The sequence below is a fragment of the Caballeronia mineralivorans PML1(12) genome (assembly GCF_001028175.1).
Lineage (GTDB): Bacteria > Pseudomonadota > Gammaproteobacteria > Burkholderiales > Burkholderiaceae > Caballeronia > Caballeronia mineralivorans.
On record NZ_AEJF01000176.1, the window covers coordinates 56,589 to 104,563 of the forward strand.

A 47,975-nucleotide genomic window follows, 5' to 3' on the forward strand; every position below is an offset into this window, starting at 1 on the left:
TGGCCGTCGGCTGGTACTTTCGTCGGCGCGTGCAGGCCGCGGAATCGAAAGCCGCGCACTGATTTTGGGCTTGTGCGTTGGCCGTTCGGCTGACTGCCAAGGCTCCGCTGGGCTCAATAAGATCGAAGCGTCTGGATTGCATTACGCAACCAGGCGCTTCGTCTTTTTGGGAGTTCAGCGATGACAGTAGCGGTGTGCAGGTTCAAGAGTGTAGATGGCGGCCAAGCGTGGTTTCGAAGACTTCTCATGCGCGGCAAGTTAAGGCGCTTCGGGATGGGTTTTACGTTGATCGAGTTGATGATCGTGCTGGCGATCGTCGGTGTGGTCGCGGCGTATGCCATTCTGGCGTATCAGGATTATCTGGCGCGCAGCCGGGTGGGTGAGGGGTTGTCGCTGGCATCGTCGGCGCGGCTGGCGGTGGCGGAGAATGCCGCGAGCGGGTCAGAACTGGGTGGCGGATATGCCTCACCACCGGGGACTCGAAACGTCGAATCGATTCACGTCGACGACCCCAACGGGCAAATCACCATCGCGTTTTCCACGCGCGTCGCGCCAGTGGGATCGAATACGCTTGTGCTCGTGCCTTTGACACCGGACAACGCCGAGACGCCAACTGCGCGAACCGTTCTGACGAAGGGTTCGGTTCAGGCGGGATCGATCACTTGGGAGTGTTTCGCCGCCACGAAAACGGCATCCTCTTTGCCCGCGCCGGGTCCGGGTCCGTCACCCTCGGAAGCACCCACGTTGCCGCCCAATCTCGCACCGCCGGAATGCCGGACGTAACGAGCTGAAAGGCTGGCCGCATGAAACCGTAATCGCGTCAATCGAGGTGCTGACGCCTCTGAGCGAGCACGCGGATGTGCGGATAGCCCGGACGTTTCGCCGAAACCACCACGGAATTTCCACGAATGACGGTGATTTCGGCGCATTTCATGCCACGTGCCGCACAGCATGGGTAATTTTTTGTATAGTGCGCCGGTTGCCGACGTTCCCGACCCCACATGCCTTCAAACATTGCCCGCTACCTTTCTCTTGCTGTCCTCTGTCTGGCATTGACGATCCCGTTCGCGGTCGTCAACCACACCTATCCCATTCCGACCTTCTACGCCGAGTTCAGCGCGCTGGCGTTATTCCTGGTGCTCGGTGGGGCGATGGTGCTGATCGTGCGTCTGTCCGAACCGCGTGTGCCGTTCGCTACACCGGTCATCGCGTTGATGCCGCTGGTGCTCGGCTTGCTGCTCGTGGCGCAGACGGTGGTGTTGCCGCTCGCGCAGCCATCGATGAACTGGCTCGGCGGCGGTTATTTGCTGGCGTCGTTTATCGCAGTGCATACCGGTTATGGCTTCGCGCGAGCGGGTCTCGGCGAGAAGGCGTTGCGCTGGGGTGCGGCGGCGTTGATCGTTGGTGGCCTGTTCGCCGTGTTCTGTCAGGTCGTGCAGTTGTTTCATATGGAAGCGAAGTTTTCGCCATTCGTGGTTGTCTACAACGTCGTGATCGAACGGCGGCCGTTCGGCAACATGGCGCAGGCGAATCACCTCGCCACCTACATTGCGTTCGCAACGGCGGGCGCGCTGTATCTCGTCCAGACACGACGGCTGCCGGTGATCGTATGGCTCGTCCTCTCCGCGATATTTTCAGCAGGGCTCGCGTTGACCGTGTCACGTGGACCGTGGCTGCAGATGGGCGTGATCGCCGTCGGGGGATTCTGGATGGCCTTCATTCAGAGCTGTTCGACCGTGGCCGACGATCCGGATGCTCCCTCGAACAGCACTACTCGTCGCAAAACCCGCGCGTGGCTGATTCCGATCGTGCTGCTCGTGTTGTTCTTCGCCGTGAATGCCGCGATTCGCTGGGCGAACTTGCGTTATCAGCTCGAACTTAGCCAGTCGGCGGCAGAACGGATGCAGGACGCGAATCAGATCGCGCCGCGGCTTGCACTCTGGAAGTACGGCTGGACCATGTTCCTCACGCATCCTTTGCTGGGTGTCGGTTGGGGCGAGTTTCCGCTGCATCAGTTCGAATTCGTGCGGGAGCTTGGCGGTGTGGAGATTGCGAATAATTCGCACGATATCTTCATCGACTTGCTTGCGAAAACGGGTCTGCTCGGCATGGCGATCGTGTTGTTCAGCGTGGTGTGCTGGCTCGTGCGCGTGCTGCGCGCGCGGCACACGCCGGCGCGGATTTTTGCGCTTTCGCTGCTGGGCGTGCTGATGATGCATGCGCTGGTTGAGTATCCGCAGCAGTACATGTTCTATCTGATGCCCGCGATGCTGATTTTCGGTTTGCTTGAGACGCGGCCGTTGCGCCTGGTATCGCGTTCATTTTCCTATGGGATGTACGTGGTTTTGGTCGTGCTCGGGTTGGCTTCGCTGTATCCCATCTTGCGCGACTACAACCGTTCGGAAGTGCTTTATTACGGTAGCCAGCCGGCTGAGCAATATCGTGCAGATCCGTCGTTTTTGTTTGGGGCCTGGGGCGAGTACGGTGCCGCGACGCTGCTGCCGATGAACAGTCAGAACCTCGCGGCCAAGCTCGGGATGCATCGTCAGGCGCTTGCGTTATTGCCCGGGGAAACCGTGCTGCGCCGTTATGCGGTGTTACAGGCGCTGGCCGGACAGACGCAGGATGGACTTGATACTATCGCTCGCCTGAAGATCTTCTCCACCGAGCTTCACGACTGGCCGCAGCAACTGGCGGACGTTTATCAGTTAATCGACGATCAGGGCAAGCCGCTCGCCGGGTTTAAAGCTGAGCTAGTGAAGATGTATGGCGTGCCCGCGCCGAAGGCGAACGACGATGACAGCGATGATGGGGATGAGTGAGCTGGCTTGATCGTTGATGAAAATAAAGGCGGTTCCGACTTGCGTTGGAACCGCCTTTTTCTCGACTAAACGAGCTTGATTGCTGACCAGCGAAAGTGATTTGCCACGGGGCGATGCCCACGGCGAAATGCAAACGCCCTTTGATCAACTCCCCGCCACCCAATCCCCCGATTTCCCCCCGTGCTTCTCCATCACGCGCACGTTGTTAATGGTCATCCCACGATCTACCGCCTTGCACATGTCATAAACCGTCAACAGTCCCACCTGAACGGCGGTGAGCGCTTCCATCTCCACGCCCGTGCGCCCGACCGTTTCCACACGGACTTCGCAAAACACGCCGGGCAGGTTTTCATCGATGGAAAAATCCACCACTACCCGCGTCAACGCCAGCGGATGGCATAGCGGGATCAAATCGGAGGTCCGTTTCGCGCCCTGGATCGCTGCGATGCGCGCGACGCCGAGCACATCGCCTTTTTTAGCCTTGCCGTCGCGGATCAGCGCGAGCGTAGCGGGCAGCATCGCGATTGAACCGCGCGCCACGGCTACGCGGTGCGTCTCGCTTTTGTCGCCGACATCGACCATGTGCGCTTCGCCAGAAGCATCGAAATGTGTAAGTCCGGACATAACCTCTCCTTGCAACGGGCGCTCATCATAACAGCGGCGCGCCGGTGGTTCAGACGCGCTCACGCTGCTACGATAAGCCTTTCAAGCAGATTTCGCATTCCGTTCGCCGCGTTTTTCAGCCGATGGGCGGTCGCCAACCAGGCGACCGTATAGCAAAAGTTTGCCATGCGTCCAAACCGTTTAATCGCCGCTGTGTTGTGCCTGACCGTGGCCCTGCCTCCCAGCGCGTTCGCGCAAGCGGGAGCGGGTTTAGGTGCGCAGTCGGCGGGTGGGGCGACAACCGCACCAACAAGCCCAACCACCCCCACAGCCACCATCGACGCCAACGTCTTCGGCCTCTACGGTGGCGCCGAAACCCGTTTCGCCAACCGCCCGGGCGAAAAGGCGGGTCTCCAGTCATCGATGAACGCGCTTCAGCTCCCCGATCTTGGCGATGGTTCCGGCGGCACGCTCACCCCACAAGCCGAACGCCGCCTCGGCGAGCGTTTGATGCGCGACCTGCGCCGCGATCCCGATTACCTCGATGACTGGCTCATCCGCGACTACCTGAATTCGATCGCGACGCGGCTATCCGCAGCGGCGGAGACGCAGTACCTCGGCAGCTATCTGCCGGACTTCGATCTTTTCCCCGTCCGCGATTCGCAGATCAACGCGTTCTCGATGCCCGGCGGTTTTATCGGCGTGAACACGGGCTTGATTGCGACGAGTCAGACGGAGTCGGAGCTGGCGTCGGTGATCGGGCACGAGATGGGGCACGTGCTGCAGAGGCACATCGCCCGGATGATGGGCACGAGCGAGCGCAGCGGTTACGCCGCGCTCGCCGCCATGCTGTTCGGCGTGCTGGCGGGCGTGGTGGCCCATAGCGGCGATCTGGGCATGGGCATCGCGATGGGTGGACAGGCGTTCGCGTTCGACAGCCAGTTGCGGTTTTCGCGGGCGGCGGAACACGAGGCGGACCGCGTCGGTTTTCAGATGCTCAGCGCAGCCGGTTACGATCCCTACGCAATGGTCGCCTTTTTCGCCCGGCTTGACCGCACCGCCATGGGCGAGAACGGCCTGCCCCCGTATCTGCGCACGCATCCGCTCACCGGCGAACGAATGGCCGATATGGAGGACCGGGCGCGCCGGGTGTCATATCGGCAGCCGCATCAGAGTTCGGAGTACGGTTTCGTGCGGGCGCGGGCGCGCGTGCTGCAGGTGAATTCGGCGAGTGAATATCGCGATATTGCCAGCCGCTTGCGCTCTGAAATCGACGATCAAACTGCGCTGAATGTATCGGCGAACTGGTATGGAATTGCGCTCGCGCAGACTCTTTTGAGCGACTACGGTGCTGCGACCGAAGCGCTCGGCGAAGCGCGCCGTGCGTTCGAAAGCAACGCGGGAGAGGGGGATTCGGGCGCCGGTGCGCGATCTGCAAAACGCGAGTCAGGTGCACGGCCGGTATCGGCTGAGGCACGCCGAACCACAGCGAAGGAGACGGGCACGCCGGAACTATCCAGAGCCGCCGCAAAAAGCGACGCAAGCCTCATCGCTATCTCCCCTTCAGCCAAGACCGCACCGCCAATCAACGTCGCTTCCCCAGCCAGTGCGGCTTTGGCATCGCTTAACGCCTCGCGCACGCCGGCCAATATCGTGAACCTCGGCACCATCGTCGCTACACGCCCGCCCATTCGCAGTTCCCCAAGCCTCGATGTCCTCGCCGCCGAGATCGCGCGCTTATCGGGTCGTAACGACGACGCCGTGCATCTCGCCGAGATCGCGCAGCAGCGCTGGCACGAGTCCCACGCTGCCATCGAGACCCATTTGCAGGCGCTGTTATCCGCGCATCGTTTCACCGAAGCCCAAGCGCTCGCCCGCAGCGAAACCCGCGCCGATCCCGCTCAGCCCGACTGGTGGCGATATCTGGCGCAGGCGAGCGCCGGCGCAAACGATCCGATGCAGCAGCATCGCGCGATGGCCGAGAAGCTTGCACTCGACGGCGCGTGGCCATCGGCGATCCGGCAATTGCAGGCCGCCCGCGATCTCAAGAGCGCGAGTTTCTACGATTTATCGACGATTTCAGCGCGTCTGCGTGACTTCGAGACGCGCTACAAGGAAGAGCGCGAGCTGGAGAAGGACGATAGTTAGGAGGCTTTAGGAGGCCGCCGCTTTCGCCGCCGGGCTCGCGATAAACCCAAACGTGTGCTGCACATCAGCTCGCGCGATGCGCAGCAACTTCAGATCTACGCCAGCCGCGAAATGGAACACGCCCCCGGTATCGTCGAGATCGGCGTGTGTCGAAAACAGATCGAGATCGTGATCATGCAACGCAGCGACGCGCGAAACGTGAGGCGCATCCGGGAGGGCATCGGAGAAAAGCAAACCGCCTTCATCGTCGAGCCATGCCGCCGTCGGCGCGAAGCGCCCGCCCGCGTGATCGGTCAGCCGCAACGCGCCATCCGCTTCACTCAGCCGCACGATCCACGGCGTATAACCCAGCTCGACATACACGCGCTGCGGGCCGTTCTGGAAGAACCACTGACCGTCGGCATCGGCGGCGTAATTGCGGTTGATGAAGCCCAGCAGCGCTTCGTGCCGGATGATATCGCCGGGCAGACCCGCTGCCTGCGTGGCGTCGTCGCGCATGCGCCACTGACCGCGCCGGTCGAGCAGCAGCCAGCCGGTGCAATGCGGGACGTTTGGCCATTTGGCCAGCGCCTGTTTGACAATCTCATCCATGCTTGGAATCCGTGTGGTTTGCCACGTGTTGCACATGCGTCTGCAAATAGCCGAACACCCGCTGCGACAACCAGTCGATTCGCCCCGGAAACGGCCCGGTCATAAAACCGACGTGGCCGCCATGCGCGGGTTGATCGAGGGTAACAGCCGCCGACACCTCCGTCGCCGATGGCAACACGCGCCCGGGCAAAAACGGATCGTTGCGGGCGTTCAGCAGCAGCGTCGGGATGGCGATACGCGGCAAATACGGCCGCGTGGTGGCGCGGGTCCAGTAGTCGTCAGTATCGCGGAAACCGTGCAGCGGCGCGGTCACGGCGTTGTCGAAGGCGTGCAAGGTGCGGGCCGCGAGCATGGCGTCGCGGTCGAACAGGCCTGGATACTGATCGAGTTTCGCCAGCGCCTTGCACTTGAGCGTCTTGAGGAAACTGCGCGTGTAGACCATGCCGAAACCCTGCGATATCGCGTTGCCGCCGGCGTGGACATCGAGCGGCGCGGAGATCGCGGCGGCGGCGTCGAGAATGGCGGCAGCGTCCTGCTCCTGCTCGCACAGCCAGCGCAGCAGCACGTTGCCGCCGAGCGATACGCCAGCCGCGACAACCGGTCCGGCGTGCTGCGCCTTCAATCGACGCAGGACCCAGTCGACTTCGGCGCTATCGGCGAGATGATAGAAGCGCGGCAAGAGGTTCATCGATCCGCCGCAACTGCGGAAATGTGGCACGACGCCAAACCAGCCGCGCGCCTTGGCTTCGGCCATCAGGACGCGTGCATAGTGGGAGTCGGAGTTGCCTTCGAGACCGTGGAACAGGACGAAGAGCGGTGCGGTTGGATCTGGGGAGAGGGGTGTTTGTGCCGCTGTTGAGCCGTTCCCACCCGCAGCGTCATAAGACACCCAGTCGAGATCGATGAAATCGTCGTCCGGCGTCGTCCACCGTTCCCGCCGGTATTTCACCGCCGGCCGCTGCGCGAATAACGCCGGCACGATGGTCTGCGCATGGGCGGTGGGCAGCCATCGAGGCGCGCGATACAGCCATTCGGCCAGTGGTTCAGTCGCGGCGTCAGGGGCGGCCGAAGCGCTCTGCTCAGGCGCAGAGCGAAAATCCCGCGCCGGAGCGTCAGGAATGAGATGAGCAGGATCGCGTTTCATGGCGCGTCTTCAAACAGGATGCGAACGGATGCAGGCTGATCTGCCGGTCAATCTGGCAGCGCAATCTTCGAGCCGGGGTCGCCGGCTACTCCGCCTAGCGTACCCGCGAAACCGATGTCAATGCAGCGGACCTTGTCCATGTCGCATTTTCGCCGCAACCTGGCCGGCTGCTTCGTCTGGCATCGCACTAGCGTGGATATGTGCTATGCGCCATTCCCCACGTTCGTGGACCATCACATAGGTGCTGAAGACCATCGTGGGCGTGCTGCTGGGTTCGACCGGCTGATGCGCTTCGGCGATCGCGTAGACCACGGTGCCGAGACTGTCGTAGACGCGGATATCGAGTGGCTCGACTGTGACCGGCCGGCTCTCCAGTTGCGCCGAAAGGCCCGCGCGAATACTGTCCAGGCCGCTCAGGTGCGAGCCGTCCGCGCAGATGAAGGTAGCGAATTCCTCGTCGATCCAGAGCGCCATCACGCTGTCGATATTGCCCTCCGCAATGGCCTGGTAGTAGGCGTTGAGGGTATCGGCAGCGGCTTCGAAGAGGCGGGCAAAACGTGGCATGGCTAGTGGGTCTCTAACAGTCGATGCATGGCGCCCGATGTTTTCGGACAGTGAAGCGCCACGGTTCGGTCAAGTTTCAAAAGCATGCCCCCGCTTAGGGACATAAGCATGTCAGCGTCCGCCCATGACCGCAAACGCGCTGCGGACCGAGAGTCGGGAGGACGCGGGCACCGCGCCGTTGGTCCTGGGTTTGCTGACGCTGCTCCGACGAAGTCATGAAGCAGTCTTTGAAGCGGCCTTCGGTGGCCTTCGCAAGTTTGCTCAATAAACCCTGAGCCGTCTCGCCAAAGCCACTTCCACAAACCCGGTCAATGGCGCTGCATCATCAACATGCCGCGCAGATCACCGAAAACCTGCTCGGCGCCAAGCTCACGCAAACAGTTCAGATGGCCCAGCGGACACTCGCGGGCAAAGCATGGACTGCATTCGAGGTGCAGCCATTGTACCTTTGCGAGATCGGACAGGGGCGGCGTGTGGCGCGGGTCGGTCGAGCCGAACACGGCCACCAGCGGGCGGCGCAGCGCGGCGGCCACATGCATCAGGCCGGAATCGTTGGTGACCACCGCGCTGGCACGCGAGATCAGCGCGCACGCTTCGCCAAGCGAGGTCTGCCCGCACAGGTTGCGCACGTTCGGCGCGCGATCGGCAATAGCCTGGGCAATCGGCGCGTCTTTCGGCGAGCCAAGCGCGACAATCCGTGCATACGGAAACGACTGGGCAATGAACTGCGCGAGCGTCGCGAAATGCTCAGGCGGCCAGCGTTTCGCCGGACCGTATTCCGCGCCCGGACAAAACACGACGAGCGGCGCGCGCGTATCGAGATTGAAGCGGGCGGAGACGCGTGCCGCTTCGTTCAGGTCGGTATCGAGCCGGGGCACGGGCATAGGAACCGTGGCGTTTTCCTGCAGCCACGGCAGCTTCGCGCCCGGCGCGTAGGCGAGGGCGGCGTACTGGCCGACCATTGGCGGGCGCTGCCCCTTCGCCGGATTCGCATGCCGCACGTTGAGCAGGCCATAGCGGCTTTCGCCCGTATAGCCGACCCGCAGATTGATACCCGCCATCCACGGGATCAGCGCCGATTTCAGCGAATTCGGCAGCACGTACGCAGCGTCGTAACCCACGTCGCGCAGATCGCTCGCGAGTTGCCAGCGGCGCAGCAATTGCAGCTTGCCGTGGGCGAGATCGGTGGCGTAGACGTCGTGGATCTCGGGCATGCGTTCCAGCACGGGCGCGACCCACGCGGGCGCGACAGCATCGATGACAATGCGCGGATGCAGCTTCTTCAGCAGCGAAAACAGCGGCTGCGCCATCAATGCGTCACCGATCCAGTTCGGTGCGATAACCAACGCGCGACGCATCTATGTAAGTTCCAGTCTCAAAAATAACGCAGCTCACGCCGTGTGGGCGGGCTGGTCGTGGTATTGGGGGGGGTGGCGCCCGACACCCAGCGGGTCCGGCGTCGAGGCGCGACGTGCTGTGCTTTCAACTCATCGAGCGCTGCCGGCGCATGGCGTTTTACAGCACCGAAATCGGCAGCGTCGTCGGCTGCATGCAGCACAGCGTCGCTGGTGGCCGCGGCAGAAAGCGGGAGGCGTTGTTCAAACCGCCATGCCGCCTTCCCGCGAAGACGAGGATTCAATGACCCTTGATCGTTTCGCCGTCTTTCAGCTTGTAGCGCGTGCCGCAATACGGGCAACGTGCTTCGCCGTGCGAGATATCCAGGAAAACGCGCGGATGCGTGCTCCAGCGCGGCATGTTGGGGTTCGGGCAGAACGCCGGCACATCTTTCGCCGACAACTGGACCAGCGGCATTTCCTTCAGTTCGCTCATGAGCAATCTCAGTTCGTTCTAGTCTGGGGACGCGGCGAGCATGATTTTTCGACCCGCAAGATCACAGCTCACCGCCGCACGTCATGCGTCGGGTTACGCGTCTAAATCACTTAACCTGGGCGAGCCAACCAGCGTACTTCTCGTTCTTGCCGCTCACGATATCGAAGAATGCGCTTTGCAGCTTCTCCGTGATCGGGCCGCGCTTGCCTTCGCCGATGGTGCGATTGTCCAGCTCGCGGATCGGCGTGACTTCAGCGGCTGTGCCGGTAAAGAACGCTTCGTCACAGGTGTAGACCTCGTCGCGGGTGATGCGTTTTTCGATCACCGGAATGCCAAAGTCGCGCGCGAGCGTGATGACCGTGTCGCGCGTGATGCCGTCCAGGCACGACGCGAGATCCGGCGTGTACACCTTGCCGTTGTTCACCAGGAAGAAGTTTTCGCCGGAGCCTTCGGACACATAGCCGTCGACGTCGAGCAGCAGCGCTTCGTCGTAACCGTCGGTGACGGCTTCCTGGTTTGCCAGGATCGAATTCACGTACCAACCGGACGCTTTGGCGCGGACCATCGACACATTCACGTGATGGCGCGTGAACGACGATGTCTTCACGCGGATGCCCTTGGCCAGGCCGTCGTCGCCGAGATAGGCGCCCCACGGCCACGCGGCGATCGCGACGTGAATAGTGTTGCCTTTCGCCGATACCCCCAGTTTCTCCGATCCCACCCAGATGATCGGCCGGATGTAGCAGGATTCCAGCTGGTTCACCGCCACCACTTCGAGCTGCGCGGCTTCGAGCGTAGCGTGGTCGAACGGCACTTCCATCTGGAAGATCTTGGCGGAGTTGAGCAAGCGCTTGGTGTGGTCTTTCAGGCGAAAGATCGACGTGCCGTTGCCGGTCTTGTAGGCGCGCACGCCTTCAAAAACGCCCATGCCGTAGTGCAGCGTATGGGTGAGCACGTGGATGTTGGCGTCGCGCCAGTCGATCAGCTTGCCATCCATCCAGATCTTGCCGTCGCGGTCGGCCATTGACATACGATTCTCCTGGCGAGTTGTGTGCACATGATGAGTGGGTCGCCCGCTCACGTCCGTTTTCGCACGCTTGATTCACCTGCTGAACCGGCGCGGCGCTCAGGATTTCAGCGCAAACCGGCGCAAACGGTCGGGCGACCAAAGACCGTCATTTTAGCGTCTTTTCGACTAAAAAATGGGCGCAGTCGGCCTTTTGGCGCCTTTCACGACGCTATAATTCGCCTTTCGCCGTCACGCGATGTGCTCAGGGTGCAGTCAAAGTTGCGGTTCGACAGCAAGCCGTGAGGGACGTCCGAAAGCCCGCCGTCCGAATGGGTTGGCTTGATTCAAGGCTCGGCTCGCGGCTTTTCAGTCGTTTTAGCCCACGATTCAGGCCCGATCCGCGGCGGGATTTATCGGATAGTCCGCGTTCTTCAGTTTTCACCGCCCAACTGCACGGCACACCGCGACTCGCACCAATCTCCATGTTCGACCGGCTGTCAGACCTCAACCGACGCGCGTTTCTCGATGGCGTCAAAACCCTCTCTCCGGCGGTTCCGGCCACCTTCTCGTGGGGGCTTGTCACCGGCATCGCGATGGCCAAGTCCGTGCTGAGCGTGCCGCAGGCGCTTGGCATGTCGCTCGCGGTCTACGCGGGGTCGTCGCAACTCGCCGTCCTGCCGTTGTTCGCCGCCAAGCTGCCGCTCTGGACCATCCTGCTGACCGCCGCCATGGTCAACCTGCGTTTCGTCATTTTCAGCGCGGGGCTCGCGCCGCATTTCGCCTATTTGCCGCTGCACCGGCGGCTGGTGCTCGGCTATTTCAACGGCGACATCATTTATCTGATGTTCCAGAAACGCAATTTCCCGACCGGCTACCAGCCTGGCAAGGAGGCGTTTTTCTGGGGCATGGCGGCGACGAGCTGGTCTTCGTGGCAAGTTTCATCAATAGTGGGAATCCTGCTCGCCAGCCTTTTCCCCGATAACTGGGGCCTCGAGCTCGCCGGCACGCTTGCGCTGATTCCGCTGATCGTCTCGGCGATAGCGACGCGCTCCACGCTGGCCGCTGTTGCCGTAGCAAGCGTGATAGCGCTGCTTACGCTGGACCTGCCATATCGGCTTTCGCTGCCGCTGGCGGTGGCTGCGGCGCTGCTCGCCGGAACCTTCGCCGATATCATGGCCGAGAAGATGGGCGCAGGACGCAAGACCACGGGCGCAAAAAGCCCGGCCCCGCGTCTCACCGAAACCGAGCCGCTGAATCCCTCGCTCGATATCAAACAACCCGATCTCGACAAAGCCGTCGCCAGCCCCAAAAACACCGGGAGGGCCCGATGAGCGCCGCGCAAGTCTGGCTCGCGATAGCCGGCATGGCGCTGATCACCGGCATCACGCGCGCGCTATTCCTGATGGGCGGCGAGCGCATGATCCTGCCCGAGCGCGTGCAGCGCGCGCTGCGCTACGCACCGGCTGCGGCGCTGGTCGCCGTCGTGGTGCCCGACCTGCTCATCACGCCGAACGGCCTGTCGATCGCGTTCTCGAATCACGCGTTGTACGCGTCGCTGTGTGGTCTCGCCTGGTTCTTGTGGCGCCGCGGAATGCTCGGGACAATTGTCGTCGGCATGATTGTTTTCACGGTCTTGCGGCTGTTCGCTTGACGCGCGTTTTGTTGCGGCGCGTCATGAAAAGGCGCACAAAGTCAGGTATCCCGAATCTCGGGGATTTGCGTTTCCTGCGTTGGACGGGCATGGGTATCGGTTAAAATGGCGCTCTCGCTGTCGTATCGAATGAGGTCGAACGTGTATCCGGCAGTCACCGCACAACAGCTTTACTCGCTCCATTCTCCGCTGCAACGCCTCGTCGCATGGACACCCATGGCGTCGGCGAAAGTGGCGGCACACCTCGTTTCATCGTCCTCGAATCGTTCAAATAGTTTGCCCGGCGCCGGTCGTCGTGCAGCGTGGCGCCATACAACGTGGATCTCGCGCCGGCACCTCGTCGAAGCCGCCTTGATACCGTCAATTTCCCCGTAGCGACCCTTGTGAGCCCACTGGCGTAAGTCCCGCGCTCGCAGTTTCCGTCCGCCCGAACCGCTTTCCAATCACCCGCTCACACGCTGACTCCCATGACGAAAGTACTGCGTTTCACCGATCTGATCGCCGAAGGCAAAGTGTCCGGCAAACGTGTTTTCATCCGCGCCGATCTCAACGTCCCACAGGACGACCAGGGCAATATCACTGAAGACACGCGCGTGCGCGCCTCGGTGCCGGCCATTCAAAAAGCGCTGGCAGCGGGCGCGGCCGTGATGGTTACGTCCCACCTCGGCCGCCCGACGGAAGGGCAGTTCAAACCGGAAGATTCGCTCGCGCCGGTGGCCAAGCGCCTCGGCGAATTGCTCGGCCGCGATGTGCCGCTGATCGCCGACTGGGTCGACGGTGCGCAGGTGCAGCCGGGCCAGGTCGTGCTGCTCGAAAACTGCCGCTGCAACAAGGGTGAGAAGAAGAACGACGATGCGTTGTCACAGAAGCTCGCCAAACTCTGCGATATCTACGTGAACGACGCGTTCGGTACGGCGCATCGCGCAGAAGCGACTACGCACGGCATCGCGAAATACGCAGCCGTGGCGTGCGCCGGCCCGCTGCTTGCCGCCGAACTCGATGCCCTCGGCAAGGCGCTCGGCGAGCCGAAGCGCCCGCTGGTGGCGATCGTTGCCGGATCGAAGGTATCGACGAAACTCACCATCCTCAAGTCGCTGGCGGAGAAGGTGGATCAACTGATCGTGGGCGGCGGGATTGCCAATACGTTCATGCTTGCGTCGGGGTTGAAGATCGGCAAGTCGCTGGCGGAGAAGGATCTCGTCGATGAAGCCAAGGCCATCATCAGCGAAGCGCGTGCGCGTGGGGCGTCGGTGCCGATTCCTAGCGACGTCGTGACTGCGAAGGAATTTGCCGCGACCGCGAAGGCGGAAACCAAAGCCGTCGATCAAGTGCAGGACGATGACCTGATCCTCGATATCGGTCCGGACACCGCCAAGGCGCTTGCCGCGCAGTTGGAAAAGGCGGGCACCATTGTGTGGAACGGGCCGGTCGGCGTGTTCGAATTCGATCAGTTCGGCAACGGCACGAAGACGCTGGCGGATGCCATCGCGAACTCGTCGGCGTTTTCGATTGCAGGTGGTGGCGACACGCTCGCGGCCATCCAGAAGTACGGCATCCACGACAAGATCAGCTATATATCGACTGGCGGCGGCGCGTTCCTGGAGTTCCTGGAAGGCAAGACGCTGCCGGCGGTGGAAGTGCTCGAATCGCGGGCCTGAGCCGATGAAGCGCGCCACGTCGAAGAGCCATCGTCCCGAGTCCGTAGTTGCTGCTGATAAGAAAGAGTGGGTTGCTGATGCAGGTTTGTCAGTGGCCGCGGAGATTGGATCGAGGGTGGCGGTGGGCGTCAAGCCCGGCCCTGCTCGCGCTTCCGGCAAATCGAAGCGGTCCGTCGTAGCGCCTGCCCGGCGTGGTGTGGATTTAAAGCAGGAAACGAAGCAGGAAATAAGGAAGGAAGCGGCGGTCATGATCGGTGGCGCGAATGCGTCGCTGATTCCGGGCGCCCATCAGATGTCGAATACCGATCAAAAAGCGACGCTGGCTCGAGCTGGCGCGCGTTCGCAGGCGGAGACAATTTCATCCCCGTCGGCACACCGTACTCGCAGCGCTGTTTCAGGCGATACCACCCAGACGAGGAGTTCCATGCATCGCGCTACAAAGATTGTCGCCACTATCGGCCCCGCTTCCAGTTCCCCGGAGATCCTGCTGCAGATGATGCAGGCGGGTCTCGACGTGGTCCGCTTCAACTTCTCGCACGGCACCGCCGACGACCATCGCCAGCGCGCGCAATACGTTCGCGATGCCGCGAAGCAATGCGGCCGCGAAGTCGCGCTGATGGCCGACCTGCAAGGCCCAAAGATTCGCGTGGGCAAGTTCGAGAACGGCAAGGTCACGCTGATCGCGGGCAACCCGTTCATCCTCGACGCCCGCTGTGAGCTGGGCAATGACGAACGCGTCGGCCTGGACTATCCGGATTTGCCGCGAGATCTGCGCGCGAATGACGTGCTGCTGCTCAACGACGGCCTGATCGTGCTCGACGTTGTTCGCGTGATTGGCGAAGAGATTCACACCACGGTGAAAGTGGGCGGCGATCTCTCGAATAACAAGGGTATCAATCGTCAGGGCGGGGGTCTTACGGCGCCGGCGCTGACCGAGAAGGACATGGAGGACATCAAGACGGCGATGTCCCTGGGCGCGGACTTTGTCGCGGTGTCGTTTCCGAAGAACGCCACCGACATGGAAATGGCGCGGCAACTGGCGAACATCGCGGGTGCGCCGTATGGCATCAAGCCGAAGATGATCGCGAAGATCGAGCGTGCGGAAGCGATTCCGGCGCTGCAAGGCATTCTCGATGCCTCCGACGGCATCATGGTCGCGCGTGGCGATCTGGCGGTGGAAGTGGGCAATGCGGCTGTGCCGGCGTTGCAGAAGCGCATGATCCGCATGGCGCGCGAGTCGAACAAGTTCGTGATCACGGCCACGCAGATGATGGAGTCGATGATCCACGCGCCCGTGCCGACCCGCGCTGAGGTGTCGGACGTGGCGAATGCCGTGCTTGACGGCACGGATGCGGTGATGTTGTCGGCGGAAACGGCGGCGGGTAAATATCCGGTGACGACCATCGAGACGATGGCGGCGATTTGCCTCGAAGCCGAGAAGTCGGAGCAGAGCGAGCTCGACAAGGATTTTCTTGATCGCACGTTCACGCGGATCGATCAGTCGATTGCGATGGGTGCGCTGTTCACGGCTTATCACTTGGGTGCGAAGGCGATTGTTGCGTTGACTGAGTCGGGCGCGACTGCGCTGTGGATGTCGCGGCACTGGTCGCATGTGCCTATTTTTGCGCTGACGCCGCGGGTGGGGAGTGAGCGGACGATGGCGCTTTATCGGAATGTGACTTCGTTGCACCTGGATACGAACAGCGATCGTGATGTCGCGCTTCAGCAGGCGCTGGAAGTGGTTGTGTCGAAGGGTTATGCGGCACGCGGCGATATGGTTGTGTTGACTGTCGGGGAGCCGATGGGGCAGGCCGGCGGGACTAATGCGATGAAGATTGTGCGAGTGGGAGATCCGTTCTAGGTTTTTCGTTCGCACAGGGTTTTTCGCTCGCGCCGGTGGACGGGTTTGGTTTGGGTCTGCCGGTGCGGGTGGTCGGGGGTGGTGCCGGGTTGGTGCCGGGTTGGTGCTTTCGGCGTTAGTGGTCTGCGTGAGTTAGCTGTTCTCTTTTTCACTATTAGCCACTGCGCATGGCGGCACGTCATTTCTGTCCAAAGCGACAAAGAAACGAAGCAAAGAAAACGCCTCCCAACCATCGGCAAGTTAGTGTCCCTAGCGTGCAGGCCTCAGCTTTTGGCACCTGATAGCACAGTGCTCGCCAGACTTGATAATGTTTGAACCCCTCCTTCTCGCGAATCCTGACACGAACACGCTTCGCCCCCAACGCTCTCGGGCAAGCACCGTGACCCCCAGACCATGACGGCCTCACGTGTGCTGGTTGCCTCATTTCATGATGGGTTGGCTACGTGATCCGCGTGCTTCTTTTTTGAGGTGGTTGTACGCGGATAGCGCGGGGTGAACCTGTGGCAGGTTCAGTCACTGGTGGCGAAGCGTGTGGGTATCCGTGTTCGGAGAGGTCGGGCTTCAAACATCCGTCAGTCTGGCGAGCTGGGGGTGACCCAGTCCCCCGGACGCAACCCCCGACGTGTCGCCACGCACAGTGGCCAATAGTAAAAACAGCCAACATATAACAACAGCCCGACCCGAAACCAACACCCCTCAGGTCCACCGGCGCGAGCAAGACCCCAGATTTCGTTCCATCTCAAGGAGTTTCACCCATGCCTCTCGTATCAATGCGACAACTGCTGGATCACGCGGCTGAAAACGGCTACGCGCTTCCGGCGTTCAACGTCAACAACCTGGAGCAAGTACAGGCGATCATGGCAGCCGCCGACCAGGTCAACGCACCGGTCATCATGCAAGCCTCCGCCGGCGCGCGGAAATACGCCGGCGAAGCGTTCCTGCGTCACTTGATCGAAGCAGCAGTGGAGTCGTATCCACATATCCCGGTTGTGATGCACCAAGACCACGGGCAATCGCCAGCAGTCTGCATGGCAGCCATCCGCAGCGGCTTCACCAGCGTAATGATGGACGGCTCGCTTGAAGCCGACGGCAAAAGCGTCGCATCGTATGAATACAACGTCGATGTATCGCGGAAAGTGGTCGAAGCAGCACACTCCATCGGCGTGACGGTGGAAGCCGAACTCGGCGTGCTCGGCTCGCTGGAAACCATGAAGGGCGACAAGGAAGACGGCCACGGCGCCGAAGGCACCATGACCCGCGAGCAGTTGCTCACCGACGTCGAACAAGCCGCCGACTTCGTGAAGAGAACCCAGTGCGATGCGCTGGCAATTGCCATCGGTACGTCGCACGGCGCGTATAAGTTCACCAAGAAGCCGACCGGCGATATCCTCGCCATCCAACGCATCAAGGAAATTCACCAGCGCATTCCGAACACGCACTTGGTGATGCACGGATCGTCGTCGGTGCCGCAGGACCTGCTGGCCGAAATCCGGGAATTCGGCGGCGACATGAAAGAGACCTATGGCGTGCCGGTTGAGGAAATCCAGGAAGGAATCCGTCACGGTGTACGCAAGGTGAACATCGATACCGACCTGCGTCTGGCAATAACGGGTGCAATTCGCCGCTATTTCGGCGAAAATCCGTCGAAATTCGACCCTCGCGATTACCTGAAACCGGCCCGCGAAGCCGCGAAGAAGATCTGCCTCGAACGCTACATGCAGTTCGGTTGCGAAGGCCAGGCAAGCAAGATCAAACCAGTCCCGCTCGATAAAATCGCCGAGAAGTACAAGTCCGGCGAGTTGGCCCAGATCGTCAGGTAAGTGGATTGATGCCGGCCGGGTCTCGTTCAACAAGCCAGGCCGGCATGCTTGAGCTTCGGTTTTGCCGTGTGTAACAGATTCCGTGCAATTGGCGCGGCAGGCAGAACGCTTGTGACAGCGCGGCGCGGCTTGGGTATGTCATCGGCTTGGTGTTGGGCGCGAGGGCGGCGTCGAAGGCGGCCTTGGTGCTGGGCTCAGAACTCGGCCTATTTTGGGATAGCCGTCCTAAAATACCGGTTGCTCGAATCTTCCCGCGATGTGGCTGCGGGAATGACAAATCCGGTCCGTCCGCCCGACCCGTTTACAATGACGTTGAGTCGCGCTTGGCGCCCGGTTTGACACTGGGCATCGAGATGCAGAATGGATGCAAAGGCCGGCCCCGGGCGCATGACGGAGCCGGCCGACACGAACCGCCGTTCCCGCAATTCCGGGGAACGGCGCGTTGGTTTTTTCTCTCAGCCTGATTTGCGGCACTTTTCCGGTAGATGACGATGTCCACCTCACATTCCCCGCTGTACGAATCCACGCTGAAATCGTTGCCCCTGCTCGGGCGCGGCAAGGTCCGCGACAACTACGCAGTTGGCACCGACAAGCTCCTGATCGTGACCACCGACCGTCTGTCGGCGTTCGACGTGATCATGGGCGAACCGATTCCGAACAAAGGCCGCGTCCTGAACCAGATGGCCGATTTCTGGTTCGCGAAGCTCTCGCACATCGTGCCGAACCACAATACGGGCATCGACCCGGCAACGGTCGTCGCCGCCGACGAAGCCGATCAAGTCAAAGGCCGCGCCGTTGTGGTGAAGCGCCTGGAGCCGATCCTGGTGGAAGCGGTCGTGCGCGGTTATCTGGCCGGCAGCGGCTGGAAGGACTATCAGGCAACGGGTTCGGTCTGCGGCGTGGAATTGCCGCCGGGGCTGAAGAACGCCGAAAAGCTGCCCGAGCCGATTTTCACGCCGGCAGCGAAGGCCGAAATGGGCCATCACGACGAAAACATCACCTACGATGAGATGGAACGCCGCATCGGCACGGAACTGTCTGCGACCATCCGCGAGATTTCCATCAAGCTGTACAAGGAAGCGGCCGAATATGCGGCAACGCGCGGCATCATCATCGCGGATACGAAGTTCGAATTCGGGCTGGACACGCGCGGCGAACTGTTCCTGATGGACGAAGTGCTGACCGCGGATTCATCGCGTTTCTGGCCGGCAGACGGATATCAGGTCGGCACGAACCCGCCATCATTCGATAAGCAATTCGTGCGCGACTGGCTCGAAACACAAGCGTGGGGCAAGACGCCCCCGGCGCCGAAGTTGCCGGAAGACGTGATCGCGAAGACGGCCGAGAAGTACGAGGAAGCGTTGCAGCGTTTGACCGGGCAGTCGCTGGCGTAAAGGGTCTCGGGGTGCATCCACGCACCTCGACGCGATCGGCTCCTAAACACCCGCATCACCCGAAAAAGGCTGCCAAAGGCCTGTTTACCCCCAAAGGAATGCAGCACGATGAGCGAAGTCCAGACCGCCGCCGCGGCCCACACGCATGACGCACCGTTGATCGGCGTGTTAATGGGTTCCAGTTCCGACTGGGACGTGATGAAAAACGCGGTCGCGATCCTGCAGGAATTCGGCGTGCCCTACGAAGCGAAGGTCGTATCCGCGCACCGCATGCCCGACGAGATGTTCGCCTACGCCGAAAGCGCACGCGCGCGCGGGTTGGCCGCGATCATCGCGGGGGCGGGCGGCGCGGCGCATCTGCCGGGCATGCTGGCCGCTAAAACCACGGTGCCGGTGCTGGGCGTGCCGGTATCGAGTAAATATCTGAAGGGCGTGGATTCGCTGCATTCGATCGTGCAGATGCCCAAGGGCGTGCCCGTCGCGACATTTGCCATCGGCGAGGCGGGCGCGGCGAACGCGGCGTTGTTCGCGGTCTCCATACTCGCTGTCACCCAAACCGCCTACGCTGACAAACTCGCCGCATTCCGCACGCGCCAGAACGACGCAGCGCACGCGATGGTCCTCCCGCCGCTCTCGCTCTGAAAAGCAGCAGCTTCAAGTAACACTTCCGGCCGCGACCGACTGACCGACTCCACACCATGAACGCACAGACCCAACCCAGTTCTCCCATCCAGCCGGGCGCATGGCTCGGCATGGTCGGCGGCGGCCAGCTCGGCCGCATGTTCTGTTTCGCCGCGCAGTCCATGGGCTATCGCGTGGCGGTCCTCGATCCGGACGAAACCAGTCCGGCAGGTTCCGTCGCCGATAAACACCTGCGCGCCGCCTACCACGATCCCTCCGCGCTGACGGAACTCGCGCGCTTGTGCGCGGCGGTATCGACGGAATTCGAGAACGTGCCGTCCGCCAGCCTCGATTTCCTCGCGAAAACCACCTTCGTCAGCCCGGCCGGCCGATGCGTGGCTATTGCGCAGGATCGCGTGGCGGAGAAGCGGTTTATCGCGAGTACGGGCGTGCCGGTGGCGCCGCATGTGGTGATCGAGTCGCCGGAAGCACTGGCCGCTTTGAGCGATCAACAGATCGCCGCCGTCTTGCCCGGGATCCTGAAGACCGCGCGGCTAGGCTACGACGGTAAAGGCCAGACGAGCGTGCGCAATGTCGACGAAGTGCGCACCGCTTACGGTTCGCTCGCCGGCGTGCCGTGCGTGCTCGAAAAACGCATGCCGCTGAAGTTCGAGGTTTCAGTGCTGATCGCGCGCGCCGGCGATGGCAAATCGGCCGTATTTCCGCTCGCGCAGAACCACCATGTCGGCGGGATTCTTGCCAGGACCGTCGTGCCCGCTCCCGACGCAACGCCCGCGCTCGTCGCGCAGGCGCAGGACGCCGCGCTCACGATCGCCGCGAAGCTGGATTACGTCGGCGTGTTGTGCGTGGAGTTTTTCATCCTGGAAGACGGCACGCTGATCGCGAACGAAATGGCGCCGCGTCCGCATAATTCCGGCCATTACACCGTCGATGCCTGCGCGACGAGCCAGTTCGAGCAGCAAGTCCGCGCGATGACCGGCATGCCGCTCGGCGACACGCGCCAGCATTCGCCGGCCGCGATGCTGAATATTCTCGGCGATGTCTGGTTCGAAGGCGCGAAGGCGCGCACACCGCCGTGGCACGACGTAATCGCGTTGCCGACTGCGCGGCTGCATCTGTACGGCAAGGAAGAGGCGCGGCCCGGCCGCAAGATGGGCCATGTGAATTTCACCGGGGCCACGCTGGAAGAAGTTCGCACGGCGGCGCGCGATTGCGCCCGCATGCTGCACATTCCGCTGGACTAACCTTGATGACTTTCGACGCTCCCACCGTCGCGCAAATTCACGAGGCTGCCGCATTGCTCGACGCCGGCCAGCTCGTCGCGTTTCCGACGGAAACCGTCTACGGACTAGGCGGTGACGCCGAGAATCCTGAAGCCATTGCGAGGATTTATGCGGCGAAAGGGCGGCCATCGAATCATCCGGTGATCGTGCATCTCGCGCCCGGCAGTGATCCGGCGTACTGGGTCGAGACGCTTGTCCCCGATGCGCAGAAACTCATCGACGCCTTCTGGCCCGGTCCGCTCACGCTGATCCTGAAGCGCGCCACGCATGTGCCGGCAGCGGTCAGCGGTGGGCAGGATTCGGTCGCGATTCGCTGTCCGTCGCACCCGGTTGCGCAGGCGCTGCTCACCGCCTTCAGCACGATGCGCGACGGTCATGGCGGTGTGGCGGCGCCATCGGCGAATCGGTTCGGTCATGTCAGCCCGACCACGGCGCAGCATGTCCGCGATGAATTCGGCGCAAGCGTGCATGTGCTCGATGGCGGGGCGGCGAAAGTGGGCATTGAATCGACGATTCTGGATCTGTCGCGTGGTTTTCCCGCGCTGCTCAGGCCGGGACATGTGAGTCCGTTGGAGATCGCGGATGTGCTTGGCGTGATGCCGCGCCTGCCCGATGGCAGCGACGCCAGCGCGCCGCGCGCGTCCGGCACGCTGAAGGCGCATTACGCGCCTCGCACGCCGCTGAGCTTGTTGCCGTTCGCGGCGCTGGAACGGTTGCTCGCGGCGCATCCACTAGATGCCCGCAAGAAGCTGGCGCTGGTTGCGCGGACATCGAGCGCGGGGAAGTGGGCAAAAGCGCCGAACGTGCATTTCATCGCCGCACCGGACGATCCGCAGTCTTACGCTCGCGAGTTGTACGGTTTGCTGCGTACGCTCGATCGCGCCGACGTCGAACGGATCCTGATCGAGACGTTGCCGGTATCGGCGGAATGGAGCGCGGTGAACGACCGGTTAGGGCGGGCTGCGGCGGCGTTTGAAGAGCAGGGGTAGGGAAGCGTCGCACTGAAATCGACATAGCAAAACGCCCGGTCATTCCAACCGGGCGTTTTCGCTTCATTCCCTCATCCAGCCAAACTTATTTCCCCAACCCGCTCTTCGCGATCTGCTGCTCCACAAACGTCGAAAACAACGCGTGCAGATGCGTCGTCGGATGCACCGTATCGGCGTACATATACGTTTGGTCTGCGCCTGCCACCGTGTAGGTTTGCGGTGCGCAGAACAGCGACGTACCGAACGCGGTCGGATTCGGCTCGCCAAACTTGGTCGCGGCAGCAATCATCGAGGCGAGATTACAGGCCGTGCCCGTATTTGACACCGTGAAGCCGTTCGCCTGATAGTTCGCCTGGATGCCGTCGACCCAGGAGTAGGCATCGACGTAGATCACCTTCGACAACAGCCCGGCCTGCTGCAGCGCGCCCTGCAGCGTGCCATTGAACAACTGCGTCACTTGCGAGAGGGTCACGCCCTTGTCGGCGCTGGCCAGACCCTGCGGCGATCCGCCGATGTCAGGAATCGTCGAGACCACCACGTGCGTCGCCCCGGCTTGCACCACCCGGCCGATGACCGTCGCCAGGTCGATCGCAGCCTGGCTGATTGCAGTGGTCGCGGCGGTCTGCGCCGCGGCGCCCGCTGCGCCTGCCTGTGTGGCTGTGATGGTTCCCGCGGCGAGCTGGGCCTGGATAGCTGCGACGGTCGTTTGCTCCACGGTCAGGTTGTAGAAGATGTCGTTGGCGCCGCCGTTTATCAGCACGAGCTGGTTGGCGTTGAACGAGCCATGCGCCGAGATATACGACGTGACCTGGTCGTTGATCGGAATTGTCGTAGCCTGCGAGAAGTCTGCGTTCGCCGTGCCCGGCGTGGCATGACCGACGCCCGACTGCAGCGTCACGCGCGCGCCGCCCTGCGCATAGCCCAAGCCGCTGCCCGGCGCGAGCGGTACGCCGAAACCACCGGTTTCCGCGGCCGTCAGCGTGTCGCCGTAATACTGCGCGACGTTCTGGGTCCAGACCTGGCCGGGGTTGGTGGTGAAACGGCCACCGCCGAAGTTGGCGGTCGCAACCGGCGCATACGTGCCGACATCCGAGAGGCTGTCGCCAAACGACACCACCTGCAGTTTCACGCCGCCCGCCGGCGTGTTGTTGTTATCGCCGCCGCCACCGCACGCGGCCAGCAGGGTGAGCGCGGCAAACGCAGTGGCGGTCTGGAAGGTGCGCAGCCAGTGCGTTTGGCGCGTCCCGGGTTTCGTCAGAGCGGGTTTCATTAACTTCATCTCCTCGTTCCTCGTTTATCTCGTCATGTGGTCTGCACGCCGCTTCGAGGTTACTGTCGGCTGGCTTCCCGCGTGCGCGTTGGCTTCGGACGACACGCACTGCGGACAATGCCTGTCGTCGGCTTGGCGTGGCGATAGCTTACCGAATCTTTAAGAAGATTTGAGATGTTTCCTACGAGGGTTTGCCTGTGGTTGCAGGCGGGGCTTCCCCGGGTTCCAAGCCGGTTCGGAGCCGTTTCATTCGGAATCCTTTCACTCAGCCGATCCCGTGCGCCGTGCGCCTTCATAAACCCATTCGAGCAGCGCATCGTGAGCGGCGCGCGCCGCTTCCGCGCGCGGATCGTTGATGAAGCTCACCACCACATAGCTCTCGCCGTTCGCCGCGCCCACGTATCCCGCGATCGCCCGCACGTCGCGCAGCGTGCCCGTCTTGATGTGCGCATTGCCGCCCGCGCCCGCCCTGGTGAGCCGGTTGCGCATGGTGCCGTCCACGCCCGCGATCGGCAGCGATTCCACGAATACTTGCGCCACCGGGCTCGAATTCGCTGCTGTGAGCAGGTCGGCGAGCGATTGCGCCGTGATGTGTTCATCGCGCGACAGGCCCGAGCCGTTATCGAGGTAGAGGCCCGTCATGGGCAGCGCGCTGCGATGCAGGAACGCGGTGATCGCCGCCGATGACTTCTGTGTCGTCGCCGGCGGTTTGCCCGTAGCGGCGCCAATGGTCAGGAACAGGTTGCGCGCCATCACGTTGTTGCTGAACTTGTTGATGTCCCGGACGATGTCCGACAGCACCGGGCTGCGGTGCGTGCCAACGAGCCGTGCGCTGGCCGGCGTCGGCCCTTCGCGGGTGACGCCGTTGAACGTGCCGCCCGCCTGTTTCCAGAGCGCGAGGAAACCGCCGGCGAAGAAGGTGGAGTGGTCGAGCGCCGCGACGTTGATGGTGCGCGAGCCGCAGCGCAGCGGATAGTCGCCGATAAACGACGCCTGCACGAAACCGCCCGTGGTTTGCGACACGCTCGGCGACGCCGCCGGCAGCGAACCCGCGCAAGCGCCGCGCGTAACCCGGAGTTCATTATCGATTTGCAGTTGCGCGAGTTGCGGCAATACATCGATCGCAACTTGCCCGTCCGAGCTTGGCGTCAGCGTGAACGACAGCGATTTGAACGCATACAGTAGGGGATCCGGGCCGACGTTGTAGGGCGCGCTTTCGTCGGCGTCGAAGGCGGGGAGATCGCGCGTGGACGGGTCGAAGTAGCGTTTGTCCAGGACCAGCGCGCCGTCGATGCCCGTGATGCCGTTGCGGCGGATCTGATCCACGAGGTCGATCAGTTCTTCCGGCACGAGCTTCGGGTCACCCGTGCCCTGGATGTAGAGGTTGCCGTGGAGGATCCCGTTTGCATCGACTTCACCGTCGGCGTAGGCCGTGGTTTTCCAGCGGTAGTCCGGGCCCAATAACGACAAGCCCGAATACGTGGTGACCAGCTTCATCGTGGAGGCGGGCATCATCGGCTCGTTGGCGTTGATCGCGACGAGCGGCACGCCGCCGCCAATGCGCTCGACCACCACGCTCATCGATGAAAGCGGCACATGCGCATGTGCAAGCGCCGCCATGACCGTGGCCGGAAGCGGGCCGGCCGGGACGGCGAGGCGCTGGAACTTCGACTTCTTTGCCGGTGCGTGTTTGGGCGCTTGTTTCTGCCCTTCCGCTTTCGTGCCGCCACCACCACGGGCCTCGGCGGGCGTGTTCATCGTGAAGGTGAAAGCAGATGCAACGATGGCCAGTGTCGCGGCGACACGCCAACGTTTGCCGCGCGGTTTTTTTCCGTTCAGAAAGGGTGCTCTATGCATGTGGTCGGATCGTGATGTCGTGCGGTTATGCGGATTGCAGGGCGAAGCCGCCGAGCGGTGCGGCTATTGTAAGTGGGGTTCTGCTTACGGTTTAAGGTTTGCGGGCTTTCAGTCGACGCCCCGCGCGCCGCTCGGGCTTAGCGCGGCGCCAGCCGTTCCGGCAGGGAATAACGCTGCATCGTGCGCTCCATGCCATCCAGGAATGCCTGCTCCGCCGCGTTCATCTTGCGTGCGCGATGCCACAGCAAATCCACATCGACATCCACCAGACCCTCTTCCGGCGGCAAGCGCCAGAGGCGCTGCTGCGTGAGGTCGTCGCGGACAATGTGCTCGGGCAGACAGCCAATGCCATATCCCGCGAAGATCAGCCGCCGCACTTCGTCCAGGCTCGGCGATGCCGCCACGATCCGTCCCGTGAACCCGCGCTGGTCGCGAAATACCGTCAGCGGCGACAAGCTGTCGCCTATCTGGTCGCTTGTAAACGACACGAAATTTTCCGCCAGCAAATCTTCCATGGACAACCCATGCCGCCCGAACAAGCGATGGTATCGCCCGCAAAAAATCGCATATCGCTGGCGCAGGAAACAGCGTTGCTCGAGTTTATCGATGGGCGTACGGCACAAGCTGAGGCCCGCCGTCGCGGTCTTTTGCAGCAGCGATGAAATGATGTCCGACGAACGCATCACCTCGATATGCAAGTCGATCCGCGGATAAGTCCGGTGAAATTCGCCGAGAAACTCGTCGTACACGCCCGAATCGATCCGGCTCACCGTGAGCAGGCGGATCGAACCGGTGATGTCCTCGCTGCGGTCATCGAGCTCGGTTTCGAGCCGCGACATGTGGCCGTAGATATCGCTTGCGATCCGGTACACCTCTTCGCCCGCGCGAGTCGGCTCGAAGTGCGGGCCGCGGCGCTGGATCAGGTTGCGTCCAAGCGTGTCTTCCAGCCGCTTCAACGCCTGGCTCACCGCTGGTTGCGTCAGATGCAGGCGCGCGGCGGCGCGGCTTACGCTGCGCTCCTGCATGATGACCAGGAAGGTCCGCAGCAGGTTCCAGTCGAGCCGGTCGTTCAGGAACCGCGCGATATCCACACGCCGTTGAGTCATGGGGAAAATGTCCTAGGTATTAGCCAGATTTATATTGCGAATAATAAATCGAAATTGGACTAATGTTTTATGGCTGGCGATAAAACGCCCTGACCATGTGCATCGATACAAGCGAATCAGGAGCCACCGTGACCCCAGCACCCAGTCAGACCCGCCAGCCCGTGCGCGCGGCGACCGCCGCTTTTATCGGCACGATGATCGAGTGGTACGACTTCTACATCTATGCCACCGCCGCTGCGCTGGTGTTCGGCGAGCTGTATTTCCCCTCGCATGATCCGTTCATCAGCACGATGGCGTCCTTCGCCACGTTCGCCGTCGGTTTCTTCGCACGGCCGTTGGGAGGGGTGATTTTCGGGCATCTCGGCGACAAGATCGGCCGCAAGAAAGCGCTGATGACCACGCTGATGATGATGGGCGTGGCGACCGTGTGCGTCGGTTTGCTGCCGGCTTATGCGAAGGTCGGCGTGCTCGCGCCGGTGCTGCTCGTGCTGCTGCGCGTGGTGCAGGGCATCGCGGTCGGGGGCGAATGGGGCGGGGCGGTGTTGATGGCCGCCGAACATGCGCCGAAGGGACGGCGTACGTTCTTTGCATCGTTCGCGCAATTGGGCAGCCCGGCCGGGCTGATCCTTTCGCTGATTGCGTTTCGCACGGTGACGTCGATGCCGCATGAGGAGTTCATCGCGTGGGGCTGGCGTTTGCCGTTTCTCGTGAGCGCTGTGTTGCTCGTGGTTGGCGTTTTGATCCGGATGGGCGTGAACGAGTCACCGGAATTCGAGCGCGAGAAGCTGTCGAAGCGCACCGTCGAATTGCCGATTGCCGAAGTGTTCCGCTCATCGGGCGCGCTGGTCGCGTTTTGTATTGGCGCGAATACGATCGGCATTGCCGGCGTGTATTTCACCAACACGTTCATGATCTCGTATACGACGCAATACGTTGGCGTGACGAAATCGCTGATCCTCGATTGCCTGTTTGCCGTCGCGATCATCCAGTTCCTGACACAGCCGCTTGCCGCGTTGCTTGCCGAAAAGATCGGCAACGCGCGCTTCCTGAAGTTGACGGCCCTCTGCGCCATGATCTCGCCGTATCCCATGTTCATCCTTGTGCAGAGCGGCAACATGGTGTCGATGATTATCGGTATCGCGATAGCCGTCGTCTGCATGGCGAGTTTTTATTCGGTGATCGCGGGTTTTGTCAGCGGCGTGTTTCCGGTGCGTGTGCGGTACTCGGCGATTTCCTTGTCGTATCAGGTTTGTGGAGCGATTGCGGGTGGTTTGACGCCACTCGTGGGGACGTGGCTTGCGCATAAATTCACCGGGCAATGGTGGCCGCTTGCGGTGTTTTATACGTGTCTCGCCGGGATTTCGCTGCTGTGCATCGTCGCACTCGACGCGTTGAAACATCGCCGCGCCGATGCTCCAGAAGCACTCGCGGCCCGCTGAATTTAGAGGATATCGAATCATGTTGAAAATCGATGGCCCGCGTTTGTGGGCGAGCTTGATTACCATGGCGCAAATCGGCGCGACGCCGAAGGGCGGCGTGCGTCGTCTTGCATTGACGGAAGACGACCGGCGCGCTCGCGCGCTGTTTGTGACGTGGTGCGTTGAAGCAGGCATGACTGTGCGTATCGATGAAATCGGCAACTTGTTTGCGCGTCGTGAAGGCTCGGATGTGAAGGCGAAGGCCGTGCTGATCGGCAGCCACCTCGATACGCAACCCGAAGGCGGTCGCTTCGATGGCGTCTACGGCGTGCTGGCCGCGCTCGAAGTCGTGCGTACGCTGAATGATCACGGCTTGTCGACGGAAAAGCCCATTGAGATCGTCTCGTGGACGAACGAAGAGGGCGCGCGTTTCACGCCCGCGATGCTCGGCTCGGCGGTGTTTGTCGGCGCGACGCCGCTTGCGGCCGCGTTGCAGACTACGGACGCAGAGGGCGTGACTTTACGTGAGGCTTTGAAGCAAACCGGCTATGCCGGCACGCGCGGACACGGCGTGGAGAACGTCGATTCGTATTTCGAAGCGCACATCGAACAAGGCCCGATTCTGGAGAGTCACGGCAATCCGATCGGCGTTGTCACGGGCGGCCAAGCGATCCGCTGGCTCGACGTCGACGTGACCGGCGTTGCCGCGCACGCCGGCACGACGCCGATGCCGTACCGGAAGGACGCATTGTTTGCGAGCGCGGCGATGGCGCTTGAACTCGAGGCCATCGCACAACGTTTTGCGCCGCTCGGTCTGGTCACGATCGGTCAGGTGGACGTGCCGAATTCATCGCGTAACACGATCGCGGGGCGCGTTGCGTTTAGCGTCGATCTGCGCCATCCCGACGATACGCAAATCGACGCGATGGAACGCGAAGTCCGCGAGCTCTTCGGCAAGATCGCGGAGAATCGAGGGCTGAAAGCCGACATCTCGACATACTGGAAAAGCCCCGCCACCCCGTTCGATGCAGCGTGCGTTGACCTAGTTGAAGAAGCCACGAAAGGCTTTGACTATGCGTACGAGCGTATTGTGAGCGGCGCGGGTCACGACGCGATCCACCTCGCGCGGCACGTGCCCACGGCGATGGTTTTCATCCCTTGCGTGGATGGCCTGTCGCACAACGAAGCCGAGGACGCGCTCCCCGAAGATGTCACGTGCGGCGCGAACGTTTTGATCAATGCGGTACTGGCGCGTGCGGTGACCGCGTAATAAGGACCTGGCAATGCTGACTTACTTCCATCCTGCGCAACTGAAACATCATCCACGCACCTATCTTTCGCGTGGCCAGATGCGCACGCCACAGGAGATCCCGGAGCGCGCGTTACGATTGGTCGAGGCATCGAAGGCAATGGGTTTCGATGTCCGCGAACCCGCCGACTTTGGCGCTGCGCCGCTCGCTGCGGTCCACGGCATGAACTACTTGCGCTTCCTTGAGGAAGCGCATCGCGAGTGGAAGAAAGTGCCGGCCGATTGGGGCGACGAAGTGATGTCGAACGTGTACATCCGCGAGAACAATCCGCTGCGTGGCGTGCTCGGGCAGGCAGCGCGTTATCTCGCCGATGGCAGTTGCCCGGTCGGCCCCGACACTTACGAATCCGCCTACTGGTCGGCGCAAAGCGCGCTGGCGGGCGCCAACGCAATCATGGACGGCGCACGTGAGGCTTACGCCTTGTGCCGGCCACCGGGGCATCATGCGCGCGCCGAAGCGGCAGGCGGTTTCTGCTACCTGAACAACGCGGCGATAGCGGCACAGGCGCTCCGTGAGAAGTACGGCCGCGTAGCCATCCTCGATACCGACATGCACCACGGCCAGGGGGTGCAGGAAATCTTCTACGACCGCAGCGACGTTCTATACGTATCGATTCACGGCGATCCGACGAACTTCTACCCGGTCGTTGCCGGATTCGAAGACGAGTGTGGCGAGGCGACCGGCTTGGGTTACAACGTCAACTTGCCGATGCCGCATGGTTCATCGGAGGACGTGTTTTTCGATCGACTCGATGCCGCTGCGCGCGTGCTCGATCGCTTTCAACCGGAGGCCTTGGTCCTGGCGCTTGGCTTTGACATCTACAAGGACGATCCGCAGTCGATGGTCGCGGTGAGCACCGAAGGTTTCAGCAAGCTTGGCCACAAGATCGGCGCGATGAAACTGCCGACGCTGATCGTACAAGAGGGTGGGTATCACATCGATACGCTGGAAGTAAACGCGCAATCATTCTTCGATGGGTTCAGCAACAGGCGTTAGCGGGTGCCTCGGGGGAAACCGCCGCCCCAGGTCTTAAGTCCCCTTTAAGCCCCGCCTCAGTCGACCCAGCTAGAATAAGCATCCGGGCTGCAAAGCCGAGAAAAGCCGTGACCTAAATCGATGCGAATCCTACTGGTAGAAGACGACAGAATGATTGCGGAAGGCGTCCGTAAGGCGCTGCGCAGCGACGGGTTCGCAGTGGACTGGGTGCAGGACGGTGAAACGGCCTTGACGGCGGTGGGCGGCGAACCTTACGACCTCATGCTGCTGGACCTGGGCCTGCCGAAACGCGACGGCCTCGACGTCCTCAAGAGCTTGAGAGCAAAGGGCAACGCGCTACCCGTGCTGATCGTTACGGCCCGAGACGCCATTGCAGACCGCGTAAAAGGCCTGGATGCCGGCGCCGACGACTATCTCGTCAAACCTTTCGATCTCGACGAACTGGGCGCGCGTATGCGAGCGTTGATCCGCCGCCATGCGGGCCGCGGAGACTCACTGATCCGCCACGGCGCGCTGACGCTCGACCCCGTGGGCCACCAGGTCACGCTGGACGGCAACGCGGTAGCTCTTTCAGCCCGCGAATTCGCCCTGCTCGAAGCCCTGATGGCCCGTCCGGGCGCGGTCTTATCGAAGAGTCAGCTCGAAGAAAAAATCTATGGCTGGGGTGAGGAAATCGGCAGTAACACGGTTGAGGTCTACATCCATTCGCTGCGCAAAAAGCTCGGACCCGACCTCATCCGCAACGTCCGTGGCCTGGGTTATATGGTGTCGAAGGAAGCCTGATGCATTCCATTCGCCGCCAACTGCTGGTCTGGCTGCTGGCACTGGTGATCGTCGGCGTGGGGTTTGCGGGCTGGCTGATCTACCGTCAGGCGCTGGCCGAAGCGAACGAACTCTTCGATTACCAACTGGAACAGATCGCAGCCGCGCTGCCGTCGGAGCCGTTTTCGTCGGTGCTGCAATCGCGCAGCGACAGCGACGAAGGCGTCGTGATCCAGATATGGAACCGCAACGGCGTGCTCATGTACTACTCGCACCCGCGCGTGCCGCTCGCGCCGCACGCGGAACTGGGCTTTTCCACCGAAGCCACGCCGCGCGGCGTATGGCGCGTCTACAGCGCGATCGTCGGCGACAACGTAGTCCAGCTGGCCCAGCCGCTGTCCATCCGCAACCGCCTGGCGGCGGGTGTCGCGTGGCGCACCTTGTGGCCGCTCGTGGTGTTGTTGCCGCTGCTCGGCATGGCGATATGGATCATCGTCGGACGGGGTCTGATGCCGCTGCAACGCGTGACACGCGCGCTCGACACGCGTCACCCCGAAGCGCTGGAACCTCTACCCGACAACCGCTTGCCGGAAGAAGTCGTACCCGTCGTGCGCGCGTTGAACGCGCTGCTCGAGCGCCTCGCGACCGCGCTCGATACGCAAAAGGCCTTCGTCGCCGATGCCGCCCACGAACTTCGCACGCCGCTCGCCGCCGTGCAGATCCAGGCGCAACTGGTGGCACGCGCGAAGGACGACGAATCGCGCAAGGAAGCGCTCGACGACCTGCAAGCGGGCATCACGCGCGCCACGCGCCTCGCTGAACAACTACTTGCGCTTGCCCGCTCGGAGCCTGACGGCAAGAGCACGACCACGCCGGTGGACCTGCACGCGCTGCTGGACGAATGCGTTGGCGCCTCCGTGCTGGTGGCGCAACAACGCGGTGTCGACCTGGGCATCGAGGCGAGCGAGCCGGCGACCATTTCTGGCGATGCCAATGCGTTGCGCGTGATGTTCAACAATCTCATCGATAACGCCACGAAATACACGCCAAGCGGTGGCCGTGTCGATGTCTGCCTGCGCGTGGAAGACGGCAGCCCGATAGTGGAAATCGCCGATAACGGCCCGGGCATTCCCGCCGAGGAACGCGAGCGCGTGTTCGACCGGTTTTATCGCGTGGGAGCGACCGCGAACCGTGCGCGCACGGACGTGGCGGGGAGCGGCCTGGGTCTTGCCATCGTGCGCCGGATCGCCGCCCAGCATGGCTCAACGGCGTCGCTCACCGAATCGAAAAGCGGCGGTTTACTGGTCTCAATTCAATTTAAATCCGCTTTAAGTACCCTTTAAGCGGCGCCTCGTACTCTTCGTTTCATTCTGAAGCGCATCCCCGAGGAGCTCACGATGAAAGCGAAGATCATTTCCCGCAGCGCGATTGCGGCAGCCGTTGTTGTCGCCTTGTCGGCGGGTTACGTGGCGGGTAACAGGAACGTTCCGGCACCGCAGGTCATCGCCCCGGCGCAAGCCGCGATGATGCCGGCCGAAGCTGCTGCCAAGACCGGCATTCCGGATTTCTCCGGCCTGGTCGAAACCTACGGCCCGGCGGTGGTCAACATCAGCGCGAAACACGTGGTGAAGACCGCGTCGCGCCGCAACGGCATGAACGGCGGGGGCAATCCGCAATTGCCGATCGACCCGAGCGATCCGTTCTACCAGTTCTTCAAGCATTTTTACGGTAACGGCGTGCCGGGCATGGGCAACGACGGCCAGAATGCCGCCGATACCCCCAGCGAAAGTCTCGGTTCTGGCTTTATCGTGAGCAGCGACGGCTACATCCTGACCAACGCGCATGTAGTGGACGGTGCGAACGTCGTCACGGTCAAGACCACCGACAAGCGCGAATACCGCGCGAAGGTGGTCGGCGCGGACAAGCAGTCGGATGTCGCGGTGCTGAAGATCGATGCGAAGAACCTGCCTGTCGTGAAGATCGGCGACCCGAACGGCAGCAAGGTTGGCCAGTGGGTGGTGGCTATCGGCTCGCCTTACGGTTTCGACAACACGGTGACGTCCGGCATCATCAGCGCGAAATCGCGCTCGCTGCCGAACGAGAATTACACGCCGTTTATCCAGACCGACGTGCCGGTGAACCCGGGTAACTCGGGCGGCCCGCTCTTCAACCTGCAAGGCGAAGTGATCGGCATCAACTCGATGATCTATTCACAGACCGGTGGCTTCCAGGGACTTTCGTTCGCTATCCCGATCAATGAGGCGATCAAGGTGAAGGACGCGCTGGTAAAGACCGGGCATGTGGATCGCGGCCGTCTTGGCGTGACCGTGCAGGGCATGGACCAGACGCTCGCGAAGTCGTTCGGCCTGCAAAGCCCGAACGGCGCGCTCGTGAGTTCGATCGAAGCGGGCGGTCCGGCGGCGAAGGCAGGCCTCCAGCCCGGCGACGTGATCCTCTCGCTCAACGGCCAGCCGGTCGCGGACTCGAACGCGTTGCCGTCGCAGGTGGCGGGTCTCGCGCCGGGCACCACGGCGAAGGTGCAGGTCTGGCGTGACAAGAGCACGAAGGACCTGAGCGTGACCGTCGGTGCGTTGTCCGATGCCAAGACTGCAAGCACGGGCGATAACGCCGACAAGGGCGATTCTGCGTCGCAAGATGCGCGGCTCGGTGTCGCGGTGCGGCCGCTGACGCCTGAAGAGAAGCAGAGCGCGTCGCTATCGCGTGGTTTGCTCGTGCAGCAAGCGGGTGGCGCAGCGGAAAGCGCGGGCATCCAGGCTGGCGACGTGATCCTGGCGGTCAACGGCCAGCCGGTTACGACCGTGCAGCAATTGAAGACGATGGTGGCTCACGCGGGCGACAGCATTGCGTTGCTGATCCAGCGCGACGATGCGCAGATCTTCGTGCCGGTGGATCTCGGCTGATTCTGGCCAACGGGAACAGGGCGGCTTGCTGACGCGGCTGACGGCATGCAACGGCGCCGCCCTGAATAAATAGGGTGGGATGCAGGCACGAACCGTGCTGCTTGTTTCTCTCCCGAACCGCTTCGGCCGGCTGTGCGAAACATCGCTCGCTGGACGGCCGGGAGGCAAGCGGAACGCCGATGAAGGCGTCTGAAGTCCATAGGAGCTGAACACGATGACCAAGACGACTAAAGCAGCGACTGAAGCAAACACCCACGCATTGACTAAACGCACCAGGCCTGCCGCTGCGAAGGCCTCCATTGCGGTGCTAGCTGCCGTCATGACGTTCGGGATGGCCGGCGGCGCGTTCGCCCAGGCATCGAGCGCGGAAACGAGCGACATGAGCAGCGCCGGCAATACGAACGGCGGCGGCTTGCCGCAAATCCAGACGCAGGGCGCTGTGTCGTTCACGTCCGGCGGGGTGGGGCTGGACGAATCTCACGCATTGATTCGCGAGCAGGCGCACTGGCCGCTGTCGTTACGCTTTACGGGGCCGACCGCCGACTATCTCGCTGATGTCCACGTGCGTATTGCGGATGAAAAGAACGCCGAGGTGCTCAAAACCGACGCCATGGGTCCGTACATGCTGGTGAAGCTGCCGCCCGGCCGCTATACGGTGTACGCCCGGTACAAGGATTCGGAAAAGAAGCAGACGGTGACGGTGGCAGGAAACGGTAAGGCGAAGGCCGATTTCCACTGGTCCATTCAGTAGGCCAACCCAGAGATCCAGCACGAGCCGCCACAGGCAACCGTACGTAAAACCGCATATGAAACAAAGGCCTGCGGCTCAGCTGCAAGTGTGGCGTAGGCGCCAATGTCATTCGCGGCGCTTGTACAAGCATCCCGAAGTTGTCTCATAATGAAAGCCACGGGTCCCGGAAAACCCGTGGCTTTTTTATGCCGTTGCTGCAATCCAGCGGCGGCCGTTTGATTTTTGGACCGGGAGCGCGCGATGAATACCGACACGCACCACATCGAAATCTCGCTGAATACGCGACGCCATCGCGTGATTCATCAGGGCGTGACCTTCGCCGACACGCACGCGGCCCTGACGCTGACGGAATCGGGATACGACCCGGTGCATTATTTCCCTCGCACCGACGTCAACATGGCACGCCTCGCCAAATCCACGCATACCTCATATTGCCCTTACAAAGGCGACGCTACGTACTACCATCTGCTGACTGAGGACGGCCCGGTCGACAACGCGGTCTGGAGCTACGAGCAGCCGATGGAACGTGTCGCGCAAATCAAAAGCTATCTGGCGTTCCATCCGACGCGAGTGGATCGTATCGACGAGACGGCCGGTACCTGAAGCGCGAATGGGCGGATGCGAGCCGGACTCGAAACCGGGCTCGCCAGATCAATATCAATAAAGTGGGCGCTATGCAGGGGAGGGTCTGATGGAAGTCGCCGATGCCTTACGCATCCCGCTCGAACCTGCTCAGGTGCGCGAAGCCTTGGGTGATCTTGCGCTGGTGCGCGCGAGTATCGATAACTGCGAATCCCTGGTGCGTCTTGCCGGCGGCGAATATACGCTGACACTCACGGTGCCGCTCGGCGCGCTGCGGGCGCGCTACATGATCCGGGCACATGTGGCAGGTGCCACGCGTTTGCCGCGCCATGACGATCCATCCGGCGATGTCGACGCGCAAACGCTTAGTTTCAAGGCGCGCGGCGAGGGGGTGGGATCGTTGCGCGGCCAGATCGCCGTGGCGCTGATTCCAGACGCGAACGGTTCGTCGACGTGGATCGAATACACCGTGTGGGCGACGCTTTCGGGTCCGCTGGCGGGTTTGCCGACGCGCCAGATCGAAAACGCGCTGCGTGAAGTCGCCGACGATTTTTTTGCCGAATTCTGCGAAGTGGTGCGCGCGAAGCACGGCCAGCCCGCAGCGCTTGCGCCGGAACCCGTTGTTTCGCGGCGCCATGTGTTCTTGCGGCCTATCACCATGTCGGCGGCGTTCGCCCGACCCGGAACGCCTGCGGCGCATAAATCGCGAGCGGCGGCGGCCGACGCTATCGGCGGGGTGTTGCGGCATCGACTGCCCGGTCACGCGCCTCGCCATCCGCATCCGCACAGCCTGCCCGCATGGGCGTGGGCTGCGATGATCGGCTGTGTCGCCGTGTTTCTGTTTCTCGCGCAGCACTACGGCCTGCGGTAGCGCTGCGGAAACTTTGTCTATATTGATTCGCCGGGAAGCAGCATCTTGGGGCTATAGCGCATCACGTCGAAACAGGAATCGATCAGGCGTTCAGCGTCGTTCTTGAGGTCGATGCTCTCAGGCAACATCAGCGAATCGTAGAGAATGCCGGTAAATAGCGCGTGCAGCATGGTGGTGGCATGGCGCGTATCGAGCATGGCCGGCAACTGGCCTTTATCGACGGCATTGCGCAGCCCTCGCTCGATCTTTTCAATTCCCTCGCGCATGTTGGTCTGATGCCGTTCGCGCACCGGCCCCATGTCTTCCACGAATTCACATTTTAAAAACAGGATGTCGAACACGCGCCGGCGCTGGTCGTCGAGCGCGATATTGCGCATGCACCAGATGAAGATGTCGCGGATCCGGCCGAGCGGATCGGACTCATTTCTGTCGAGCGTTGCTTCGACCAGTTCATCAAGCGGTAACAGGCTGCGGTCGAACATGGCGGTGAACAGATCGCCCTTGTTCGCAAAATGCCAGTAGATTGCGCCGCGCGTAACGCCGGCTTCCAGCGCGATGTCGGCCAGTGTGGTGCGTGAAACGCCTTTCTCGAAAAACACCCGCTCGGCTGCATCGAGAATACTGTTGCGCGTCTCCGCTGCTTCTTCCTTGGTTCGTCTGACCATTGTCTTGTGGGTTTCCGCTTGCTTGCTCAAGCGCAGTAAATTACGCGCTTTCTTACCTTGCCCTGCAGCGACGTCACACGTTTGTTTATCGCTCGCCAGCCCTTCGAGACGATTCCCCTCGCACTGCTCTTGTTCACGTACGATCGTCTCTTTTACGTTCGTTCATGAATGTATATACAATACCATCCGTCCAACGATAGCCCAAGTAGCACTGACCGGTTAATATCCGACACAGCTTTCATTCCGCCGTCCGTCCGCGTGGCCCATCCCAAGGCCGTTGTCAGCGGTAGCCGTACCGAGGGACGACTCCCCGGACGACTCCCGGCGCGGAGGACGAATGATGGTCGGGGCACCGGTTTTTGCGCCCATTGGCTACTGGTAAGCGTCTTCAGACGCTCGTAGCGGTCCGCCCGCAGAAGAGGCGGCCGCGCACTTATTTCAATCTCAGTCTTTGACAGAGGTCGCTCCATGCGCGTCGAACGGGTTCCATTCCGCTTAATCAGTGCCGCGACGGCTGCCGTGATTCTTGCAGCCTGCGGACAAAAACCATCGGCACCGCCGCCCCAGACGCCCGAAGTCGGGGTCATCACCGTCCAGCCCACCACCGTCCCTGTCGTGAGCGAACTGCCCGGCCGCACGAGCGCGTTTCTCGTCGCCCAGGTGCGCGCACGGGTCGACGGCATCGTGCTGCGCCGTGAATTCACGGAAGGCGCGGACGTAAAGGCCGGCCAGCGGCTCTACAAGATCGATCCGGCGCCGTATATCGCCGCACTGAATACCGCCAAGGCCACGCTCGCGAAGGCGCAGGCCAACGTCGTGACGCAGAACGCCTTGGCTGCGCGCTACAAGGTTCTGGTCGCGGCGAACGCGGTCAGCAAGCAAGACTACGACAACGCGGTGGCGACCCAGGGACAGGCCGTGGCCGACGTCGCGTCGGGTAAAGCTGCCGTCGATACCGCCCAGATCAACCTCGGTTATACCGACGTCGTGTCGCCTATCACGGGCCGTATCGGCTTGTCGCAGGTCACGCCGGGCGCTTACGTGCAGGCAAGCGCGGCCACGCTGCTCTCTACCGTGCAGCAACTTGACCCGGTTTATGTCGACCTGACGCAATCGAGCGTGGACGGCCTCAAGCTGCGCCGCGACATTCAGGAAGGGCGTTTGCAGGCCAGCGGCGTCAACGCGGCCAAGGTCACGCTGATCCTGGAAGACGGCCGCACGTATTCGGAGGAAGGCAAGCTGCAGTTCTCCGACGTGAGCGTGGACCAGAGCACCGGTTCGGTCACGGTGCGCGCGATTTTCCCGAACAAGGACCGCGTGTTGTTGCCGGGGATGTTCGTGCGCGCCCGTATCGACGAAGGCGTGAACAACAAGGCCCTGGTGGTGCCGCAAATCGGCGTGACGCATGACCAGAAGGGGCAGCCGACGGCACTCGTGGTCGGCCCGGACGACAAGGTGGCGTTGCGCCAGTTGGTGACGTCGGGTACGTACGGCGACAAGTGGGTAGTGGAAAGCGGCCTGAACCCGGGCGACCGCGTGATCGTACAGGGCACGGAAAAGGCGCGGCCAGGTTCGACCGTGAAGCCTGTCGACGCACAGCTTCCGGCCCAGGCCGCTCAACCGGCATCCGGTGCCGCTCCCGCGGCTCCGGGTGCAGCCCCTGCGGCAGCGGACACTGGCGCGAGCGGCGTGGCGGCTTCCAGTAATCCGGCACCCGCATCCGCGGCGTCAGGCGCGTAATCAGGCGCACTAAAAGGGAGCCTGTTTCATGGCAAAGTTCTTTATCGATCGCCCGATTTTTGCGTGGGTGATCGCCATTATTCTGATGCTGGCGGGGATCGCTTCGATCTTCACCTTGCCGATCGCGCAGTATCCGACGATCGCGCCGCCGGCCATTCAGATCAGTGCTACGTACCCGGGTGCGTCCGCCAGCACGGTGGAAAACACGGTCACGCAGGTGATCGAGCAGCAGATGAGCGGCCTCGATCACTTGCTGTACCTGTCTTCCACCAGTGACGACTCCGGCACGGCCACCATTACGCTCACGTTCGCGGCCGGCACGAATCCGGACATCGCGCAGGTGCAGGTGCAGAACAAGCTGCAACTCGCGACGCCGCTCTTGCCGCAGGCCGTTCAGCAGCTTGGCTCCAAGGTGACGAAGTCGAGCAGCAGCTTCTTGATGGTGATGGCGTTCGTCTCCACAGACGGCAGCATGGGCCGTTACGACCTCGCTAACTACGTGGCGTCGAAGGTGGAAGATCCGGTCAGCCGTATCGACGGGGTGGGTACGGTGACGTTGTTCGGCTCGCAATTCGCCATGCGGATCTGGCTGGATGCATCCAAGCTCAACAACTACGCCTTGACGCCGGTCGACGTGACGACGGCCATCTCTGCACAGAACGTGCAGGTGGCAGGCGGCGGTCTGGGCGGTACGCCGGCGGTGCCGGGCCAGATGCTGCAGGCAACCATTACGGAAGCCACGCTGCTGCAAACGCCTGAGCAGTTCGGCAACATCCTGCTGAAGGTGAATCAGGATGGCTCGCAAGTGCGGCTGAAGGACGTGTCGCGCATCGAGCTGGGCGGTGAGAACTACAACTTCGACACGAAGTACAACGGTCAGCCGACCGCCGGCTTCGGTATCCAGCTCGCTACGGGCGCCAACGCGCTGAACACCGCGAAGGCCGTCCGCGCGAAGATCGACGACCTGTCGAAGTATTTCCCGCCGGGCCTGGTCGTGAAGTATCCGTACGACACCACGCCGTTCGTGAAGCTGTCCATTGAGGAAGTGGTCAAGACGCTGATCGAAGGGATCGTGCTGGTGTTCCTGGTGATGTACCTGTTCCTGCAGAACCTGCGGGCCACGCTGATCCCGACCATCGCCGTGCCGGTCGTGCTGTTGGGCACCTTCGCGGTCATGGGGCTGGTGGGCTTCTCCATCAACACGCTCTCCATGTTCGGGCTGGTGCTCGCCATCGGCTTGCTGGTGGACGATGCGATCGTGGTGGTGGAAAACGTCGAGCGGGTGATGGCCGAGGAGGGCTTGTCTCCAAGGGACGCCACTCGCAAGGCGATGGAACAGATTACCGGTGCGCTGGTTGGCGTGGCGCTCGTGCTGTCGGCCGTGTTCGTGCCGGTGGCGTTCTCGGGCGGTTCGGTGGGCGCGATCTACCGGCAGTTTTCGCTGACCATTGTCGCGGCCATGATCTTGTCCGTGCTGACCGCGTTGATTTTGACGCCGGCATTGTGCGCGACCATCCTGAAGCCGATCGACAAGGATCATCACGTCGAGAAGAAGGGTTTCTTCGGCTGGTTCAACCGCAATTTCGCAAGAAGCCAGGACAAGTATCACAGCGGCGTGCAGCACGTTATCCGGCGTTCGGGCCGCTGGCTGATCATCTATCTGGTGGTGATCGTCGCGGTGGGTTTCCTGTTCGTCCGCCTGCCGAAGTCGTTCTTGCCTGACGAAGACCAGGGCACGATGTTCGTGCTCGTCCAGGCGCCGGCGGGTTCGACGCAGGAGCGCACGGCCAAGGTTCTTGCCGATGTTTCCAACTGGCTCCTGACGGACCAGAAAGACATCGTCGACGCCGTATTTACCGTGAACGGCTTCAGCTTCGCGGGCCGCGGCCAGAACTCGGGCCTCGTGTTCGTGCGGATGAAGGATTACGCGCTACGGCAGCGGGCGGACCAGAAGGTGGGCGCGCTGGTCGGACGGATGTTCGGGCACTTCGCCGGCTATAAGGACGCGATGATTTTCCCGGTCAATCCGCCGTCGATTCCGGAACTGGGTACGGCTTCAGGCTTCGACTTCGAGTTGCAGGATCGCTCGGGTGTCGGTCACGCGAAGCTGATGGAAGCGCGAAACATGCTGCTCGGCATGGCGTCCAAGGACCCGACGCTCGCGCAGGTTCGTCCCAACGGCCTGAACGATACGCCGCAGTTCAAGGTGAACGTGGATCGGGAAAAGGCGAATGCGCTGGGTCTGTCGCCTGCGACCATCGACAACGTGTTCTCGATCGCGTGGGCTTCGTCGTACGTGAACAACTTCCTGGACGTCGATAACCGGATCAAGAAGGTCTACGTACAGGGCGACGCGCAGTTCCGCATGAGCCCGGAGGACCTGAACAAGTGGTACGTGCGCAACAACGCCGGCACGATGGTTCCGTTCGGTGCATTCGGTACGGGCGAATGGATCTACGGTTCGCCGAAGCTGGAGCGCTACAACGGTATTTCCGCGGTGGAAATCCAGGGTGCGGCTGCTCCGGGTAAATCGACGGGTCAGGCCATGGCCGCCATCGAGGCGATCGCGGCGAAGTTGCCGGCCGGTATTGGTTATGAGTGGACGGGCTTGTCGCTGCAGGAACGCCAGTCGGGTTCGCAGGCGCCGATTCTGTACGGCATCTCGATTCTCGTCGTGTTCTTGTGTCTCGCGGCGTTGTACGAAAGCTGGTCGATTCCGTTCTCGGTGATCATGGTCGTGCCGCTCGGTATTCTGGGCGCGCTGCTTGCGGCTACCTTGCGCGGGCTGGAAAACGACGTGTTCTTCCAGGTCGGCTTGCTGACCACGGTGGGCTTGTCGGCGAAGAACGCCATTCTGATCGTGGAGTTCGCGCGTGATCTGCGAAATCAGGGCAGGACTACGGTGGAAGCGGCAATGGAAGCGGCGCGCTTGCGGTTGCGCCCGATTCTGATGACGTCGATGGCGTTTATTCTCGGCGTGCTGCCGCTCGCTATCAGTAACGGCGCGGGTTCGTCGAGCCAGCACGCTATTGGTACGGGCGTGATCGGCGGGATGTTGACGGCGACCTTCCTGGCCATTTTCATGATCCCGATGTTCTTCGTGGTGATCAGCAAAATCAGCCATGACAAGGGTACGCCGCAACACGACCACGGCGATAGCAACGGCGGCAATGGCGGCACGCCTGCTCCGGCCAAGGAAGGACATTGAGATGCTAAAACACTCCTTGATAACGGCAGCGGTCGCGCTTTTCGCGGCTGGCTGCACGATGGCGCCAAAGTACGAGCGCCCGGCGGCGCCTGTCGACCAGACGTTTCCGACGGGTGGCGTCTATGACACGCAACCGGATGTAGCGTCGTCGGCTTCGCAGAGCCGTGGAGCGCAGGCGAAACCGGCGGTGGATATCGGTTGGCGCGATTTCTTCGCCGATGCACGGTTGCAGCAGATCGTCGCGATCGCGCTGAAAAACAACCGTGATTTGCGTGTATCCATGCTCAATGTGGCATCTGCGCGCGCGCAGTATCAGATCGCGCGTGCCCAGTTGATGCCCACGCTCGACGCAGTCGGGTCGCAGAGCAAGTCGCGCACGCCGAAGGATCTGTCGTCGAATGGGCTGACTATCTCGAATCAGTATTCGGTCGGGGTGAATGCGTCCTGGGAAATCGACTTCTTCGGGCGACTCCAGAGCTTGAAGGATCAGGCGCTCGAGCAGTATTTCGCGCTGGCGGAAACGCGCAAGGCGGCGGAAATTTCGCTCGTGTCGCAAGTTGCCGACCAGTATCTGACGATGCTCTCGGACGACGACCTGCTCACCGTCACGCGTAATACGCTGAAGACGGCGGAGGAGTCGTATCGGATCACGACGGTGCAATTCGATAACGGCGTGGGTACTGAACTCGCCGTGCGTCAGTCGGAGGGCGTTGTGGAAACGGCCGCCGCCAACCTGCAGTCGCAATTGCGTCTGCGGGCGCAGGCCGAGAATGCGCTGGTACTGTTGATCGGCGAGCCGTTGCCGGCAGATTTGCCGCCGGGCTCGCCGCTCGACAGCCAGAACCTGCTCGCCGATATCCCCGCCGGGCTGCCTTCGGACCTGCTCACGCGGCGTCCGGATATTGCGTCGGCGGAGCATACGCTGCTGGCGGCGAATGCGAATATCGGCGCGGCGCGCGCGGCGTTTTTCCCGAAGGTTTCGCTGACAGGCAGCTTTGGCACCTTGTCGCCGTCGCTTGGCGGATTGTTCAAGCCGGGGTCGGCGGCGTGGTCGTTCGCGCCGCAGATCTCGATTCCGATTTTCGAAGGCGGGACGAATCTTGCCAACCTGGATGTCGCGCAGATCCAGAAGCGCATCGACATCGCGAACTACGAGAAGGCGATCCAGACCGCGTTCCGCGAAGTGGCCGATGGCCTGGCCGCGCGTGGGACTTACGACGAGCAGATCAAGGCGCTCGAGGCGTATGTGAGGTCGCAGGCGCGCGGGCTGGAGCTCTCGGATATGCGGTATCGCAATGGCGTGGACAACTATCTGAGCGTGCTGACGGCCCAGACCAATCTGTACACCGCGCAGCAGTTGCTGATCACGGCACGGCTGAACCGGGCGACGAATCTCGTGGATCTGTATCGCGAGTTGGGTGGTGGCTGGATCGAGCATGCTGGCGATCAGCCGCGTCCGTCTGATCAGATGCCGAATTACCGCGATATCGGGACACCGACGGCGGCTACTGCGCCTGCGGCTTCGGGTTCATCGGTTAGCTCGGCCTCGACGGGTCCCGCGAAGCTGGTGCCCGTGCAGCATCTGATTCCGGCCAAGCCTCAGGTTGATGCCGACGGAAAAGCAGTGGGATCGGCGGGGTAGGGTTTGGGTGATTCTGGTGTTGAAAAACCGCAGCCTTTTGGGGCTGCGGTTTTTTTTTAGTCTCTCAGGTCTGCACTAACAGCGATTCGAGCAAGGAATTTTATGGACGATTTCCTCAGTGCTCAACCTTCGCCGTTCCATCAAAATCCCTTCCTGCATGATGGATCGCGCAAGTCGCCTCGCGTTCTTTCTTTACCCCGTTGAACACGATATTCAGTAGCACCGCCGACACCGACGCCAGCAAGATCCCGCTATGCAGAATCGGTTCGAGCGCGTGCGGTAACTGTGAGAAGAACTTCGGCGCGACGACCGGCACAAGTCCCAGGCCAATACTCACCGCGACGATAAACAGGTTGTGGTGGTTCTTCACGAAGTCGACCTTCGACAACACCTTGATCCCGTTCGCCGCGACCATGCCGAACATCACAATGCCCGCACCGCCAAGCACGAACGGCGGCACCGACGCCACCACCTGCGCCATCTTCGGAAACAGTCCCAGTGTGACAAGAATCACGCCGCCGGTTGCACAGACAAACCGGCTCTTCACGCCCGTGACGCCGATCAACCCGACGTTCTGCGAAAACGAAGTATGCGGAAACGAGTTGAAGATTCCGCCAATCAGCGTCCCCAATCCATCCACTCTCAGCCCGCGCACCAGTGCATCTTGATCGACGGGACGCTCGACCATGTCGCCGACGGCGAGGAACATGCCCGTCGATTCAATGAACGTGACGAACATGACGATGACCATCGTCGCGATGGAAAGCGGGTCGAAGTGCGGCAAGCCGAAATGAAACGGCAGCACGATGCCGACCCACGGCGCGTTCGTCACGCCGTCGAGATCGACGCGACCAAGTGACGCAGCAATCCCGAAGCCCGCCACGATTCCCAGCAGCACCGATATATTCGCGACAAAGCCGCGTGCGAACTTGTTGATCATCAGAATCAGCATGAGCACGACGAGCGCCAGCAGCAGATACACCGGGTTGCCGTACTCAGGATTGCCGACACCGCCGGCTGCCCAGTTAATGCCGACGCCCATCAGCGACAGCCCGATCACCGCGATCACCGTGCCCACCACCACGGGCGGAAAGAAGCGCAGCAATTTGCCGATCATCGGCGCGAGGAAAATCCCTACCACACCCGCCGCGATCGTCGCGCCGAATACATCGAGAATGCCGAGCCCCGGATTCGTACCAATGGCGACCATCGGCCCAACGGCGGCGAACGTGCAGCCCATGATCACGGGTAAGCGGATGCCGAAGATCCACAAGCCTAGCGTCTGGATAAGCGTCGCGACGCCGCACGAAAACAGGTCGGCGCTGATGAGGAACGCGATCTGGTCCTTCGGCAGCTTGAGCGCCGCGCCGAGGATCAACGGGACCGCGACGGCTCCCGCGTACATCACGAGTACATGCTGGATGCCTAGTGTCAGCAACTGGGCGGCGGGTAAGCGTTCGTCGCACGGATGAACCGGGTTCGATGCCATGTCGTCTCTGTCTCCTTTGTCGACCGGAGTTGGCGCTTCAGCGCCTTACTCCGGTCCCATGCAAGTTGTTTGCGGTCGACCGGAGTTAGCGCTTACTCCTGTCCCATGCAAGTTGTTTGCTGTTTGATCCGAGCGTGTCGAATTAGCGATTCAAGGTAAGCGGCGTAAAAAGCGAGAACAAGTCGACGTTGGCGTATGGCCCCCTTAGCCGCGCTGATATGGTGCGAGTGCCTTAATATCGCGTCTGGTGCCGTGAAGCCGCGGCTGGCGGGCGAAGGACGATTTACGTCGCGCGGGCCGGGCTCTTCGAATGCCAGGCGTGGTTATGATGGTTATCCGTCGCTCCGCATAGTCTGTTTTTCCTGCGCGCGACGAGAGCAGCGGGTAAACCCGTCGCAACCGTTTTTTGCGCTCACTTTTTCTACGAATCTCCATGCGTTTTCTCGGCATCGATCTGGGCACTGCGTCGCTGAAACTGGCTATCGTCGATGAAGACGGTCACGAGCGTGCATTCGCGAGCGCTGCATATGCGGTCACGACGCCGCATCCCGGCTGGGCCGAAACACCCGTTGACGCATGGTGGAACGCGTTGCGAGACGCGGCCGCACGCTTGCCCGCGAACGAGTGCGAAGCAGTCGGCGCGATCGGTTTTTCAGGGCAGATGCATGGCGTGGTGATCGCCGACGAGAACAACCGGGCGTTGCGTCCCGCGATGCTATGGCCGGACACGCGCGCGCTCGATCTGCTCGACGCCTGGGGCTCGCCGCAACCGAATCCCGTCGCGCCCGGCATGGCCGGTCCGTTGTTGCGCTGGCTCGCAGTGAACGAGCCAGCGGTGATGAGCAAGACTCGCTGGGCCTTGCAACCGAAAGACTGGCTGCGCACGGCATTAGGCGGCGAAGTCTGCACCGATCCGTCGGACGCCTGCGCCACCGCGCTCGCCGCGCCGTCCGGCGTGTGGGACGACGCGTTGATCGCCGAAATCGGGCTGCGACGCGAGTGGTTCGCGCCGCTCGCGCCATCGTATGCAGCGGCCGGCACGTTAAACGCCGATGCCGCGAAATTGCTCGGCCTGCGCGCGGGCATCGTGCTGGCTGTCGGTGCGGGCGACACCGCTTGTGCCGCGCTCGGCAGCGGTCTCTGCAGCGATGGTGACGCGTTGCTGACCACCGGCAGCGGCGGTCAGATCGTGGTGATGTCGACGGACGTGCCTGAGTCTGTCATCGGGCTGCACGCGTATCGCGCGGCGACTGACCAGTGGTATCGGATGGCTGCCATGCAGAACGTGGGCGTGGCGCTTGAAGCAGTGCGCGGCTGGCTCGGCTACGACAACTGGCCGAGCGCTTATGAAGACGCGTTCAGCGCGGCGCCGTCCGCGCGCGTGACGTTCTTACCGTACTTGAGCGGTGAGCGTTCGCCGTGGATGAACCCATCGGCTAGGGGCGGCTGGCTCGGCCTTGGTCTCGGCGATACCCGCGGCACGATGATGCGCGCAGCCTTCGAAGGCGTGGCGTTCGCGCTGCGTGCCGGGCTCGACGCGATTCGCGGGAATGCGGGACCATCGGCCGCGGTACGAACCCTGCGGCTCGCTGGCGGCGGCTCCATCGATCCGCGCTGGCGCGAGCTCTTGGCCGATGCGCTCAACGCCGACTTGCAAGCGGTCGACTGTCCGAATGCAGCAACGCGCGGCGCTGCGATACTCGGCGGTATTGCTGTTGGCCATTGGCACGCTGTGGATCTGGCGGCGCTCGCGCCATCGGCGACGCTGGTGGCATCGCCGAATGCCAATGCGGATCTGGCGGTCCGCCATGCGCGTTTCATCGATTTATACCAGCGTAACGCGAGCTGGTTTTGATACACATTGCCGACGTCCGCTTAAACTAACGCCGCACACGAATCGCTGAAGAAGCGCGAAGAACCTCATACGAAATATGTCCGATACATCCACATCCCCGACTTCAAATCCCGACTTCCGTTCGCGTGAGTTCCTGCTCGATCACGTTTTGCGGACCATGACGTTCTATCACCCGCACTGCATGGACCCGGCGGGCGGTTTTTATCATTTCTACAAGGACGACGGCACGATCTACGACCGCAAGTCACGGCATCTCGTGTCGAGCACGCGGTTTGTTTTCAACTACGCGATGGCGTACAAACACTTCGGCCTCGATGAGTACCGTGGCGGCGTGCGGCATGGCATTGAATACTTGCGCGAGTTTCATCGCAATCCGCAAACCGGCGGTTATGCGTGGACGCTCAACGGCCGGGAAGTCACCGACGCCACCAATCATTGCTACGGCCTCGCGTTCGTCGTGCTGGCGTATGCGAAGGCGCTGGAAGCGGGCTTCGAAGAAGCGCGCGCTTATCTCGAAGAGACTTGGGACCTGATGGAAACGCACTTCTGGGACGCAGCCCACGGCCTGTACAAGGACGAAGCGAGCGCGGACTGGGTGGTGTCGGACTATCGCGGGCAGAACGCCAACATGCATGCCTGCGAGGCGATGCTGGCCGCGTTCGAGGCGTCGCAGGATGTGCGTTATCTGGACCGCGCCGCGCTGCTCGCGGACAACATGGTGAACCGCCAGGCCGCGCTCGCTGGCGCGCTGGTGTGGGAACACTACAAGCCAGACTGGTCGGTGGATTGGGAATACAACAAGGGCGACAAGACCAACATCTTCCGCCCGTGGGGATTCCAGCCGGGCCATCAGACCGAATGGGCGAAGCTGCTGCTGATTCTTGACCGGCATCGTCCGCAAGCGTGGCACGTTGCGCGTGCACGTGAACTGTTTGATCGCGCGCTGGAATTGTCGTGGGACCGCGAGCACGGCGGGATGGTGTATGGCTTCGATGTCAAAGGCCAGTTCTATGACGAGGACAAGTATTTCTGGGTCCAGGCAGAGTCGCTGGCAACCGCTGCATTGCTCGCCGATCGCGCCACGCGAGACGGAGATACGGCCGCGACAACGCGTTACTGGAACGATTACGATCGTCTGTGGGCCTATAGCTGGAAGTATTTCGTCGATCACAAATGGGGCGCGTGGTATCGGATACTTGCGCGCGACAACACGAAGTACAGCAATGAAAAAAGTCCGGCCGGCAAGGTCGACTATCACACGATGGGCGCATGCTACGAAGTACTGAACGTCGTTTAAAAGCGCACGAAACGCGGCCTGCAACCCAACCCTGAACCCTGAATCAACGATCAACGACAGGAGTCGATCACATGAAGACTAAAGCCGCCATTGCATGGGAAGCCGGAAAGCCGCTCACCATCGAGGAAGTCGACCTCGAAGGGCCGCGCGCCGGCGAAGTGCTGATCGAAGTGAAGGCGACCGGCATTTGCCACACCGACTACTACACGCTGTCGGGCGCGGATCC

The 47,975-nt window shown here is 62.1% G+C and carries 40 protein-coding genes and 1 pseudogene (1 of these 41 only partly in view); 28 read left to right on the plus strand and 13 right to left on the minus strand.

The window, feature by feature from the left end:
• The 3 genes from EOS_RS30000 to EOS_RS30010 all read left to right on the plus strand — a co-directional run.
• Nucleotides 1-62: the final stretch of a TerC family protein gene (locus EOS_RS30000; protein WP_047895825.1), read on the plus strand. 649 nt of this gene lie to the left of the window's left edge; only the last 62 of its 711 coding nucleotides appear in the window; its start codon lies beyond the left edge, outside the window; the stop codon is at nt 60-62.
• 184 nt (nt 63-246) lie between these two features.
• Nucleotides 247-783 (plus strand): pilin, encoded by a 537-nt coding sequence (locus tag EOS_RS30005; RefSeq protein WP_326972955.1) that lies wholly within the window; start codon nt 247-249, stop codon nt 781-783.
• Nucleotides 784-1,001: 218 nt separating this feature from the next.
• Entirely contained in the window at nt 1,002-2,822 is a 1,821-nt protein-coding gene (locus EOS_RS30010; RefSeq protein ID WP_047895827.1) for a PglL family O-oligosaccharyltransferase, read from the plus strand.
• Nucleotides 2,823-2,966: 144 nt separating this feature from the next.
• Here EOS_RS30010 and moaC read toward each other — a convergent pair whose 3' ends face one another.
• On the minus strand, nt 2,967-3,446 hold the full coding sequence (moaC, locus tag EOS_RS30015) for a cyclic pyranopterin monophosphate synthase MoaC (RefSeq protein ID WP_047895828.1): 480 nt from the start codon (nt 3,444-3,446) through the stop codon (nt 2,967-2,969).
• 165 nt (nt 3,447-3,611) lie between these two features.
• Between moaC and EOS_RS30020 the strand changes: the two genes are divergently transcribed.
• Nucleotides 3,612-5,573, plus strand: a complete 1,962-nt coding sequence (locus tag EOS_RS30020; RefSeq protein ID WP_047895829.1) for a M48 family metalloprotease — start codon at nt 3,612-3,614, stop codon at nt 5,571-5,573.
• A gap of 6 nt (nt 5,574-5,579) precedes the next feature.
• Here EOS_RS30020 and EOS_RS30025 read toward each other — a convergent pair whose 3' ends face one another.
• The 7 genes from EOS_RS30025 to EOS_RS30050 form a co-directional block, all read right to left on the minus strand.
• Nucleotides 5,580-6,164, minus strand: coding sequence for a DUF2946 family protein (locus EOS_RS30025; RefSeq protein ID WP_047895830.1), 585 nt, complete (start codon nt 6,162-6,164; stop codon nt 5,580-5,582).
• On the minus strand, nt 6,157-7,308 hold the full coding sequence (locus EOS_RS30030; protein WP_047895831.1) for a YheT family hydrolase: 1,152 nt from the start codon (nt 7,306-7,308) through the stop codon (nt 6,157-6,159). The genes EOS_RS30025 and EOS_RS30030 overlap by 8 nt, the downstream gene beginning before the upstream one ends.
• 117 nt (nt 7,309-7,425) lie before the next feature.
• Nucleotides 7,426-7,872, minus strand: a complete 447-nt coding sequence (locus EOS_RS30035; protein WP_047895832.1) for a nuclear transport factor 2 family protein — start codon at nt 7,870-7,872, stop codon at nt 7,426-7,428.
• 308 nt (nt 7,873-8,180) lie between these two features.
• On the minus strand, nt 8,181-9,230 hold the full coding sequence (waaF, locus tag EOS_RS30040) for a lipopolysaccharide heptosyltransferase II (protein ID WP_047895833.1): 1,050 nt from the start codon (nt 9,228-9,230) through the stop codon (nt 8,181-8,183).
• A gap of 17 nt (nt 9,231-9,247) precedes the next feature.
• Entirely contained in the window at nt 9,248-9,511 is a 264-nt protein-coding gene (locus EOS_RS46485; RefSeq protein ID WP_152693194.1) for a hypothetical protein, read from the minus strand.
• Nucleotides 9,508-9,702 carry a zinc-finger domain-containing protein gene (locus EOS_RS30045; protein WP_047895834.1) on the minus strand — a complete coding sequence of 65 codons (195 nt, stop codon included), beginning with the start codon at nt 9,700-9,702 and terminating at the stop codon, nt 9,508-9,510. Before EOS_RS30045 ends, EOS_RS46485 begins: the two co-directional genes overlap by 4 nt.
• A 106-nt stretch (nt 9,703-9,808) precedes the next feature.
• On the minus strand, nt 9,809-10,732 hold the full coding sequence (locus tag EOS_RS30050; protein WP_047895835.1) for a branched-chain amino acid transaminase: 924 nt from the start codon (nt 10,730-10,732) through the stop codon (nt 9,809-9,811).
• A gap of 461 nt (nt 10,733-11,193) precedes the next feature.
• On the opposite strand from EOS_RS30050, the gene EOS_RS30055 reads away from it, so the two are divergent.
• The 9 genes from EOS_RS30055 (at nt 11,194) to EOS_RS30095 (ending at nt 22,009) form a co-directional block, all read left to right on the plus strand.
• Nucleotides 11,194-12,042, plus strand: a complete 849-nt coding sequence (locus EOS_RS30055; RefSeq protein WP_082163561.1) for an AzlC family ABC transporter permease — start codon at nt 11,194-11,196, stop codon at nt 12,040-12,042.
• Nucleotides 12,039-12,362 (plus strand): AzlD domain-containing protein, encoded by a 324-nt coding sequence (locus EOS_RS30060; protein WP_047895836.1) that lies wholly within the window; start codon nt 12,039-12,041, stop codon nt 12,360-12,362. Before EOS_RS30055 ends, EOS_RS30060 begins: the two co-directional genes overlap by 4 nt.
• Nucleotides 12,363-12,829: 467 nt before the next feature.
• On the plus strand, nt 12,830-14,020 hold the full coding sequence (locus EOS_RS30065; protein ID WP_047895837.1) for a phosphoglycerate kinase: 1,191 nt from the start codon (nt 12,830-12,832) through the stop codon (nt 14,018-14,020).
• Nucleotides 14,021-14,444: 424 nt separating this feature from the next.
• Complete coding sequence (pyk, locus tag EOS_RS30070; RefSeq protein ID WP_047895866.1) at nt 14,445-15,881, plus strand: pyruvate kinase; 1,437 nt, start codon at nt 14,445-14,447, stop codon at nt 15,879-15,881.
• A 755-nt stretch (nt 15,882-16,636) separates the two neighbouring features.
• On the plus strand, nt 16,637-17,701 hold the full coding sequence (gene fba, locus EOS_RS30075; protein WP_047895838.1) for a class II fructose-bisphosphate aldolase: 1,065 nt from the start codon (nt 16,637-16,639) through the stop codon (nt 17,699-17,701).
• A gap of 491 nt (nt 17,702-18,192) precedes the next feature.
• The gene (locus EOS_RS30080; RefSeq protein ID WP_047895867.1) at nt 18,193-19,095 is read left to right on the plus strand and encodes a phosphoribosylaminoimidazolesuccinocarboxamide synthase; all 903 of its coding nucleotides are present in this window, start codon (nt 18,193-18,195) and stop codon (nt 19,093-19,095) included.
• Between the two features lie 108 nt (nt 19,096-19,203).
• Complete coding sequence (purE, locus tag EOS_RS30085; protein ID WP_047895839.1) at nt 19,204-19,737, plus strand: 5-(carboxyamino)imidazole ribonucleotide mutase; 534 nt, start codon at nt 19,204-19,206, stop codon at nt 19,735-19,737.
• 56 nt (nt 19,738-19,793) lie between these two features.
• Nucleotides 19,794-20,981 carry a 5-(carboxyamino)imidazole ribonucleotide synthase gene (locus tag EOS_RS30090; RefSeq protein WP_047895840.1) on the plus strand — a complete coding sequence of 396 codons (1,188 nt, stop codon included), beginning with the start codon at nt 19,794-19,796 and terminating at the stop codon, nt 20,979-20,981.
• A 5-nt stretch (nt 20,982-20,986) separates the two neighbouring features.
• On the plus strand, nt 20,987-22,009 hold the full coding sequence (locus EOS_RS30095; RefSeq protein ID WP_047895841.1) for an L-threonylcarbamoyladenylate synthase: 1,023 nt from the start codon (nt 20,987-20,989) through the stop codon (nt 22,007-22,009).
• Between the two features lie 85 nt (nt 22,010-22,094).
• On the opposite strand, the gene EOS_RS30100 is transcribed toward EOS_RS30095, so the two are convergent.
• The 3 genes from EOS_RS30100 to EOS_RS30110 form a co-directional block, all read right to left on the minus strand.
• Nucleotides 22,095-23,279 (minus strand): SGNH/GDSL hydrolase family protein, encoded by a 1,185-nt coding sequence (locus EOS_RS30100; protein ID WP_235443005.1) that lies wholly within the window; start codon nt 23,277-23,279, stop codon nt 22,095-22,097.
• Between the two features lie 261 nt (nt 23,280-23,540).
• Entirely contained in the window at nt 23,541-25,136 is a 1,596-nt protein-coding gene (dacB, locus tag EOS_RS30105; protein ID WP_087882016.1) for a D-alanyl-D-alanine carboxypeptidase/D-alanyl-D-alanine endopeptidase, read from the minus strand.
• A 137-nt stretch (nt 25,137-25,273) separates the two neighbouring features.
• Nucleotides 25,274-26,242, minus strand: a complete 969-nt coding sequence (locus EOS_RS30110) for a LysR family transcriptional regulator (RefSeq protein ID WP_047895843.1) — start codon at nt 26,240-26,242, stop codon at nt 25,274-25,276.
• A 128-nt stretch (nt 26,243-26,370) separates the two neighbouring features.
• Between EOS_RS30110 and EOS_RS30115 the strand changes: the two genes are divergently transcribed.
• The 9 genes from EOS_RS30115 (at nt 26,371) to EOS_RS30155 (ending at nt 35,853) form a co-directional block, all read left to right on the plus strand.
• Nucleotides 26,371-27,681, plus strand: a complete 1,311-nt coding sequence (locus EOS_RS30115; protein WP_235443006.1) for an MFS transporter — start codon at nt 26,371-26,373, stop codon at nt 27,679-27,681.
• 19 nt (nt 27,682-27,700) lie between these two features.
• On the plus strand, nt 27,701-28,930 hold the full coding sequence (locus EOS_RS30120) for a Zn-dependent hydrolase (RefSeq protein ID WP_235443007.1): 1,230 nt from the start codon (nt 27,701-27,703) through the stop codon (nt 28,928-28,930).
• A 13-nt stretch (nt 28,931-28,943) separates the two neighbouring features.
• Nucleotides 28,944-29,966 carry a histone deacetylase family protein gene (locus EOS_RS30125; RefSeq protein WP_047895846.1) on the plus strand — a complete coding sequence of 341 codons (1,023 nt, stop codon included), beginning with the start codon at nt 28,944-28,946 and terminating at the stop codon, nt 29,964-29,966.
• Between the two features lie 120 nt (nt 29,967-30,086).
• Nucleotides 30,087-30,749 (plus strand): response regulator, encoded by a 663-nt coding sequence (locus tag EOS_RS30130; protein WP_047895847.1) that lies wholly within the window; start codon nt 30,087-30,089, stop codon nt 30,747-30,749.
• Nucleotides 30,749-32,071: an ATP-binding protein gene (locus EOS_RS30135; protein ID WP_047895848.1), complete on the plus strand. Its 1,323-nt coding sequence runs from the start codon at nt 30,749-30,751 to the stop codon at nt 32,069-32,071. The genes EOS_RS30130 and EOS_RS30135 overlap by 1 nt, the downstream gene beginning before the upstream one ends.
• A 54-nt stretch (nt 32,072-32,125) precedes the next feature.
• Nucleotides 32,126-33,649: a DegQ family serine endoprotease gene (locus tag EOS_RS30140; protein ID WP_047895849.1), complete on the plus strand. Its 1,524-nt coding sequence runs from the start codon at nt 32,126-32,128 to the stop codon at nt 33,647-33,649.
• A gap of 214 nt (nt 33,650-33,863) precedes the next feature.
• Nucleotides 33,864-34,400 carry a peptidase associated/transthyretin-like domain-containing protein gene (locus EOS_RS30145; protein ID WP_407639194.1) on the plus strand — a complete coding sequence of 179 codons (537 nt, stop codon included), beginning with the start codon at nt 33,864-33,866 and terminating at the stop codon, nt 34,398-34,400.
• 240 nt (nt 34,401-34,640) lie between these two features.
• Nucleotides 34,641-35,003, plus strand: a complete 363-nt coding sequence (locus tag EOS_RS30150; protein ID WP_047895850.1) for a DUF427 domain-containing protein — start codon at nt 34,641-34,643, stop codon at nt 35,001-35,003.
• An 88-nt stretch (nt 35,004-35,091) separates the two neighbouring features.
• Nucleotides 35,092-35,853 (plus strand): CoxG family protein, encoded by a 762-nt coding sequence (locus EOS_RS30155; RefSeq protein WP_047895851.1) that lies wholly within the window; start codon nt 35,092-35,094, stop codon nt 35,851-35,853.
• A 17-nt stretch (nt 35,854-35,870) separates the two neighbouring features.
• Here the strand turns inward: EOS_RS30155 and EOS_RS30160 are convergent, their stop codons facing one another.
• Nucleotides 35,871-36,518 carry a TetR family transcriptional regulator gene (locus tag EOS_RS30160; protein WP_047895852.1) on the minus strand — a complete coding sequence of 216 codons (648 nt, stop codon included), beginning with the start codon at nt 36,516-36,518 and terminating at the stop codon, nt 35,871-35,873.
• 468 nt (nt 36,519-36,986) lie between these two features.
• Between EOS_RS30160 and EOS_RS30165 the strand changes: the two genes are divergently transcribed.
• From EOS_RS30165 to EOS_RS30175, 3 genes are read left to right on the plus strand one after another with little or no spacing between them, the layout of a single operon-like run.
• On the plus strand, nt 36,987-38,258 hold the full coding sequence (locus EOS_RS30165; RefSeq protein WP_047895853.1) for an efflux RND transporter periplasmic adaptor subunit: 1,272 nt from the start codon (nt 36,987-36,989) through the stop codon (nt 38,256-38,258).
• 28 nt (nt 38,259-38,286) lie between these two features.
• A complete protein-coding gene (locus EOS_RS30170; protein WP_047895854.1) occupies nt 38,287-41,466 on the plus strand; it encodes an efflux RND transporter permease subunit in 3,180 nt (1,059 codons plus the stop codon).
• Between the two features lies 1 nt (nt 41,467).
• Nucleotides 41,468-43,108: an efflux transporter outer membrane subunit gene (locus EOS_RS30175; protein WP_082163562.1), complete on the plus strand. Its 1,641-nt coding sequence runs from the start codon at nt 41,468-41,470 to the stop codon at nt 43,106-43,108.
• Between the two features lie 115 nt (nt 43,109-43,223).
• On the opposite strand, the gene EOS_RS30180 is transcribed toward EOS_RS30175, so the two are convergent.
• Nucleotides 43,224-44,597: a nucleobase:cation symporter-2 family protein gene (locus EOS_RS30180; protein WP_047895855.1), complete on the minus strand. Its 1,374-nt coding sequence runs from the start codon at nt 44,595-44,597 to the stop codon at nt 43,224-43,226.
• 433 nt (nt 44,598-45,030) lie between these two features.
• Between EOS_RS30180 and EOS_RS30185 the strand changes: the two genes are divergently transcribed.
• From EOS_RS30185 to EOS_RS46490, 3 genes and pseudogenes are all read left to right on the plus strand, one after another.
• Nucleotides 45,031-46,452, plus strand: coding sequence for a xylulokinase (locus EOS_RS30185; protein ID WP_047895856.1), 1,422 nt, complete (start codon nt 45,031-45,033; stop codon nt 46,450-46,452).
• A gap of 76 nt (nt 46,453-46,528) precedes the next feature.
• On the plus strand, nt 46,529-47,749 hold the full coding sequence (locus tag EOS_RS30190) for an AGE family epimerase/isomerase (RefSeq protein WP_047895857.1): 1,221 nt from the start codon (nt 46,529-46,531) through the stop codon (nt 47,747-47,749).
• A gap of 71 nt (nt 47,750-47,820) precedes the next feature.
• Nucleotides 47,821-47,975: pseudogene (locus EOS_RS46490) on the plus strand (alcohol dehydrogenase catalytic domain-containing protein); the annotation flags it as partial.

Excerpts from the sequence above, each read along its gene's own strand:
- EOS_RS30005 (WP_326972955.1), top strand. The coding sequence starts at position 247 with ATGCGCGGCAAGTTAAGGCGCTTCGGGATGGGTTTTACGTTGATCGAG.
- EOS_RS30010 (WP_047895827.1), top strand. The coding sequence starts at position 1,002 with ATGCCTTCAAACATTGCCCGCTACCTTTCTCTTGCTGTCCTCTGTCTG.
- moaC (WP_047895828.1), bottom strand. The coding sequence starts at position 3,446 with ATGTCCGGACTTACACATTTCGATGCTTCTGGCGAAGCGCACATGGTC.
- EOS_RS30020 (WP_047895829.1), top strand. The coding sequence starts at position 3,612 with ATGCGTCCAAACCGTTTAATCGCCGCTGTGTTGTGCCTGACCGTGGCC.
- EOS_RS30025 (WP_047895830.1), bottom strand. The coding sequence starts at position 6,164 with ATGGATGAGATTGTCAAACAGGCGCTGGCCAAATGGCCAAACGTCCCG.
- EOS_RS30030 (WP_047895831.1), bottom strand. The coding sequence starts at position 7,308 with ATGAAACGCGATCCTGCTCATCTCATTCCTGACGCTCCGGCGCGGGAT.
- EOS_RS30035 (WP_047895832.1), bottom strand. The coding sequence starts at position 7,872 with ATGCCACGTTTTGCCCGCCTCTTCGAAGCCGCTGCCGATACCCTCAAC.
- waaF (WP_047895833.1), bottom strand. The coding sequence starts at position 9,230 with ATGCGTCGCGCGTTGGTTATCGCACCGAACTGGATCGGTGACGCATTG.
- EOS_RS30045 (WP_047895834.1), bottom strand. The coding sequence starts at position 9,702 with ATGAGCGAACTGAAGGAAATGCCGCTGGTCCAGTTGTCGGCGAAAGAT.
- EOS_RS30050 (WP_047895835.1), bottom strand. The coding sequence starts at position 10,732 with ATGTCAATGGCCGACCGCGACGGCAAGATCTGGATGGATGGCAAGCTG.
- EOS_RS30055 (WP_082163561.1), top strand. The coding sequence starts at position 11,194 with ATGTTCGACCGGCTGTCAGACCTCAACCGACGCGCGTTTCTCGATGGC.
- EOS_RS30060 (WP_047895836.1), top strand. The coding sequence starts at position 12,039 with ATGAGCGCCGCGCAAGTCTGGCTCGCGATAGCCGGCATGGCGCTGATC.
- EOS_RS30065 (WP_047895837.1), top strand. The coding sequence starts at position 12,830 with ATGACGAAAGTACTGCGTTTCACCGATCTGATCGCCGAAGGCAAAGTG.
- pyk (WP_047895866.1), top strand. The coding sequence starts at position 14,445 with ATGCATCGCGCTACAAAGATTGTCGCCACTATCGGCCCCGCTTCCAGT.
- fba (WP_047895838.1), top strand. The coding sequence starts at position 16,637 with ATGCCTCTCGTATCAATGCGACAACTGCTGGATCACGCGGCTGAAAAC.
- EOS_RS30080 (WP_047895867.1), top strand. The coding sequence starts at position 18,193 with ATGTCCACCTCACATTCCCCGCTGTACGAATCCACGCTGAAATCGTTG.
- purE (WP_047895839.1), top strand. The coding sequence starts at position 19,204 with ATGAGCGAAGTCCAGACCGCCGCCGCGGCCCACACGCATGACGCACCG.
- EOS_RS30090 (WP_047895840.1), top strand. The coding sequence starts at position 19,794 with ATGAACGCACAGACCCAACCCAGTTCTCCCATCCAGCCGGGCGCATGG.
- EOS_RS30095 (WP_047895841.1), top strand. The coding sequence starts at position 20,987 with ATGACTTTCGACGCTCCCACCGTCGCGCAAATTCACGAGGCTGCCGCA.
- EOS_RS30100 (WP_235443005.1), bottom strand. The coding sequence starts at position 23,279 with ATGAAACCCGCTCTGACGAAACCCGGGACGCGCCAAACGCACTGGCTG.
- dacB (WP_087882016.1), bottom strand. The coding sequence starts at position 25,136 with ATGCATAGAGCACCCTTTCTGAACGGAAAAAAACCGCGCGGCAAACGT.
- EOS_RS30110 (WP_047895843.1), bottom strand. The coding sequence starts at position 26,242 with ATGACTCAACGGCGTGTGGATATCGCGCGGTTCCTGAACGACCGGCTC.
- EOS_RS30120 (WP_235443007.1), top strand. The coding sequence starts at position 27,701 with ATGTTGAAAATCGATGGCCCGCGTTTGTGGGCGAGCTTGATTACCATG.
- EOS_RS30125 (WP_047895846.1), top strand. The coding sequence starts at position 28,944 with ATGCTGACTTACTTCCATCCTGCGCAACTGAAACATCATCCACGCACC.
- EOS_RS30130 (WP_047895847.1), top strand. The coding sequence starts at position 30,087 with ATGCGAATCCTACTGGTAGAAGACGACAGAATGATTGCGGAAGGCGTC.
- EOS_RS30135 (WP_047895848.1), top strand. The coding sequence starts at position 30,749 with ATGCATTCCATTCGCCGCCAACTGCTGGTCTGGCTGCTGGCACTGGTG.
- EOS_RS30140 (WP_047895849.1), top strand. The coding sequence starts at position 32,126 with ATGAAAGCGAAGATCATTTCCCGCAGCGCGATTGCGGCAGCCGTTGTT.
- EOS_RS30145 (WP_407639194.1), top strand. The coding sequence starts at position 33,864 with ATGACCAAGACGACTAAAGCAGCGACTGAAGCAAACACCCACGCATTG.
- EOS_RS30150 (WP_047895850.1), top strand. The coding sequence starts at position 34,641 with ATGAATACCGACACGCACCACATCGAAATCTCGCTGAATACGCGACGC.
- EOS_RS30155 (WP_047895851.1), top strand. The coding sequence starts at position 35,092 with ATGGAAGTCGCCGATGCCTTACGCATCCCGCTCGAACCTGCTCAGGTG.
- EOS_RS30160 (WP_047895852.1), bottom strand. The coding sequence starts at position 36,518 with ATGGTCAGACGAACCAAGGAAGAAGCAGCGGAGACGCGCAACAGTATT.
- EOS_RS30165 (WP_047895853.1), top strand. The coding sequence starts at position 36,987 with ATGCGCGTCGAACGGGTTCCATTCCGCTTAATCAGTGCCGCGACGGCT.
- EOS_RS30170 (WP_047895854.1), top strand. The coding sequence starts at position 38,287 with ATGGCAAAGTTCTTTATCGATCGCCCGATTTTTGCGTGGGTGATCGCC.
- EOS_RS30175 (WP_082163562.1), top strand. The coding sequence starts at position 41,468 with ATGCTAAAACACTCCTTGATAACGGCAGCGGTCGCGCTTTTCGCGGCT.
- EOS_RS30180 (WP_047895855.1), bottom strand. The coding sequence starts at position 44,597 with ATGGCATCGAACCCGGTTCATCCGTGCGACGAACGCTTACCCGCCGCC.
- EOS_RS30185 (WP_047895856.1), top strand. The coding sequence starts at position 45,031 with ATGCGTTTTCTCGGCATCGATCTGGGCACTGCGTCGCTGAAACTGGCT.
- EOS_RS30190 (WP_047895857.1), top strand. The coding sequence starts at position 46,529 with ATGTCCGATACATCCACATCCCCGACTTCAAATCCCGACTTCCGTTCG.